Origin of the sequence: Sulfitobacter noctilucicola (assembly GCF_000622385.1) — a bacterium.
GTDB classification, from domain to species: Bacteria; Pseudomonadota; Alphaproteobacteria; order Rhodobacterales; family Rhodobacteraceae; genus Sulfitobacter; species Sulfitobacter noctilucicola.
Window position 1 is genome coordinate 1,931,536 of record NZ_JASD01000008.1, and the last position, 55,985, is coordinate 1,987,520.

The window sequence follows — 55,985 nt, forward strand, 5'->3', positions numbered from 1 at the left end:
GCAAGCCATTGGTGAAGGAGAGGCTGAAGTTATTGAAACCGTGATTGATCCGGAAGGGCAAGTGAAGGCGCAAGCCCCGCAGAATGCCTCCGCTCAGTCAGAGGCATTGTCGGCACTTGGCAATCTGGGGTATGGCCCCGGAGATGCAGCTGGAGCCGTCGCGCAGGCGGCTTCGGAAAACGAAGGGGCTGACACGCCGACGCTGATCCGTGCTGCGTTGAAACTTCTCGCTCCGAAAGAGTAGGATGCGGTCATCAAGCCTTGCGGGGCTTTCTTCGCATGAAAGACCATAGTGACAGAAATTGATCCCACCGTGCGGCCCGAAGCGATGCCAGAAGACTTCGACCGCGCTTTGCGGCCGCAACTGCTGGCGGAATTTGTGGGTCAGGCCGAAGCACGTTCAAATCTTGCCGTCTTTATCCAGTCGGCAAAGCAGCGTGGCGAAGCGATGGATCACACGTTGTTTCATGGCCCGCCCGGTTTGGGTAAAACCACACTCGCACAAATCATGGCTCGGGAGCTTGGGGTCGGCTTCAGAATGACGTCCGGGCCGGTGCTGGCCAAGGCGGGTGATCTTGCGGCGATCCTGACGAACCTTGAAGCGCGTGACGTGCTGTTCATTGACGAAATCCACCGGCTGAACCCTGCGGTCGAAGAAGTGTTGTACCCGGCGCTCGAGGACTTTGAGCTGGATTTGGTTATTGGCGAAGGTCCGGCGGCCCGCACGGTGCGCATCGAATTGCAGCCTTTCACACTTGTGGGTGCCACCACACGGATGGGCCTGCTCACCACACCGCTGCGCGACCGCTTTGGCATCCCGACAAGGTTGCAGTTCTATACCGAGGATGAATTGTTCATCATCGTAGACCGCAACGCCCGCAAACTGGGCGCGCCTGCGGATGAAGGGGGCGCGCGCGAGATCGCCAAACGCGCACGCGGTACACCTCGCATTGCGGGGCGCCTGCTGCGCCGCGTTGTCGATTTCGCCGTGGTTGAGGGGGACGGGCGTGTAACCCGGGAACTTGCTGATATGGCGCTCACGCGGCTGGGTGTGGATCATCTGGGGCTGGATGGCGCTGACCGGCGGTATCTGCGTTTGATTGCGGAGAATTATCAGGGCGGCCCTGTGGGGATCGAGACAATGTCGGCTGCGCTGTCAGAGAGCCGCGATGCACTGGAAGAAGTGATTGAACCGTTTCTCTTGCAGCAAGGGCTGATCCAGCGCACACCGCGCGGACGGATGCTGGCGCAGAAAGCATGGACGCATTTGGGGATGACACCGCCTAAGTCGCAAAGCGATTTGTTCGGGTGAACCCGCAGGATTGAATTTAAGGGCCAATTGAAGATGGATGTTGCACAGGTTGAAAGCTTGTTCACCAGAGCAGACGGGAGTTTTCTGTTTGCACGCTGGGGGCGGCCGATTTGTCCGGTGGTTTTTGGCGTGGATGATGCGACGCTGGGTGTCGTCAGGGATGCAATTTCCTCCATGTGTGATCTGGCCGGACACGAGATGGGCGAGATGGACGCGGAGTTGGGGTCGAACCTGATGATGTTCTTCTTTTCTGACTGGGCAGAGCTGTTGGATGTACCCGGCATGGACCGGCTGGTGCCGGATCTTGCGCCGCTGGTTGCACGTCTCCAAAAGGCGGACGCCAACCAGTACAGGTTTTTCCGCTTTGACGAGCAGGGGGCCATCAAGGCGTGTTTCGTCTTTCTGCGGATGGACCAACATCTGAGCGAAGTGCCAGCCCAGACTTTGGCGCTAAGCCAGGTTGTGCAATCTATGGTGCTCTGGTCGGATACTGCATTTCAGGACCGCTCCGCCTTGATGATGGCAGGCGACACCACCGCGCTGCGCCCCGACATTTCCGGTGTGATACGGGCGGCCTATGATCCGGTCTTGCCTGCGGTGGCGCAGGACGCCAGTTTCGCACTGCGGTTGGCGGCACGGATAGGAGCAGTGCAATGACACATTCGTTTGCGGTCCGAATCTTTTATGAAGACACGGATATGGCTGGCATCGTTTATTACGCCAACTACCTCAAATACATCGAACGCGCGCGCTCTGACATTGTGGAACAATTGGGCGTGGACCAGCGTGCCATGCGGGATGACGATGTAGTCTTTGTCATCACACGTGTTGAGGCGGATTATATCGGGGTTGCAAGGTTCGGCGACCGGCTTGAGGTGCGCACGACACATCATGCCAAAGGGGCGGTGCGCTGGATGTTCGACCAAGAGGTCCTGCGCGAGGGCAAGGTCATATTCCGCGCGAAGGTTACGGCCGTTTGCATGAGCACAGCCGGAAAACCGACCCGTCTGCCAGCAAAACTCCGCCGACAGCTGGTAGATCCAGCGTCCTAATCCCATTCTTCTGGCTTTCGCTCTTGGTTCTGGGTAGGTTCTCGCTAAATGAGCTTCGAAAACGAAGCCAGAGGCAGTGGCCCGCGGTAAGCGGTATAGATTGAGCAGGAATATGGAAGCAGAGACGCTGGCATTGGCCAATGAGATTGATTTCTCAATGTGGGGGTTGTTCGCACGCGCGACATTCACCGTAAAACTTGTAATGATCATGCTGATCTTTGCATCTTTCTGGTCCTGGTCGATCATCATCCAGAAATTCATCCAATACCGCAGTGCGCGCACGGACGCCGAAGCTTTTGATCGCGCGTTCTGGTCGGGAGAACCGCTGGACGGATTGTTTGACCAGATCGGTGCGGACCCGGATGGCCCAGCAGAAAAAGTGTTTGCGGCAGGCATGACCGAATGGCGAAGGTCGCACCGCGAAGATGGCGGGTTGATCCCCGGTGCCACGGCGCGGATCGACCGGAGCATGGATGTTGCCATCGCCAAAGAGGCAGACAGACTGCAAAAGGGTCTGACTGTTTTGGCGACTGTCGGATCATCCGCGCCTTTCATTGGTCTCTTCGGGACCGTGATCGGTATCATGAACGCCTTTATCGAGATTGCGGAACAGCAAAACACCAACCTCGCGGTTGTCGCCCCCGGTATCGCCGAGGCGCTGCTGGCGACGGGGCTGGGCCTTTTGGCTGCGATCCCCGCGGTCATCTTTTACAACAAGTTCAACTCTGACAGCGAACGCATCATTGGCAATCACGAGGCGTTTTCGGATGAATTCGCCACGATCCTCAGCCGTCAGTTGGATAGCTGATCTATGGGTGCCGGTGTCGTGAAAAAGCAGGGCGGTCGGGGTCGCAGACGCGGTCGCGCCCAGCCTATGGCGGAGATTAACGTCACACCATTTGTGGATGTGATGTTGGTACTCCTAATTATCTTTATGGTCGCGGCACCGTTGCTCACCGTCGGTGTGCCGGTCGAATTGCCCAAGACTGCGGCGGGGGCGCTGCCGACAGAGCAGGAAGAGCCGCTGACGGTGACGCTTACCGCCGAGGGCGAAGTGCAGATCCAGACGACTGCGGTCGAGCGCGATCAGCTGTTGACTCGCTTGCGTGGCATCGCGGCAGAGCGCGCAAGCGACCGTGTTTTCCTGCGCGCAGACGGTGCTGTGCCTTACAGTCAGGTCATGGAAGTCATGGGCGCGCTGAACGCCGGTGGCTTTTCGAACATCGGACTGGTGACAGACATTGGCGGACCCGCGCTGGACGGCAGCGGGACGTCGGGGAACTGATCCCATGCACAGGGGCCATTACATTTCCGGCGCAGGGCATCTGGGGCTGATTGCTTGGCTGCTACTGGGCGGCCTGTTTGCGTCAGAGCCAGAACCATTCGAGATGACCGAGGTGTCGGTGATTAGCGGTGCTGATTTTGAGGCGTTGATGGCCGCACAGCAGGCCCCGCAAAGCGCGACCGAAGTGGCGCAACCGGAGGCACCGCAAGCAGAGCCAGAAGTGCCTGAGGTTGAGACTTCACAGGATACTCCGATTGAACAACCCGCACCGGTTCAGACAGAAGCGCCACCCGAAGATACGGCACCGCAAATAAGCGAGCCGGTGGTCGAGGAAACGCCCCCCGATCCGGTTGAACCGGTGGGTGATATTGCCGTGCTGGTGCCTGAGATCGCGCCCGAAGCGGCACCGCGTCCGGTAGAGCGCGTGGCCCCCGAGCCTGTCGCCGAGCCTGAACCGGAAGCGACACCCGAGCTTGACCAGCAAGAGGCTGTTGCGCCTGATGCCGCAGGCGAAGCGGAGGAGCAGGAGCCGCAGGAAGCGACCGCGCCGCCAGAGGCTGTTGCAGAGATTGTCACCGAAGCCACCAAGGCACCAGCGCAGTCCAGCAGACCGCCCGGACGCAGACCGGCCGCGCCCGCACGTCCCGCTCCGCAGGTTGCGGAGAGTTCCGAACCTGCTGCAGAAGTGCCTGCTGCCCCGACCGAGCAGCCGTCGACCCCTGTGCAGAACGATGATGTCCTTGCCGCGTTGCAGGCCGCGCAGGAAGCGGTGGCTGCCCCGAGTGGTCCGCCCTTGTCAGCGGGGGAGAAAGACGCGCTGCGTGTAGCTGTGTCGAAATGCTGGAATATCGGGTCACTATCCTCCGAGGCGCTCGGCACAACCGTGGTGATCGGCCTCCAGATGAACAAGAACGGCACGCCCGTCATCGAGAGCATCCGTCAGATCAGCAGCTCAGGGGGATCGGATGCCGCGGCACAAAGGGTCTACGATTCCGCCCGACGCGCCATTATCCGTTGCGGGTCTGGCGGCTATAACCTGCCTGCTGACAAGTTCAGCCAATGGCAGAACATCGAGATGACTTTTGATCCCAGAAAGATGGGGCTGAGATGAGCGTTCGGCAGTACAGTCGGTTTAGGCTGAAAGGTCTGACACCCGAATACGGGGCGAAGCATTCGTTGTTTCCCCTGAACTGCGCGATCAGTTTAAGCGACACATTGACCACGCCTCTTGAAGAAAGGACGCGTCACATATGAAAAATCTGTTTATGAGCATCTGCATGGGGATTGGCCTGTGTATCGGCGGCGCGGTTCAGGCGCAGGAACCCCTGCGCATCATCATTGACGAGGCGATCATCGAACCGCTTCCCTTTGCGGTGCCGTCCTTCCAACCCGAAAGCGCACAATCGGCGCAGATGGCTGCTGATCTGGCACGCGTTGTCGCAGAAGACCTTGCCGGAACGGGCCTTTTCCGTGAAATTCCTTCGTCGGCGTTTATTTCCACCGTCAGTGACTTCAATGCGCCCGTACAATACGCGGACTGGAAAGCAATCAATGCGCAGGCGCTGGTCACCGGAGCGGTCAATGTTCAAGGTGGCAACGTAAACGTGAAATTCCGCCTCTATGATGTGTTCTCGGGCGCGGAGCTGGGCAGCGGCTTGCAGTTTTCCGGCACCACGGATGGCTGGCGACGGATGGCGCACAAGGTGGCCGATGCGGTCTATGCGCGCATTACCGGCGAAGGGCCGTACTTCGACAGCCGTGTGGTCTATGTATCGGAGACCGGGCCGAAAGATGACCGTAAGAAACGGTTGGCGATCATGGATTATGACGGGGCCAACGTACAATACCTGACTGATTCTGGTTCAATCGTTCTGGCTCCACGGTTCTCCCCGTCGGGCGACCGGGTGCTTTATACCAGCTACGAAAGCGGATTTCCGCGCATCTATGTGCTTGATATCGGGTCCGTGCAGCGCCGCGTCCTAGAGAGCGCTGAAGGCACCATGAGCTTTGCGCCGAGGTTCTCGCCCTCTGGCCAGACAGTTGTCTATTCGCTGACCCAAGGTGGCAATACAGATATCTACTCCATGGATATCAACAGCGGGCAGTCCGTCCGGCTGACGAATACACCTGCAATTGAGACCGCCCCAAGCTATTCGCCGGACGGCTCTCGCATTGTGTTCGAAAGCGACCGCTCGGGATCACAACAGCTTTACGTCATGCCTGCAACGGGTGGAGAAGCGCAGCGAATTTCCTTTGGTGAAGGCCGCTATGGCACGCCGGTATGGTCTCCACGCGGTGATCTGGTCGCGTTCACTAAGCAGAACAAGGGACGTTTCCACATCGGCGTGATGCGTCTTGATGGATCACAGGAACGTCTGCTGACAGCATCGTTTCTGGACGAAGGTCCGACGTGGGCTCCGAATGGTCGCGTAATTATGTTTGCCCGCGAAACCCAAGGTGCTGCCGGATCGTCGACGCTTTACTCTGTCGATATCTCGGGACGGAACCTGCGTCCTGTCAGCACACCGTCGGGTGGATCGGACCCATCTTGGTCCCCATTGCAAAAGTGATCGGGGTGCAGTCCCCGACCAATTCCCATTTACGCATGAATATGCTAATCAAATTCCAACAAAGAACAGAGGCAGTCTGAAGATGAAGCGTTTTGTAACAAGCAGCCTATTGGTTGCCGTTCTGGGCCTGAGCGCCTGTACCAACCCCGACCGTTTTGGTGCGGACGGTGCCGATGCAGGTGGGACACTTGGCGCAGGTGCCAACACCGGTATCGTCCCCGGCAGTGCCAACGATCCAACCTCAACCGCATTTTTCCAACAGTCCGTCGGCGACCGCGTGTTGTTCTTGGTGGATCAATCCAATCTGACACCCGAGGGTCAGGCCACGTTGAATGGTCAGGCGCAATGGTTGCTGACCAATTCCGACTACCGTGCAGTGATCGAAGGTCACGCGGACGAGCAGGGCACGCGGGAATATAACCTCGCACTCGGCGCGCGTCGTGCGAATGCGGCTCAGGAATACCTGATCTCGAAAGGCGTTCCGGCATCGCGGCTGAAAGTCGTAAGCTATGGCAAGGAACGCCCGATCGAGATTTGCTCGAACGAAGCGTGCTATGCCAAAAACCGCCGCGCGGTCACTGTGCTTGCCGGTGGTCTGAGCAGCTAAGGACGTATGACCATGAAACTGCGGTATATCACGGCATTTGTACTGGGGGTCGCTTTTGCGCCGGCTATGGGTGTCGCACAAGACAGCCAGACCCTTGCAGATGTGCGTCAGGAACTGACGATGCTCTATACGGAAGTGCAAAAGCTGCGTCGTGAACTGTCCACGACCGGTGGCGCAGGGGTGAATACTGCGGGCGCATCCGTGCTGGACCGGGTGTCCGCCATGGAAAGCGAGCTGTCACGCCTGACAGCCAAAAGCGAAGAGATGGAAAACCGGATCAACCGGATCGTGGCGGATGGAACCTCGCGGATCGGCGATCTTGAGTTCCGTCTGGTCGAACTGGAGGGCGGCGATATCTCGGCGCTCGGAGAGACATCAACGCTTGGGGGTGACGGACAAACCGCCGTGGCAGCACCTCTGACGGCACCGGCCACGCCGACTGATCAAGCCTCGCTTGCGGTTGGTGAAGCGGCTGACTTCGAGCGGGCGCAGGAGGCGCTCGCATCCAGTGACTTTCGCACCGCCGCTGACCTCTTTGCGACCTTCAATCAGACCTATCCGGGCGGACCGCTAGCCGCCGAAGCCGATTTGCGCCGTGGTGATGCGCTCGACAAACTCGGTGACACGAAAGAGGCAGCACGCGCCTATCTGGCAAGCTTCAGCACCGATCCCGAGGGCGCACTTGCCCCGCAGGCGCTTTATGAACTGGGCCGGACATTGGGCGTGTTGGGTCAGACGCAGGAGGCCTGCACCACGCTTGGTGAAGTCGGTCTGCGGTTCCCGCAAAGTACAGCAGCAAGTCAGGCACAGGATCAACGCCGAAATATCGGGTGTACGTAACGTATGCCGGAACGCCTCACTGAATACGTCTCCGAGGCGTTTATGCCTCATCCGCCCCAGACGATGGGTGTTGCGGTTTCAGGCGGCAGTGATTCAATGGCGTTGTTACATCTGCTTAGCGAATTCTGTGCAATCCACGATATCAAGCTGCGTGCCGTAACCGTCGATCACAGGCTTAGGGAAGCCTCCACCGAAGAAGCCGACAGCGTGGCGCGACACTGCGCAAAGATTGGTGTGCCCCATGATACGCTCGTCTGGCAGGATTGGGACGGCGAGGGCAATCTTCAGAATGCCGCGCGTGAAGCGCGTTACAGCAAGATGGCTGCTTGGGCATCCTCTAACGGGATCGACACGATTGCGGTGGGCCACACAGCAGACGATCAGGCGGAAACGGTTCTTATGCGTATTGCCCGGCGTTCGGGCGTAGACGGGCTATCCGCGATGCGGCCGCGTACCGTGCGCGAAGGGATCACATGGGTCCGGCCCCTGCTGCAGACCAAGCGTCAGACCCTCAAGACATATCTGACAAATCAAGACATCACATGGGTGAGTGACCCCAGTAACGAAGACGAACGCTATGACCGGATCAGAGCCCGCAAGGCGCTTGATCTGCTCGCCCCTTTGGGGATTGATGTCGACGCTTTGGGCGAAGTTGCAAAACACATGGCACAGGCCCGCAAGGCGCTTGATTGGCATACGTTTCTGGCAGCAAAGCAGATTGTCCAGATCAAGGATGGCGCATTGCTGATCGAAGAAACCGGCCTGCGGCTGCAACCTGACGAAGTACAGCGCCGATTGATGGTCAAATGTATTAACTGGGTCAGCGGCGCCCGCTATGCGCCGCGCAGCAGCGCAATCGAAAGCTTGCTTTCCGGAGTGCGCAAAGGAAAGGCAGGTACGCTGGACGGCTGCCACATCCGCTGTATCGGCGACAATATCTGGGTTTTTCGCGAATTTAACGCGGTGCGAAATGTGGCCTGCGCCACGGACCAACTATGGGACAATCGTTGGAAAATGGTTTCGCAGCACCCGACAGTGCATCACCATGACCTGCGCATCAAAGCGCTTGGGCTTGAAGGGTTGGAACAATGTCCTGACTGGCGTGCAACCGGCCTGCCACATGTGATGCTGCAATCCACACCTGCCATCTGGTTCGGGGACTCATTGATCGCCGCTCCCCATGCCGGTTTCCCGCAAAACTGGCGTGCTGAACTGAATGAATTGCCGGATACGCTTTTTGCCGCACTATTATCGCATTGAACCTGCGGCCATCGTCTCTATCTTATAGGATAATCGGCGCGGCCTTGATGCGCCAACAGGTCTGACCTTATTGGAAGACCAAAGGAATTTAGGAGAATCCCCTTGGGAAATGTACGCAACCTCGCTTTTTGGGTCGTTTTGATGCTTTTGGTGCTGGCGTTGTTCAATCTGTTCAGCGGCTCCGGTAACAATCTACAAAGCAACGAGGTCACCTATTCCGAATTTGTGAACTCTGTCGAAAACGGTGAAGTGCGCAATGCCACCCTTGATGGTGAGCAGGTGCGCTTCCGCAAGGCGGACGGCGCTGACTATGTGTCGATAAAGCCTGAAGACGCAGAGATCACCAATCTGCTCATCGACAACAATGTGCCGTTGCAGGCCCGTCCGCAACAGCAGTCTGGCTTTCAGACCTTTCTGATGTCGCTCTTGCCGATCGTGCTTTTGATTGGTGTCTGGATCTATTTCATGAACCGGATGCAGGGCGGCGGCAAAGGTGGCGCAATGGGCTTTGGCAAATCGAAGGCCAAGATGCTGACCGAAAAGCATGGCCGTGTGACGTTTGACGATGTTGCCGGCATCGATGAGGCCAAGGAAGAGCTTGAGGAAATCGTTGAGTTCCTGCGCAATCCACAGAAATTCTCGCGTCTCGGCGGTAAAATTCCCAAGGGTGCTTTGCTTGAGGGCCCTCCCGGTACCGGTAAAACGCTTCTGGCCCGCGCCATTGCAGGTGAAGCAGGCGTGCCGTTCTTCACAATCTCGGGTTCAGACTTTGTAGAGATGTTCGTTGGTGTGGGTGCCTCCCGCGTCCGGGACATGTTTGAGCAGGCCAAAAAGAACGCGCCCTGTATCGTGTTTATCGACGAGATCGACGCCGTGGGTCGCCACCGTGGTGCCGGTTACGGCGGCGGCAACGACGAACGTGAACAGACTTTGAACCAGCTTCTGGTTGAGATGGATGGTTTTGAAGCCAACGAAGGTGTTATCATCATCGCGGCAACAAACCGTAAAGACGTGCTGGATCCTGCGCTGCTGCGCCCCGGTCGTTTCGACCGTCAGGTCACCGTCGGCAACCCTGACATCAAGGGCCGCGAGAAAATTCTCGGCGTCCATGCCCGCAAAACGCCGCTTGGCCCTGACGTTGATCTTCGGATTATCGCGCGCGGGACGCCGGGGTTCTCGGGTGCTGATCTGGCGAACCTTGTGAACGAAGCAGCCCTTGGTGCTGCCCGTCTGGGCCGCCGCTTTGTCACAATGCTTGATTTCGAATCCGCAAAGGACAAAATCATGATGGGGGCCGAGCGCCGCTCCATGGTTATGACCGCAGCGCAGAAGGAAATGACAGCTTATCACGAAGCGGGTCACGCGCTGGTGGGGATGCTTCTGCCGAAATGTGATCCGGTCTATAAGGCCACGATTATTCCGCGCGGTGGTGCGCTTGGAATGGTGATGAGCCTGCCTGAAATGGACCGCCTGAACATGTTCAAGGACGAATGCAAACAGCGTTTGGCCATGACCATGGCTGGCAAAGCCGCTGAGATTCACAAGTACGGCGAAGAGGCTGTATCAAACGGCCCTGCAGGCGATATCATGCAAGCGTCCGCGCTGGCACGTGCAATGGTTCTGCAATGGGGGATGTCCGACAAGGTTGGGAACATCGACTACTCCGAGGCGGCACAAGGCTATCAGGGCAGCACCGGTGGCTTCTCCGTTTCGGCCAGCACCAAAGAGCTGGTTGAGAAAGAGGTACAGCAGTTCATCCAGGACGGCTACGAGTGGGCGGTGAAACTGATCAAAGAGAACGAAGAAAAGTTCGAGCGTCTGGCGCAGGGTCTGTTGGAATATGAAACACTCACCGGTGGTGAAATCCAGCGTGTGATGGACGGCCTGCCACCTGTTGCTGAAAACGATGACGACGATGGCGACAAGGGCGATACGCCCAGCCTGACAGCCATTCCAAAAGCCAAAGGCAAAGGCAAGAAGACGCCGCCAGAGGATGGCGGCCTTGAGCCGGAACCCTCCGTGTGATGCTTTCACCGATCACCGTTAGTGATCTGCACCTCACAAAATAACATCAGGCTCCGCTTTGGGCGGGGCCTTTTCTTTCGTACGGGTTCTTCGCATGCTGACAGCGAAACTATAAGGGATGCATCATGCCGGAACTGATACCAACAGATCACCACGCGAGAATTGTCTGGATGGGCAAGGTGCCGCAGGACCGGCCGAACATCCGGTCAGAGCCGATCACCGAAGCATTTGCGACCTATGCAGGCTTTGAGGGGGCGTACCATGCCGGGCTGACGCGGAAGTCCTGTGTGCGTGTGAAGTCACAACATCCCGAGGGGACCGAAATCCGAAATGTGCGACAATTCTCTATCGTTTCCGCCGAGGAACTGGCCGGCATTGCGGCTGACATCGGGCTGGACGCGCTGGACCCTGTCCTGATGGGCGCGTCGATTGTGGTTGAGGGGATTGATGACTTCACCCACATCCCGCCAAATGCGCGACTTCAGGCCGAGAACGGCACAACCATCGTGATCGATATGCTCAACGGTCCGTGCAACTTTCCGGCCCGCGAGATTGAAAAGGAATCCCCTGGGCATGGCAAAGCTTTCAAGGCTGCGGCATTAGGCAGGCGCGGTGTCTGCGCATGGGTCGAACGGGAAGGAGCTTTAAAGGTCGGAGATGTCCTGCGCCTTCATATTCCCGGTCAGCGTCCCTGGAAGCACCTCTGATAGCATTCGTTTCCGAAACGAAACGCTACTGCGGCAGTCCGCCGCATCGGAGAGCGGAAATGTCGGAAAAGCGACCTCTCTTTGATGGTCTGGCCCTGTATGACAGGGCAAGGAACATTGCCTGTGGGCAGAAGGGGATTCTCAGATGGCTTTCAAAACCGACATTGAAATTGCACGCGAAGCGCAAAAGCGCCCGATTCAGGAAATTGGTGCGAAGTTGGGCATCGGCAGTGACGACTTGCTGCCTTATGGCCACGACAAAGCGAAAGTGTCGCAGAATTTCATCAACTCTGTTCAGGGCAATGAAAACGGCAAACTGATCCTTGTGACCGCGATCAACCCGACACCTGCGGGCGAAGGTAAAACAACTACAACCGTTGGTTTGGGCGATGGCCTTAACCGCATCGGCAAAAAGGCTGCGGTCTGCATCCGTGAAGCGTCGCTTGGCCCGAATTTCGGGATGAAGGGTGGCGCGGCTGGCGGTGGCTACGCACAGATCGTTCCGATGGAAGAAATGAACCTGCACTTCACGGGCGATTTTCACGCGATCACTTCGGCGCACTCTTTGTTGTCGGCGATGATCGACAACCACATCTATTGGGGCAACAGCCTTGAGATCGACACACGCCGCGTTGTCTGGCGCCGTGTCGTCGATATGAACGACCGCGCGCTGCGCCAGATCACAGCATCTTTGGGCGGCGTGGCCAATGGCTTCCCGCGTGAGGCTGGTTTTGACATCACCGTGGCCTCCGAAGTGATGGCGATCCTTTGTCTGGCCAAAGACCTTGCCGATTTGCAGGAACGTCTGGGTGCGATGATCGTGGCCTACCGCCGCGATAAAACGCCGGTCTTTGCACGTGACATCAAAGCGCACGGCGCAATGACCGTTCTGCTGAAAGACGCGATGCAACCCAACATCGTTCAGACGCTCGAGAACAACCCGGCCTTTGTGCATGGCGGTCCTTTCGCGAACATCGCCCACGGCTGTAACTCTGTCATTGCGACCACAACGGCGCTGAAACTGGCTGACTACGTTGTGACCGAAGCAGGCTTCGGTGCTGACTTGGGTGCCGAGAAGTTCCTCAACATCAAATGCCGCAAAGCGGGGCTTGCCCCTTCAGCGGTTGTGGTTGTAGCGACGGTCCGCGCGATGAAGATGAACGGCGGCGTGGTCAAGGCCGATCTGGGCGAGGAAAACGTGGACGCGGTCAAAAACGGCTGTGCGAACCTTGGCCGTCACATCGAAAACATGAAATCTTTCGGCGTGCCGGTTGTCGTCGCGATCAACCACTTTGTCACTGACACCGATGCCGAAGTGCAGGCGGTTAAGGACTACGTGGCCACCCAAGGCTCCGAAGCTGTCCTGTCGCGCCACTGGGAGCTTGGCTCCGAAGGGTCTGCCGATCTGGCAACCAAAGTGGTCGAGACAATCGAGAAGGGCGAAAGCAACTTTGCGCCGATCTATCCTGATGACATGTCACTGGCCGACAAGATCAATACGATTGCCACGAAAATCTACCGGGCGGACAGCGCCCAGATGGATCAGAAGATCCTCAACCAGTTGAAAGACTGGGAAGAGCAGGGCTATGGCAATCTGCCGGTCTGTATGGCGAAAACGCAGTACAGCTTTACCACCGATCCGAACGAACGCGGCGCGCCTACGGGGTTCGACATTCCTGTGCGTGAAGTGCGTCTGAGTGCCGGTGCCGGTTTTGTTGTCGCCATCTGTGGTGAGATCATGACCATGCCGGGTCTGCCACGCGTGCCTTCCGCTGAAAGCATCGGGTTGAATGACGCAGGCGAAGTCGAAGGATTGTTCTAAACGGGTGGCGGGATTAATCCCGCCCTACGGACTGGAGTATGGCGGGGTTCTCCCCGCCTTACGCATTGATAGGGGAAGAAAAATGACAGCACAGATTATCGACGGCAAGGAATTTTCCGCCCGCGTACGAGCGCAGGTTGGAGAGCATGTCACGCGTCTGAAAAACGATCACGGCATTACGCCGGGTTTGGCAGTGGTGTTGGTGGGCGAAGATCCTGCATCACAGGTCTATGTACGTTCCAAAGGCAAAATGACGGTTGAGGTTGGCATGAAGTCGGTTGAGCGCCGGATGGATGCGGACACGTCAGAAGCGGATCTGCTGGCCGTGATCGAAGAGCTGAACAACGATCCGGAAATCCACGGAATTTTGTGCCAACTGCCTTTGCCCGATCATCTGAACGAAGACCTGATCATCAATTCGATCTCTCCGGCCAAGGATGTCGACGGCTTTCACATTTCCAACGTCGGGCTGCTGGGAACGGGTCAGAAATCCATGGTGCCATGCACGCCGCTGGGCTGTTTGATGATGCTGCGCGATCATCACGGGTCCATTTCTGGCATGGATGCGGTTGTGATTGGCCGCTCCAACATCGTGGGGAAACCAATGGCGCAACTGCTGTTGAACGACAGCGCGACCGTGACCATCGCGCATAGCCGCACCAAGGATCTGGCCGAAGTTGTGCGCCGCGCCGATATCGTCGTGGCGGCGGTGGGTCGCCCCGAAATGGTGCCCGGTGACTGGATCAAGGAAGGGGCCACTGTGATCGATGTTGGCATCAACCGTCTGGATGCGCCGGAAAAAGGCCTGAAAGAAGACGGCACAGTGAAAACCAAGCTTGTCGGCGATGTGCACTTTGAAAGCTGTGCGGCACGTGCCGGTGCGATCACGCCTGTGCCGGGCGGCGTTGGCCCGATGACGATCGCCTGTCTGCTGGCCAACACCGTGACCGCCTGCTGCCGTGCCAACGGCTTGGCAGAGCCGGAGGGGCTAACCGCCTAAGACCACTTGATACATCACGCGGCCGGGGAGAAATGTGAACGCTCCGGCCACGACCAACGCGCCAAAAACCATGCCCTTCATGGATTTGCGGTGTTCCTGAATACGCCCCGCACGGGCGGCGCGCACGGCAAACACAAGCTGCACCAAGACATACGCAGACAGCAGATGTATCGGGCTGAAAGGTCCGATCAGGCGTATCTCGAATATCCAGAAGCTGCTGAGCGCAACGCCTACCATCATTAAAACCCACGTCCATCCGAACCACCGGTGCAGGCGGCTGCCCCTTGGAATACTAAAAATCGCGATGGTCAGTGCAACGGCAAAGAACGCAAGGCAGGCGTGGATTTGAACGGCGATTGCGGCAGTCGTGAGGGGGGCGAAATTCATCGATGATCTCCTTAAACATAAGCTGCCTTGGGAATAGAGGCAGAGAATGCTAAGCCGCGACGGGGATTACGTGAGTGACGCAGGGAATACGTGAATGGTTACGCACAGATACATGTCGCATTTCACGCTTCGTGAATGGCGCAAAGCCAGAGTGCCCGTGGGCATCTGGTTATTGGTCACAGTCATTTGCACCATCGCCGGACCCTTCGGCACGATAGACGCACTGGGGTGGGCGGAACGGTTCGGCTATTGGGGCATCATCGCGGCGGTTTCAGTTGTGGGCAGCATTCTGTTGATGCGCACAGACAATCTGCCTTCGCCTCTCCGCGTTGGCCTCTGGGCTCTGTTCACACTTGTTCTGAGCGTCATGATCTGGGGCCTCAACATCCTTCTGTTCGACGCATGGCTGGCTTTCGGACAACTGGGCTATCTTCTGTTTACTGTCGGGACATCGGTTGTCTCGGTGCACGCTGCGTTCTGGCTGATCGAAATCGCGCGGCCGATGCCGGAAGTGGTAGCACCGCCAAAGCCCGATACCGTGTCGCAATTCATGCAACGCCTGCCACTGGCGCAGCGCGGTCCGCTGATCCGGCTTGAGGCACAGGATCACTATCTGAACGTTGTGACGAGCAAAGGGTCGGCGATGATCCTGATGCGGTTAGGGGACGCAGCGCAAGAGCTGTCAGGTGTGAAAGGACTGCTTGTGCACCGCTCCCACTGGGTCGCGCTTGATGCAGTCACCGCACACCGGCGCGAAAAGGGCCGCGATGTTCTGATCCTGTCAGACGGGTCAGAGGTGCCGGTCAGCCGCACCTACCGCGCTGCGGCCAAGGAGGCGGGCTTGTTCTGAGCCTCAGAGGGGAACGGGCACCATCGTCCCTTGGAGAATTGCAATCAGAGTGCTTTTCCCGTCCGCTTCCGCATGTACTTCTGACGTGACAACACACAGACGTTTGCCGGGTTTCACTACACGCCCTGTCGCAATCAAACGCTCGCCCCGTGCAGGAGCAAGCAGATTGATCTTGATCTCAGCGGTAACGACTTCGGATGTCAAAGGCAGCATCGTCAAGGCGGCATACCCCGCAGCGGAATCGCCAATTGAAAAGGTAAGCCCAGCGTGCCCAAACCCTTGTTGCTGTCGGCTTCCCGGCAAGATGGGAGCACTGATGCGAACCAAACCTGCCGATACGTCGATAAGGGTCGCACCGAATGTCTCCATCATACTTTGGCGTGCAAAGCTGTCGTGTATCCGGTCTGTTTCAGCCGCGTTCATGATGCGATCCTTTGCATGGGTACGGGAAGGGCCGTCTTGCCGGTCAGAACGGCGCAGGCTTCTGCACGCATCAAGTTTTGCAAAACATTGTTTTGCGTGCTGAGACCACCAGTGTAAGTGCCATACGCGGGCATGATGAGCCGGTCACTGTCGTATAGAAACGCCGGACGGGTGACCGTACGACCCCCCAAAGCAACGCTTGTTTTGGGATGGTAATGGCCTGAAATTTCGCCGCTTGCGCCCGGCTCCGCGATATGGCGAAAAGTTAGAGGTGCCAGTGGCAACTCAGCCAGGTGGCTCCCGCCCAGATCGACTGGTCCGGGATCATGATTGCCTTCGACCCAGACCCATCGGCGGCCAGCTTGCAGTCGGGCGATCCACAACCGCTCCTCTTCGGGCAGGGCCTGCGCCGCACTTAGATCATCAAAGCTGTCTCCAAGACAAATCACCGTGCGGGCATGCGTCAGGGCCAGATCGGCGGCCAGTCGGGTCAGCGTGTCGCGCGTCTCATAGGGGGGGAGGGTTATACCGCCGCGCCGCGCGATCCGTTCGGACTTGCCCAAGTGCAAATCGCTCACGCATAGAATGCCTTGGTCGGGCCACCAAAGCGCACCGGTATTAAGCGCCTTGAGCTGTGCGCCAGCGAGGGTGAAATCGTGCGAGTTCATCCTTTGTTCATGTTTGAAATCGGCGCGATTGGCAAGTGGTCAACTCAGTGATCGGGTTGGTTATGGTGAGCGCGGTTGGAGCAGCCCCAAACATGGCCGGATCAATCACATCCAAATCTATCAATACCCGACCCGCCAACGCGGCTTATCCGCAGGTGGCGGCGTAATCTGCGCCAGACCGGATGCCTCCATCAGGCGTGCGGCCTCTTGGGCCAGCAAACGCTCTTCCGCATCCCCCTTAACCGGCACCCTTCCCATTTCGAGAAAGAGCGGTGCGGCAAGTGGGGTGACGCGCGGCAGGTGAAGGTGGTCAATCCGGTTGCCAATCCGTGCCATCATTTCTTCGATGCGTCCGAAATCGACCAAACCGCGCAGTGCTTCTTCGCGGGTGATTTGCATCATCAGGTGATCGGGTTCGTATTTGTGCAACGTGTCATAAAGAATATCGCTCGAGAATGTCGCTTGTCGGCCAGTCTTGCGCGCTTGCGGCGAATTGCGCTCGATCAGCCCCGCGATGGTCGCCGAGGCACGAAAGGTGCGTTTCATCACAGCATTACCCGCAAGCCAGACCTCAAGCCCGTCCTGAAGGGCTGCCAGATCAAACAACGGGCCGGGGTCCTGGACGGCATCCAATCCCCAGATAAGCAAGGCATAGTCGGTAGCGACAAAGCCCATGGGATGCAGTCCTAGCTCCTCCATTCGTTTGGTCAGGAGCAATCCAAGGGTTTGCATCCCGTTGCGGCCGGCAAAACCGTAAACAACGGTCTGCTCTCTGCCATCATGCGGGAAGCTTTCGATCAACAGTCTGCCCGGTTGGGGCAACTGGCTTACCTCTCGCTGCAAGGACAACCACGCGGCGGTATGGTCGGGAAGTTCGGGCCAGCTTTCCTGCGTGAACATCTGCTGCACCCGCGCAGAAAGCTGTGTCGATGTCGCGAACTTGGTGCCCATGAATGTGGCGATCTTGGGCTTTTTGGCAGCATCCCTGCTGACCTCAACGGTCATCTCGCGCAGGCCTTCGTATTTGACGATCTGACCGCCGATCAGAAATGTATCGCCGGGGGTAAGGGTTGCTGCGAACCCCTCTTCAATCTCACCCAGTGGCTTGCCCCCACGGTTGCGCCGCATGCGCACTTTGAGGGTATCCTTGTCCTGAATGGTACCGATGTTCATTCGGATATTGCGTGTCGCACGCGGGTCGCGCAATTGCCAGCATCCGTCAGGTCGCTGCACCAGCCGTTGCCATTTGTCATAAGCCCGCAGCGCATATCCACCGGTGGCGCAAAAATCCAGACAGGCATCGAAATCCGACCGCGACAAAGCGCTGTATGCGCCCGCTGATGTGACCTCGGCATAAAGACGGTCGGCATCGAATGGGCCTGCGCAGGCTACAATCAGGATGTGCTGACACAGAACATCCCGAGGTCCGGCACCTCTGGGCTCACCATCAAGATCACCGGCAAGGACAGCATCAAGGGCCGCAACGCATTCGACGACCTCGAAACGGTTGGCAGGAACAAGCAGGGCCTTGGACGGAGCGTTGTAGCGGTGGTTGGCCCTGCCGATACGCTGCACCAAACGTTTGACGTTCTTGGGCGCGCCGATCTGGATGACCAGATCAACATCCCCCCAGTCGATTCCCAGATCAAGGCTGCCTGTACAGACAATCGCCCGTAAGTCGCCACGCACCATCGCCGCTTCGACGCGCGCCCTTTGTTCACGGTCCAGCGATCCGTGGTGAATGCCAATGGGAAGGCTTTCGTCATTCGCCAGCCAAAGGTTGTGAAAGAATATCTCGGCCTGTGCGCGTGTGTTGTGGAAAATCAGCGTCGTATTGTGTTGTTTGACCTGTTCAAGAACCGCATGGATCGCATAGGCGGCACCACCCCCGGACCAAGGCGGTGCCTCCTCCGTACGCAGCATCTGGATGTCGGGGGCTGGTCCGGGATCGGCCATCAGAATCTCACAAGGATCCGGATGACGTGCCATTAGATGGGCAATCGCAGCGGGGTCATCCACGGTTGCCGATAACCCGACCCGCTTGAGATTAGGACACAACGTTTGCAGGCGCGCCAAGGCCAGCATCATCTGGTCACCGCGCTTGCTCTCTGCCAATGCGTGAATTTCGTCGATGACCACCCGCTTTAGGCCTTTGAACATACGTGGCGCGTCTTCGTAGCTGACCAGCAGCGCGAGGCTTTCAGGCGTGGTCAGGAAAATGTTGGGCGGATCGGCACGCTGTCTTTTCCGCCGCGTCTGGGTGGTGTCTCCGGTACGCTCGTCAATGGTGATGGGCAGGCCCATCTCTTCAACCGGCGTGGTCAGGTTGCGTTTAATATCAGCCGCAAGCGCTTTGAGCGGCGAGATGTAGAGTGTGTGCATCCCTTGATGATCGCCGTCGGCCAGATCAATCAGCGTGGGAAGGAACCCCGAAAGGGTTTTGCCGCCCCCCGTAGGAGCAATCAGCAACAGGGCAGGGTCGTCCGCACGTTCCAGCATCTTTTGCTGGTGCGGATGGATCGACCAGCCTTTGGTGGTGAACCAGTCTTGGAATTTCTGCGGAAGGGCACTCATTGAAAAGTATCTAGCATGGCGCAGGTCGGCGGCCAGCCCTCATCCATGTAGCTTAGACAGGGCGGGGTTTAAGCGCCCGGATGGCTGTTTGCACCTGTTGCGGCAGGCCAACGTCGGCGGTTTGGGGGGCAGCATCCAGCGCGCTTGCCACGTCCTTGACGAGAATGCCGATGCTGTTGTCTTCGGCCATGCCGTCGCGGGCAAATTCGATATCGTTGAAACCGGAAGCAAACCAGTTTTGACCAGATGAGGTGTGAATGAGTGCAAGCAGCTTGTTTTCGTCCAGACCGGCCTCATCCGCCCAATCCAGCACCAGCCGTGTCATAGCTGTGTTGGAGGCGGCTAACAGATTGTTCAGCACCTTTGCTTGCATACCGGCGCCGAAATCACCCATCCGGTGGAAATGCGCACCCATCGCATCAAAAAGCGGTTGTGCCGCATCCAGATCGGCAGGACTGCCACCCAGCATAAAGCTCAGCCGTGCTTCCTCTGCCGCGATCTGCGCCCCTGACATTGGGGCATCGATCAGCGCGATATGCGCGGGCATGCGGTCTCTCAGTTTTTTGACGTAACGGGGGGAGAGGGTCGAGCATATGATAACACGCGAAAGATGCTGACCGTGCGCAAAGGCCTGCACGTCGAAAAGGACTTCTTCGGTTTGTGCAATATCCCGCACGACCGAGATCAGCGTTTCGGTCTTATCTACTAGGCCCTCCACCTCATCCGTGATGCTGTCGTGCGATTTCGGTCTGACGTCAAATCCGCGAGTATCGAACCCTGCTGCGCGCAACGCATCAAGCATCGGTTCACCCATGCGCCCGCATCCTGCCACCGTAATCATGAATACCCCCTCGTTTGTCAGGGCATCTTTCCATGCAAGCAGGCGCATTCCAATCCCGCCCCGATCAAAAAACAGAGCTTGGGAAGATAGACCCGGATTACTTTGGCAAAATCCCGGAAGTGTGTTTTGTTTTCACACGACAGCCTATGGAGGATTTTATTTTGGCAGGTGTTACAATGAAAACGGCAATTTGCGCTGTGACCCTTTCGACTGGTCTCACACTGATGGCAGGGGACGCGTCGGCCAAAACCAATTGCGACGCGGTGGCAGGCTCTTGGTCGGGAACAATGCAAGGGTCTTTTAACGGGGTGACATCCATGACCATCGACGGTACCTGCAAGGTGAATTGGACCTTGCCGGACGGGCGCACTAATAAGTGCAAGTTTTCGGCCCGCAGCGGTCAGATTGAATACTCTTGTAGCCTCGGCTCGCACGGCTCTGTCACATTTGGCCGCAACAGCATTACGCTTGAAAACATCTATACCGCTGCACGTCACGGAGCCTACAAAGTACAGGTCTCGCGCGCCAAGTAATCGCAGTTCGGTCGGTTCGGCGCTCGCGATGCGACAGCCTTACTTAACGATGTGTTCCTCTTTCACAAACATGTTTGCCCAAGCGCGGTCCACAAGGTCAGGCGACATCTGGTAAGGGATGCCTTCGAATTCGCAGATCGCAATCATCTGGTCGATCAAAAAGATCGGCTGATAGTTGGCATAGATGTTTTCGATGGTCGGGTACTTCACCTTAAGCAGGTGAACCAGTGTCGCCTCGTCCAAAGGCATTCCGCGCTTTTTCGCGACCATCGCGAAAATCTTGAGGAAGTTCTGTTGGTTGGGGCCATCGATCTTGATCTTGAAGAAAATACGACGCAAGGCAGCTTGGTCAAAAATCTCGTTCGGGTGGAAGTTGGTCGAGAAGATAACAAGCGTATCGAATGGCACCTCGAACTTCTCACCTGATTGCAGCGCAAGGATATCCTTGCTTTCTTCAAGCGGAACAATCCAGCGGTTTACAATGCTCTGTGGTGGTTCTTTCTGACGACCAAGGTCGTCCACGATGAAGATACCACCGGTGGATTTCAGCTGTAGCGGGGCCTGATAGGTTTTGGCTGTCGGGTTATAAACAAGATCCAGCATGTCTGTCGTAAGCTCACCGCCGGTGATGACGGTCGGCCGTTCACAGCAGACGTACCGGGTATCAAACCGCGTGACACGCCGCAGGGAATTGGGGTCCTGAATGTTCTCTTCGGCCTTCGAATGCACGATGGGATCGAAAACTGTGATAACCTGTGAGCTGTATTCGATTGCAAAAGGGACATAAATTTTGTCGCCCAGCGCATCGCGGATACCGTTGGAGATCGAGGATTTGCCGTTTCCGGGAGGGCCGTACATGAGGATCGACCGGCCTGCGCTGACCGCAGGACCCAAGTGATCCAACAGGCTGTCGGGCAGAACCAAGTGGCCCATGGCACCGAGCAATTGTTCGCGCGTCACCTGAATATTGCGGACCGACTGGCGTTTGACCTGCTCGCGGTAGACGTCAAGCGGCACAGGCATGGGACCGAAGTATTCGGACTGTGCCAAGGCATCCAGCGCGCGCGCCTTCCCGGTATCGGTCAGCTGATACCCCATCTCGTTGCCATTGTTGGCGTTGAGTGTGCCTGTTGCCTCGATCAAGCGCTGGGTGCGGGCCATATCGACCAGCTCCTGCGTGACAGGGATTGGCAGGCAGACAGCGGCAGCCAGTTCGCTGACCAGATCAATGTTTTTGCGGAATATCGTCTTGATGATGATGTCGCGCATCATGACGATGGGCAGTTTCATTTCTTCCAACCGCTTTGGCGGTGGAGGGGCCACGACGTTTGATGTCTGCATGTTCATGGTGCGTCTCCGTTCTCTGAGGACTGCGCGCAATATGCGGATGAGGGGTTAAACATGACGTGAATTATGTACGCTTGGCTCAGCGTGCGCCATAAAGCGCCCCCAATACAAGATAGATTGCCAGTACCGGACCAAGAGCGAGCCCCATAGGGAACTTTTTACCTTGTTCCCAGCTGGTCCAATGAGGCGCGAGATTGCGCAGGGGGGTATATTTGACCCCCTTGTGCGCGACAGCGGCGGCAAGCAGTGTCGCCATGAAAAGCGCCATAAGCAGGCGCAGATCACCCAAAGCGACAAACGGGGCGGCGGCGGCCAGAAACTTGGCGTCGCCTGCACCCAAGGCACCCGCAGCGTTCATAATCACGCCGACAATCAGCACGATAACCATCGCAGCAAGCCGCCAGAGATATATTTCAAACGGCATCAGGAATAGTCCGAGCACGATAAACACAAGCGCCAGCACGATCACGGACTGATTGGTGATCCGCATTTGCGCCATGTCCGTGAACGCAACGTAAAGACAGATCGGTAGCACGAAGGGCAGAAACCACATCGCTTGTGCGGCAGTAATCGCCATCACCTTAGCCGTCTTCGAGAGCGCGCAGGGACCGGACCGCAGCCTCAAAGTGCTGGGGATGCGTGTCAATCGCCTCACGCAGCAGGGCCTTGCCCGTCTGTACGTCGCCTTGCTTGATCGCCGAAAGTGCCATGGTGTGCAGCAACTGCGCACGCTCTGTCTGGTCCATCGGGATCACGGGCAAGGTGTAGTCCCGTTGCGCCGCACGGGCGAGGATCAGGTTATTCTTGGCCGTAAACAGCTCACCATCCTGACGGATCGCATCCGAAAAGAGGCGTTCCGCTTCGGGGTAATCACCACGTGTCAGCTTTGAATAGCCCCAGTTGTTCATCACCGAACCGGGCGTAGTCGTGAGGCCAACGGCGGTTTGGTAAAAGCTGTCCGCTTTCTTCCATTCCTTGTTGCTGTCGGCGACCAGCGCCTCAAGGCGGTAGCGCTTAAAGGTCTCATGAGTCGGCGGCACCTTGTCCAGTACCGTTTCGGCAGTTGCCCAGTCGCCAGACCGGATCAGCGCATCGGCATATTCAACATGGTCGTTGGATGATGTGCCCGGCATTTCCGTCACGCGCTTCCAAGCAGGTACCGCTTCGGTGGGGCGCTTGGCCCGCACCAATGAGGCCGCCAGACCACGCTGGTGATCAATGTTGTCCGGCTTTTCCGCCGTCACACGCTGAAAATACGATACCGCCTCGTTGGGGTCCGCAACTGTCAGCATCACATCAGAGAGATCGTTGCCATCCAGCGCATTCACGTCCTCAAAGGCCCGTTCAACGGTGGCGTTAGCATCTTTTTCCGCGCAGCCTGCAACTACGCTCGCGCCTGCAATGCAGACGGCCAGAAGGATAGGGTGGCGCATTTTAGCGTCCTCTTTACTGCTCTGCCTCGACCATATTAGGTCACAACCACTTGAGTGGTTACAGTGGGTCACTGATCAGGTAATCGCCCCTGCCGCGCCGCACCAACTTATAATTTTCGTCGTCAATGACTTCTGTACCAGAATTTTCGGATTTTGCGAGTGCTAAGCGAAGATTGTCGCGGATTGCGTCACTTTCGCCATTGTCCAGCGCATAGGCCCGCTTGAAAACCTGCTCTGCTTCTTGGGTTTTGCCGCGTTCCATCAGCACAACGCCGAGATTATTCCAGACTTCCGGCTCGGCCTCATCCGCTTTGACGGCACGGCGCAACAGGTCTTCGGCCTGGCCCAGACGGCCCAATCCCAGATTGGCACTGCCAAGTCCCGACAACACATCAACGTCGATACCGGTCTCCAGCGCCGCGCGGTTGAAGGATTTGATTGCCAATTCGAACTGACGTGCAGCGATCAGGCGATGACCGACTTCGATCCCGTCCACAGCTTCGGCGCGTGTATTGACGCCCGGCGCATAAACCTGATCGCCAGCCGCAGAAAAGCCGCCCGTAGAGCAGGCGGCCAATCCGATTGTCGTGCTAAGAACCAGAACGCGGAGACTGCCGCGCCTGAAACGTGATATCATTGCCCACCCGGTCCTGACATATTGCCCAATTCCGTGATGCCATGCACCGATGGTCCGACCAGAATGATCAGCAGCGGCGGCACCGTGAGCATCATAGTGGCAAGTGTCATCTTGGTTGGCAACTTGTTTGCGGCTTCTTCCGCCCGCATCACGCGCTTGTCACGCATTTCTGCAGCGTAGACCCGAAGCGCATCAGAGATTGACGTACCGAAGGCAGCCGACTGCACCAAAACAGTCACAAACGATGAGACATCCTGCACGCCGCAACGCTCGCCCATGTCATTAAGAACGGTAATCTTGTCCTTACCGGCTTTCATCTCATACGCTACGACTTCGAATTCATCTGCCAACGCTTTGTAAGATGCACGCAGCTCGTTAGAGACACGCACAATACATTGATCGAGTGATTGACCTGCTTCAACGCAGACCAGCATCATGTCGAGCGCGTCGGGAAAACCACGGGTAATCTCTTCTTTTCTGGCCTCGACGCGGCGCGTCACCCAGTATTTGGGAAGAAAGTAGCCGATGCCACCAGGGCCAACTGTGTACATCATGGTCTTTTGAGTGGTCAGCCCTTCGCCACCGCCCAAAAAGTTCACATAGATCACACCGGCGATAAGGCCGAGGATACCGAGGGCCATCTGCGCAAAATAGAAAACACGCACAGCATCCCGGCCCTGATAACCGGCCTGCCGCAGCATCAACTGCTTGGCAGAAAGCTCTGCAACGTCTTCAGGCTCTAGAAATTTTGCGAATTTCTCTAATTGCTGGTTACCGCCAGCCTGACGCAGCTTTGTTTTACCATCATCGCCGGGGCCGATAGTCGACGCCCGCTTGAGCTTGGCGAGCGGGTCTTCCGGTTGACGCAGCATCATGATGACGGTCGCCACCACCAGCATCAGACCGACCACACCAACGATGATGATCAATCCCATAGGTCCCAGAACCTCAGAGATTTGTTCGTTGATCGAGCTAAGGAATTGCATGACTGATCCTGCCTTACACTTTGATGTCTGTCAGAATGCGCATGACGAAAAGGTTCAGCGCAAGGAAGATGCCCACGAGGAAACAGGCCGGAATAAAGTAGGGGTGTTCCATCACCTCGTCGTAGTAGTGTGGGTCCGACACGTTGATCACGACCAACGCGACAATCGGGAATGCCGACAGGAACTTACCGGACCACTTCGCCTCGGCGGTGATCGCTTTTACGCGGCGGAACAGACGGAAACGTGCGCGGATCACCTTGGCCAGACCGGCGAGGATCTCAGCGAGGTTACCACCCGATTGCTGCTGGATTGTCACGGCAACCGCAAGGAAGCGCAAATCCTGCATATCCAGCCGTTCGGCCATGTCCTTGAGCGCCTCACCCACGTCGCGACCATAGGCTGCTTCATCCGCGATGACGCCGAATTCAGATGCAAGCGGGTCCTGCACCTCTTTGGACACGATGGATATCGCGTTGGTGAAGGGGTGACCGACACGCAAGGAACGTACCATCAGTTCAACCGCATCAGGCAGTTGTTCCTCAATCATGCTCATGCGTTTGTTGGCCTTCGAAGAAACCCAGAAATAGACGGCACCAATGCCAATGCCCACGGACATCAAGGCGCGTACGGGCGGCTCTGTTTCTGTACCGATGGTCAGGCCCAAAAAGGCGATGACCGCCAGCCCGCCCATAATCATGATCAATTGTTTGGGCGTAAACGCGATCGCGGCCTTCTGCGCCTTTTCGGCCAAAAGGGAATAGAGCGGGATCGTCTTGGCATCCATGTGCTGCTGCATTTCTTTGCGCAGCTTATCCAGCACCTCTTCGCGACGCGTGCCCTTTTCCAGCATTTCAAGCCGGCGGTTCACGTGACTGTTGAGGCTGATGGATTTGCCGAATGCGACAAGGTACAGGCCTTCGACCAGCACCAGCACGCCGACAAAGATCAATCCATAGATAATTGGTTCTGCGCTCATTGCACTATTCCTTTTTGCGCCCGATGGCTGCGGTTCGCATCACTGGGCCGCGATGGGTTCGTAGATAGAAGATGGCAGATCATAGCCCCACATGCGGAACCGTTCCGCATAGTGGCTGCGCACGCCAGTGGCCGTGAAGTGGCCGATAATTTTATTGTCAGGCGTCAGACCTACCCGCTGGTAGCGAAAGATTTCCTGCATAGAGATGACGTCACCTTCCATGCCGGTAATCTCTGTGATCGACGTCATGCGGCGCGAGCCGTCTTGCAAACGCGAAGCCTGCACGATCAGGTTCACAGCCGATGAAATCTGGGAGCGCACCGCTTTCAGGGGCATCTCGATACCGGCCATCGCGATCATGTTTTCCAGTCGTGACACACCATCGCGCGCGGAGTTCGCGTGGATCGTGGTCATTGATCCATCGTGACCTGTGTTCATCGCCTGCAACATGTCGATAACTTCTTCGCCACGCGTTTCACCAACGATGATCCGGTCAGGACGCATCCGCAGGGCGTTTTTCAAACAGTCGCGCGGGGAAACTTCACCTTTGCCCTCAACGTTTGGCGGACGGCTTTCCATCCGGCCCACGTGGGTCTGTTGCAGTTGAAGTTCGGCCGTATCCTCGATTGTCAGGATACGTTCGGCATTGTCGATGAAGGATGACAAGGCGTTAAGTGTTGTCGTTTTACCGGAACCCGTACCACCAGACACGATGACATTCAGACGGGTGGCAACGGCGGCTTGAAGATAGGCGGCCATTTCTTCGGTGAAGGCACCAAAGTTCACCAGATCATCAATACCCAGTTTGTCCTTTTTAAACTTACGAATGGAGACGAGCGAGCCGTCAACCGCAACGGGCGGCACCATTGCGTTGAAACGCGAGCCATCTTGCAAACGCGCATCCACATACGGGTTGCTCTCGTCCACACGACGACCAACCGCTGAAACGATCTTGTCGATGATCCTCAGCAGGTGGCGTTCGTCTTTGAAGGTGATGTCCGTCAGCTCCAGCTTACCGTCGCGTTCGACGAAAATCTGTTGCGGGCCGTTCACCAGAATATCGTTGACCGTCTCGTCCTTGAGCAGTGTCTCAAGGGGGCCAAGGCCCGTGACTTCGTCATAAAGCTCGGAGTTGAGCGTCATGCGGTCTTCGCGGTTCAGAACAATACTTTTCTCGGACAGGATTTCTGCCGAGATGTCGTTGATTTCCTGACGCAGATCAGATTCTGTCGCGTGTTCAAGCGCGGCGAGGTTCAGGTTGTCGAGCAAGGCGCGGTGAAGCTCCAGCTTGATGTCTGACATCCGCTGCTTGCGCTTGACCTCTTTATCGATAGGGGCCGCGGCGGCAGGCTTGAGAGCCTTGCGCATCGAGGTCGAAGGTTTCGGCTCCGGCAATTCGGTGATGTTGTCGATGATCTCGACCGGCTGCTTTGCCTGTGCTTTCGCATCCGTCTTTTTGTACTTGGAAAACATATTTGTTTCTTTCAGTCAGAGCTTAAGCGGCCTGGGCCTCGTCGCTTTTGAGGTCATTGATGGACGCGGCAAGCTTCATCAGCTCTTTGCGCAGCGGGCTTTTTGGGGCGGAGTTTGCAAGCGGCAGACCGTGGTCGTTTGCCTGGGTGATCGGTTTGCCGCCATCGGGCAGTTGCAGATCAATGGAGATGCCCAAGGATTCAGCCATCCGCTTGACGCGGCCCTTCGCGTTCAGGTCGGTGAACTTGGGCGCGCGGTTCAAGACATAGCGCAGCTTTTCGACCGGAAGCTCTTCCGATTGCAGCGCCCGCTTGAAACGAAGCGTGTTCTGGGCACAACGCATGTCCAACTCAAGCATCGCGAAGTAGATATGTGCCGCGTTCAGCACCGCTTCGGACCACTGTACCAGCGTTGAGGGCATGTCGATCACAACGTAGTCGAACTGATTGCGAGCCATGTCCAGAACCCGGTTGATGTCTTCGGAGGAAATCAGATCAAGCGGCAACATGTCGGAGGGTGCAGTTAAAACCTGCAAGCGGTCCTCGTAGGTCAGAAGAGCCTGACCGAAGCTTTCCTCATCCATGTCTTCTGTGTCTGAAAGCATCTCGTAAACCACCTCGCGGCGAGGCAGATCAAGGAAAGTCGCGACCGATCCAAATTGCAGGTCCAGATCCAGCAGGCAGACGGAGGGCGGGTTGTTCTTGTCCGCATGCGCCAATTCCCAGGCAAGGTTCACTGCCATAGTGGTGGAGCCTGTGCCGCCGGCAAGTCCGTGTACGACGATGACGGCACCGTCTTTTTGCGCACCGGCCTTAAGCTGCGGTGCGTGTGATACTTCAGGTGCCGCAACTTCATCCTTCTTGCGCACACGGGTAATTGCCTGCGCGAGTTCACCTTCGGGAAGCGGGTAGGGGACAAATTCATCGGCACCTTTGCGCAACAATGAATGCAGCGCGGCCGGTGTCATGTCTTCGGCAATCAGGATAACCTTGATATCGCGTGCCTTGGCCTGGGTGATGATCTCGGCCATGAGGATCAGATTATCCTCGTCCGTTTCATCCATCGCCAGCGCGACAAACTCCATTCCTTCGGCCTCTGGTTGCCCGAAGAACGCAAGCGCTTCGGCAAATCCCAGGTCACCCCAATTCTCGCCCAGCGCGTCTTCCATATCTTCGATCAGAAGATCGAAGTTCTGGACGTCACGGCTGATCGTACAGGCCACAATGGGCGCTGTTTCGGGTTGTGGCATACTGCTACTCATGACCTTTATCCTTTGCTCACGTGGGTTTGGCAAAGGTGCATGCTGTATCTGACGTACAGATTTTAGCCCCTTGCGGTCACCCTTGCCTGGCATTCTACCCAGACACATTTGTCCTACAGGGCAGGATATCGCAGCCAACTGGGGCGAGATTGGGGCTAAAAGGTTTCGATTGTAGGGTATCTTGAAACGATCAACGCCTCAGAGGCGGATTGATCAGGCGCAAATGAGCGCCGGATCTGGCTGTTTTCAAAATATGAAAGGGTGGAAAGACCCCAGTCAGGTTACTGTACTTCGCCCAGCTGTGATTCAGTCAGACCTGTCGGTGCAACACCGCTTGCCACATAGTCACGGTAGATAATCTGGGCATACTTGCCGTCGAGTACCGTAGGATGACGTTCCACAAATCCGGTCACCTCTGTCACGGTGCGCCGGTTGCGACGTTCCTGACCCTGAGTAACGATCAATGGCTGTGTTTCGCCGAAGGAAACAACGGCTTCCAAACGGGAACGGCTGATGCCCATGGACGTCAGGTAATGAACGACCGCATTCGCACGGCGTTTGCCCAGCGCGCGATTGTACCGGTTTGAGCCAACAGCGTCAGTGTGCCCGTAGACGCGAAAGCGAATCTCGGGGAATTGTCTGATCCAACCAGCCTGCTGACGCAAAACTGCCTGGGCACGTGCATCAAGCTGTGAAGAATTGAATGCAAAGGTGACAGTCGAATTCACTTCTGCCGCAAATCTATTTGCAAGATCAAAGGTATACTGGCGCTCGCCTGTCATAATAAGGCGGTTGTTCAGCGTCGCGTTGCCAAAGTCACCGGTATCCGTCAGCGCACCCGCTTCGCGGTAAAACTGGGTATAAACGGGGTCAGAGCTTGGGGCACAGCCTAGGACCGTTGCCAGTGCAGCAGTGATCCCTGCAATTTTCAGTTTTGTGCGCATTTGGGTTTTCATCGGTTTAGTCCAGTACATACCCATATGACCCGCCAAAGTCCTGCTTGGCAACCTCTCCGGCACCACCTTTCTGGGGGGTGTTCACGGTTGCTGCGGTACGGCCGAACAAGAACAGGTCTTTTTCGGTCGGCGGCTTGATGCGATCCGTCGGCAGGGCGAGGGCCTCACCACGGGTTGGTGAAACCAGATGTGCTGTGACGATGATCACCAGTTCCGTTTGGCTACGCTGATAATCCGCAGAACGGAAAAGCGCACCCAGCACCGGCACATCGCCGATCCACGGCAGCTGGCTGGAGTTGTCGGTAAAGTCGTCTGTCAACAAACCGGCAATTGCAAAGCTTTCTCCGTCACGCATTTCTACGGTGGAAGAGGTCTCGCGGCGGGTGAAGGCAGAGATTTCAATGCCGTTGCCCAAAGCGATGCTGTTGGTCGGGTCAATCGCGGAAACTGATGCTTTCAGCTCCAGATTGATCAGATCTTTGTCTACAACGCGGGGAATAAAGGCCAGCTCGACACCGAATGGTTTAAACTGAACCGAAATACGGCCGCTGTCTTGGGAAACCGGCACGGGATACTCACCACCGGCGAGGAAACGCGCTTCTTGACCCGAAAGGGACACAAGGTTCGGCTCTGCGAGGAAACGTACAACGCCTTTTTGCTCAAGCGCTTCAAGCAGCAGGCCGACCTGTGTCGATCCTGCGTTAAAGCCGAACAAAACCGCACCGGCGTTCTGGTTCGAAGAAGGAATCTCGCCAGCGAGACTGCCGACGACACCTGATTCGAGGTTTGCCGTACCTGTACCGCCTCTGACACCCGTGCCGCCGATTGCGCCGTTGAGTGAAAGGGAAGAACTAAGGGATTTCGAAACGTTACGCTGCATTTCAGCGAAGCGCACCTTCATCATAACCTGCTGGATGCCACCGACACTCATCAGGTTTGAAACACGCTCGGGCGCATAACGCTCCGCAAGATCAAGGGCGCGCTGCAACCGTTGAATCGACGACACAACACCCGACAGGACGATGCCGTCGTTCGCGGTGCGCACTTCAATCTTCTCACCCGGAAGGATCTGGCGCAAACGCTCTTTAAATTCTGATACATCCGCAGCGACACGCACATCGACGTTGGTGATCAACTGGCCGCTTGCATCAAGCAAGGTCAACGTCGTCAACCCTGGGGATTTGCCAAGAACATAGATCGTCCGGTCCGATAGGGAGGAGATGTCTGCAATGCCGGGATTGGCGATGCTCAACTCAGCGAATGGGATATCGCTTTCTACCACAACGGCCCGGTTCATCGGAACGTTCAGCGTTGAGTTTGTACCCTTCTTGACCACGCGCAAAGTGTCCGCAAAGGCCGGAGCCGGTGTGGAAACTGCCAATGGCACAGCTACAAGGGACAACCCCAGAAGGGCTGCTTTTAGGAATCTGTCAATTTTCATGTGACCTGCCTTTCGATCACGCCTCAAAGATGGGTCTTAGTGCCCGTCGTTTTCATCAGTCTGCGTCAGTTTCATTTTTATTGCAAGAATCAAGGTGTTCGCTGCAATAGTTTATGTGGATAAATGGCAACATGGGTATAACTGCAACAGCGCCGCAAAGGTGCGACGCTGTTCCAACTGCTTGGTTTCCGTAGAGTTTTTTGGCTTAGTTCGTGCAGGGGATCGGCAGCTCGACCACTTCAGCACCGCGGCGTGTCCGGATGGTGCAGACTTTCTCCTGCTCGACTTCTGCAATGGCTTCTTTCTCGGCAATCCCGAGAAGAGACCTTTGGTCGACTTCGATCGCCGACGCCATGGTGTCATCTTCGGCACCCACAAGAGCCAGTGACAACTTGCCGGTGGACTGTGCCTGCGCGAGGCCTGCGACCTGCTGGGGGCTTACCGCCACTGTAACTGTGCGGGCAATGGTGGCCTCATTCAAATTGCCGCCTGCACTTTGGTCGATTGCAATCAGCTTCACACCGGCTTCGATAAGCTTGGTAACTTCGCCGTTATTGTTAATGTCGCGGCCGATGCCAGCGCGGCCTGTCCAATAAACGTCAACCCGGTCACCAGGGCGCAAAAAGCCCGAAACACCGCTTGATACATCGACGCTGATCGTAAAGGCCCGCATCCCGCGTGCGAGGCGAGAGGTCAAACCGGTATCTTCACCCGGCTCGGTGACCTTGATTGCCATGATCGCTTCGTCTTTTTCCATGGCGCGCAGGACAACCCGCAATTCATCGGTTGTTTCCGGAAAGAGGGTTTCCATTTCCATGAAAGACCCTTCAGGGATCGCATTCTCGGGCCAGTCAACGGCGCGTACATCCTCAACCGTGAGCTTTTGCCCGTATTTCAAAGGACCCTGTGCGACGTATACCGTCTTTGTCGGGACCACTTTGGCCAATGCGGCCTGTGCCTGAGCGTTCGCGTTTTGATATTGCGCGATGCGATCCTTGGCCAAGAATACTGCCCCGCCAGCAAGCGCAATGCCCACCAATAGAACCAGTCCAAATACCATACGCATATCGTTCACCTTTTGCTGCTGTTTTATCCGGGCAAAACCCGGAACCTCGTTTGCCATTGTTTCTGCGCTTTGATTGTGGCGATAGTTTGCTTGCGTAATGACAAGCTTATGACGTCATCAGCGACGGCCAAAGCGGATGGCTTAACGTAAGAAACCGGCCTGTGGCGGCCGGTTGTCTTGGAATTTCTCTGGTTTAGTTACTGCCCGGGGTATAGCCGGTCAGGTAATTGCCAACGCCATCACCCACATCGTCTGTAGGGCCTTGAATCGCAAAGATCGCAACAACCGCCAATGAAACGATGGCCGCGGTCAGGACAACCCAGTCAACGGTGACTGCACCGTCTTCGGATTTAAAAAAGTTCTTCAATGTCATTCGCATGGGGTGTCCTCACGATTGGGTGGAAATTGTGCTGCGCCTGGCAGGGAAAGGGCCGCGCTCTGACCGGCAGAACGCGACCCCAAAGCCTTAGATCAAGCTTTTGAGCCTAACTTAGTTAGGGTCGCGGCCGTCCAGGAATGTACCTGTGTTGGCTGTCAGTGTGGACGCGCCAGACTGAATGGATGAGTAAGCAGCAACGGCCAGGCCAACAACAGCAGCTGTCAGAACAACCCAGTCTACAGTTACGGCGCCGTCTTCGTCTTTGCGGAAGTTTTTGATAAAGTTCATCATGGTATGTCCCTCCAAGGATCATGTAAGTTTTAAGTTCCAACCCCGTCCGACTTGGTGGCAACCGTTTCTCTCAGTTGGCTGCCTGTCCGACTTGGTATGACGCTATATAGACCTTCGAATGGGGCGTGAATTTGGCGTCAAATGTGACTTTTCCGTTTAAATCGCGAAATTAGGTGTAAAAAATCTTAAAGCATTGAAACAAAACAAAAAATAAGAGCAATTTCTTGTACGGTTAACAAAAAGTAAGCGAAACCGGCCCCAAATAAGGCGAAAATGCCATGTTTCAGGCCATGATTGGCTGGTTTGAGAACCCTTTTTGTGGGATATTCTCGGGTAATCGAGCCAACAATCATAAAAAAAGCAGGCAGGCATGATCCGATTTATCCATCTGGCGCTCTTTGCGGGCGCTCTTTGTGCAGGACCGGCGATGTCGGAGGGCCCGAAGCCCTTTCCTGAATTCAGCGCCAAGCGCGTAAAGCCGCCCAAAGCGGGCAGCAGCAACCGCATCACCATACAGATTGATCCATCACAGCAGGCGGTCGTTCCGCAGCAAGCCTCGGCGTCGCCCGCAATTACAGCAAAGCAACAGACGCCCGGCCAGTATGATTGGTTCTGGGAGAAGGTATCTCCCGATCAGGCAAGCGCAGGGCCGGGGCGTCTGGGTGTTGCGTTGACCACGCTTGCTGCTGCCACGCGAAAAGCGCCGACGCCCCGCTTGCAGCACATGCAGGATATCGCACGTGCCAACGGTCGGGAAATCCTGCTTTCGACCATCGGCACCCAAGTGTCACCCGCGCTGGTCCTCGCGGTGATCACTGTTGAATCGGCCGGAAAATCCGATGCAGTCAGTGGGGCAGGGGCGCAAGGACTGATGCAACTGATGCCAGACACGGCCACGCGCTTTGGTGTCACCGACAGTATGATCCCCAAAGACAACATTCTTGGCGGGGTGAAATACCTCAACTGGCTGATGGAAGAGTTCGACCGCGATCCGATCCTCGTGCTTGCAGGATATAACGCTGGCGAGGGATCGGTGCGCAAACATGCTGGTGTACCGCCCTTTGCGGAAACCCGCGACTATGTGCCAAAGGTACTCGCGGCGTTTCAGGTGGCCAAAGGTTTGTGCAAAACACCACCGGAGCTTATCTCGGACGGGTGTGTTTTTGCGGCGATGAACTAACGACGCGATCTTCAGACTTTGAACGCGTCTGCCCATTCGGGATGTTTGCGTCGCATGGCGTTGACAAACGGGCAAAGTGGTACAATCCGGAAACCTTCGCGCGGGCATCTGCCACAAGCCTCTCTACGAGCATTAGACCGGCAGCCTTGCCTGATAACGCATCATCCACCGCCGTGTGATCGGCGATGACTTGTGTTTTACCAAGCTGGCTATAAGTCAGCTCGGCTTTGTGACCGTCAAGGTGCAAGAGATAGCGCCCTTTGGTCCCATCCACTTCGCGCGTGATTTGCGGGTCAGACAAGCGTCGCCTGTGTCGCTGCGCGCAATTCGTCCTCGGTGACGCCCTCGGCACATTCGACAATGCGAAGTCCGCCTTCAACCACATCAAGCACGCCAAGATTGGTAATGATGCGGTCCACAACACCCTTGCCTGTCAGTGGTAGAGTACATTCTTTCAGTACTTTGCTGTCGCCATGTTTGCTTGTGTGATCCATCACGACAATCACACGCCCCACACCTGCCACCAGATCCATGGCACCGCCCATGCCTTTGACCAGTTTGCCGGGGATCATCCAGTTTGCCAGATCACCGTTCTCTGCAACTTCCATGGCACCAAGGATAGCCGCTGCGATTTTACCGCCACGGATCATGCCAAACGACATCGCGCTGTCGAAGTAAGCCGTCCGCTTGAGTTCTGTGATCGTCTGCTTGCCTGCATTGATCAGATCGGGGTCCTCGTCTCCCTCGAAAGGGAAGGGCCCCATGCCCAACATGCCATTCTCGGACTGGAGAGTAATGTCTTTGTCGCCCACATAGTTCGCCACCAGCGTCGGAATACCGATGCCAAGGTTCACATACATACCGTCTTCAAGTTCCTGCGCAGCGCGCGCAGCCATTTGATTTCTGTCCCAGGCCATCAGGCAATCCTTTCGGTTGGCGCGGTCTGTTCCCGAATACCGGAAACAAGACCCAAGTGGTTTTCGGCGTATTCGCAGAGCATGGCAAGGCCGAAGTCTGCGTTCATATGCCGGTGATCAATGTTCGCAAGCGTGCCGCCAGTTGCATCGGAGGCGCGGGTGGCAAATTGCGATTTCGTTGCAAACGGGCCATCACAGAGTGTCGCAGGCTGACGCAACAGCCGATGACCTTCTGCCCTCAATGCGCGTTCGACTTCCTCAATCCACAAATCAAACACGAGGTGCGCATCCGGATGCTCCCAGAATAGACGCAAAGTGTGAGCCAACGGGTAATCATCCCCCCGCTCCACGATGCTGCTGGCGGGATAGGGGGCCATCGCGAAACTGGCGGCACGTCCGCAGTCACGGATCGCATCCACCGCTTCTTTCACGGAAGCCTGCGTCACGACCTGAATCGTTTCTTTCACCATCTCTGTGCTGATAAGCCTTGCACGGCCAGTGCGGGCACCTTCGAGAATGTCGTGCTCTGACAGAAGTGCCGCGATGCTGTTAAAGGCAAACCGATGCCCCACCATCAGTAGTTGATCGTATTCAGTTGTGTCGACAACCTCTTGGCCATTGGTTTCGGTGACAAGCGCGCGGTCATCATCGTTCCGAAAATGCGGCGTGAAAATACCGGTGCCGTCCAGCTTTCCCATCAAGAACAAGGGCCCGCGCATTGCGAAATATTCGATTGTCAGATCGGAGCAGAGACTGCCAAACGTATCGTGCGCGTTGCGGTAAGCACCGACATGGCTGGACCCTATGATCAAGGCGCGGGTCATTTGCGAAAAGCGTCCAGCAGTTCTTCTTCACAAATCACGTCGTCACTACGTGCGCTGTCTTGGGCCGCCAATCGCGCCCGCCGTGCGGCACGCCGTTCGATTCTCATTTGCTTTTCGGTCTTCTCGTCGATACCGCCATGGGCCTCAAGAAAGGTACGCATAACCTTGCGTACGCCAGCCGGTTTGACACTCCGCATGTTCGCCTCAAAGAACTCTCCTGCTGACGGATGAGAGGAAACGATTTCAAAGCTGGGGAAATAGTCGACGTCAGCCAGATCTTCGGCCAACTCGCCTGCTACTGTACGCAGCACGGATTTGGAGTACATCGTCGCGGGTAGAACGTGATCGTTGCTGGCTGTTGCGGTCAAAGGCACTGGGCTGACGGTCAGCAAGAATTTCACATCCGGATTTGCAGCCTGAAAAATCTCACGTACTATGAGAAAGTCTTTACGGATATCGCGGGCACGGAAATTAACGAACTCGTGGACTTCCGGATCATATTCCCCGGCGATCGTGCCGGGTGCCGTTGGATAAATCGTCTTGCTGGGCCCATGTTGCCAAGTCTCGGTCAATCCAAGGGTAAAGACCACCATTCCCGTTTGCGTCACCGCTTCGCGCACCGCCCGTAGATGGTAGTGCCGCGCTTCCTCGACCAGTTCAGGTGATTTCAACCCACCCGGCGTCAATCCCGGGCGCAGCGCGTCATAGAACATCCCTTCCTTTTCCCAGACGGGATCGGCTGGTTTGAAGGTCCCGAAGGCTTCCTGCAATAACTGAAGGAATTGCCGCATGGTATAGATGTTGCCAAAACGCGCAGAGTACAGTTGATAGCCGTGTTTTTGCGCGACCTCTGCCGGCACGAAAGGGGGCAGGGGTTCGGTATCAAGCACATGATAACCGGCCTTCGCCAAGGCTCGTCCGACATGCTGCGCAAAACAGCTGCCTGCGGTAAAGATCGGCAGATCTTTGGTCACGGTATATTTAGGGCGGTAAATGTCCGGGGGCGGATAGGCGCCGGCCTCAACAACGCCAGCCCGCCAAAACGCCCGATCTTCAAGCCCCTGATAGGGGCTCACAGTTTTGGGGGTGACGGGTTGCGACATTTTCCGAAGTTACCCTTCGCGTTTACGGGTCGTGCGCTGTTCAATCCGCTTTTCGTGCTCGCCCTGAATGATCCGGTGCACATAGATGCCGGGCAGGTGGATCATATCGGGATCAAGCGACCCTGTCGGCACAATCTCTTCAACCTCGACCACGCAGACCTTGCCACACATAGCAGCAGGCGGGTTGAAGTTGCGCGCCGTTTTGCGGAACACCAGATTGCCGGTCTCGTCTGCTTTCCATGCTTTGACGATAGACAGGTCTGCGACGATTCCTTCTTCGAGGATATAGTCCTCCCCGTTGAAGCTTTTCACTTCCTTGCCTTCGGCAATCACAGTGCCGACACCGGTTTTGGTGTAAAACCCCGGGATACCACAACCGCCAGCACGCATGCGCTCCGCCAGAGTGCCTTGGGGGTTAAACTCCAGCTCCAGTTCACCCGACAGATACTGGCGCATGAATTCGGCGTTTTCGCCCACATAAGAACTGATCATCTTTTTGACCTGACGGGTCTGCAACAGAATGCCGATACCGAAATCGTCCACACCAGCGTTGTTGGACGCGAAGGTAAGGTTCTTGGCACCGCTTTCCTTGATTGCCTGCAAAAGCAATTCCGGAATACCTGACAAGCCAAAGCCGCCTGCCGCAATCAGCATGCCATCCGACAGAACGCCCTCAAGCGCCTCAGCGGCTGATCCGTACACTTTCTTCATGGGTGTTTCCCCTCTCGGCGGCTAAAATAACGTAACCTTTTGTGACGCCGCGCGGGAGCAGTGTCAAACGCTTCGAGAGGAGAAAATGACAGTGCGTTATCAGATGATCCGGACCTGCGTACCGACCGGGCAAAGCGCAAAGAGCTCTGCTATCTTTTCATTGTAGAGCCCGATACACCCGTCAGAGGACCGGCGCCCGATCTTTCGCGTGTCATGGGTCCCATGAATAATGTAGGCAGGCCAGCTCAGGTACATCGCGTGGGTTCCAAGCGGGTTCGATGGACCAGGCGGCATATAGCGATATTCGGGAAACCGCTCCATCATGGATGCGGTAGGGGTCCAGTCCGGCCCCTCTTTTTTGCGCACGATCTTTGTGTAGCCGCGTTTGGTCAACTCCTCGGTTGCGGGAACGGACGTCGGATATACGCGGTAGTCGCTGCCGTCAGCGTTCCAATAGTGTAATGCGCGCGACGTTGTGTCTGCCACGATCGCAGACGCGCCAAGCGTATCAAAGTGATCCTGCCAGTCCTGCGCGATAAAGCTTGTCATGTTGCGCCGCACACCAGCCAGTTCCGATGTCTCTGCGCGCAATATAGAAGGGGCGAAAACCATCGCCGCGCCGCTTGCCAAGATACCACGTCTTGTGAAAGTCCTGTTTGCCATTGCTCTGCCTCTTGGGGTTAGTTTCCCTCAGCACTGTCATGTGCGGACCGGCCATTCAAATCACAAAAACATGAAGTGGCCGGTCAGGCAGGGTTCACAATCCGAAAAATGTCAGTCGCTCTTTTTTGCGGCAGTTTTCTTGGCGGCAGATTTTTTAGCCGCCGGTGCTTTCTTGGCAGCGGGAGCCTTCTTTGCAGCGGCCTTCTTCTTTGGGGCGGCTTTCTTTTTGGCTGCGGGTTTCTTCTTGCCCGCCTTTTCGGCACGTTCATCAATCAGATGCACGGCCTGATCCATGGTCAGTTTTTCGGGATCGATCGTATCGGGGATGGTCGCATTGATCTTTTCCCACTTCACGTAAGGCCCGTATTTGCCTTTCATGACATTCACCGGACCGCCCGCTGCCGGGTGTTCGCCCAACTCGCGCAAAGGCTTTGCAGCGGCACCGCGGCCGACACGGCTGGCAACCTTCTCGGCCAGAAGCTGAACGGCACGGTTCATGCCTACGGTGAAAACCTCGTCAATATCAGACAGGTTGGCGTTGGTGCCGCCCCTGTCAGACGTGCTGGGCGCGTGCTTGAGGTAAGGGCCGTAGCGACCGATATTGGACCAGACCATGATCCCGTCCTCGGGATGCGGTCCGATCTCGCGCGGCAGGCTTAACAGCATCAAGGCGCGGTCCAGCTCCAGCTCTTCGGGTTCCCAATCCTTGGGGACCGACTGGCGTGGCGGTTTCTTGTTTTCTTCCGTGACCTCTCCGCGCTGGACATAGGGACCGAAGCGTCCCTTGAAGACACGGATCTCGTCACCCTGATCGGTCCCCAACAGTTTACCTTCAGGGGGTATGGCGGATGCTTCCGCCTCGGGATTGGGCGGACCGAAGGGACGGGTATACCGGCACTCTGGATAGGCTGAGCAACCGATAAAGGCACCGCCGGACCGTGCGGTCCGCATCGACAACCGGCCCTTCCCGCAATTGGGGCACAGGCGCGGATCGCTGCCGTCTTCCATGGGCGGGAATAGGTGTGGTTCCAATACCTCGTTGATTTTTTCCAGAACTTCGGTGATGCGCAGATCGGCCGTCTCGGCGATTGCTGCAGAGAAATCACGCCAGAACCGGTTCAGCACTTCTTTATAATCCGCGTCGTTGGCGGAAACCTTATCAAGCTGGTCTTCCAGATCAGCGGTGAAGTCATAGCCGATATATTTGCGGAAATAGTTCTCTAGGAACGCCGTCACCAACCGCCCCTTGTCTTCGGGGATCAGACGCTGGCCTTCGCGGCGCACATAGCCACGGTCCTGAATGGTTGTGACGATGCTGGCATAGGTCGAGGGGCGACCGATGCCCAGTTCTTCCATCCGCTTGACCAGTGTGGCTTCGGTATAGCGTGGCGGCGGTTGGGTGAAGTGCTGCTCGGGCGTGACAGAGCGCTTGTCCATTTTGTCGCCCTGAGTGATCTGGGGCAGGCGCTTGTCGTCTTCGTCCACGACATCATCGCGGCCTTCTTCATAGACACGCAGGAAACCGTCGAAGGTAACAACTTGACCGTTTGCACGCAGGCCGACCTGACCGTCCTTGCTGCCGATCTCCACAACAGTGCGCTCAAGTCGGGCCGATTCCATCTGACAGGCCAAGGTGCGCTTCCAGATCAGATCGTAAAGCTTGGCCTGATCCTCTGACAACTTCAGCGCAGCTGCATCTTTTTCCATGTCCGTAGGACGCACACACTCGTGCGCTTCTTGGGCGTTCTTGGCTTTGTTCTTGTAGATCCGTGGCTCTTTCGGAACATATTCCGCGCCGTAGCGATCCTTGATCGCGTCGCGGGCCATCGTCACGGCTTCGGGTGCCATGTCGATGCCATCTGTCCGCATATAAGTAATGTGTCCGGCCTCATAGAGGCGCTGGGCCGTCGACATCGTGGCCTTCGCTCCCATGCCGAACTTGCGGCTGGCTTCCTGCTGAAGGGTCGAGGTCATGAAAGGCGCTGAGGGATTGCGCGTCGCCGGCTTTGCTTCGACGCTTGTCACGCTCAAATCGCGCGAAGTGATTGCGGAAACGGCCAATTCGGCCTGCGTCGCATCTGCCAGATCGAATTTATCAAGCTTGTCGCCTGCCAATGTGACCAACCGCGCTTCGAATTCCTGACCGCGCGGTGTGGCAAGCAATGCCTTCACGCTCCAGTATTCACGATTGCGGAACGCTTCGATCTCCATCTCGCGCTCGACAATGATGCGCAGAGTGACGGATTGCACGCGGCCGGCGGATTTTGCACCGGGTAGCTTGCGCCACAGAACAGGCGAGAGGTTGAAGCCCACCAGATAATCAAGCGCACGGCGCGCGAGATAGGCTTCGACCAGTGGCATGTCGACCTGACGGGGATTGTCCATCGCCTCGGTCACGGCCTTCTTGGTGATCTGGTTGAATACCACACGGCTGACAGGTGTATCTTTTTTGATCGACTTGCGCTTGGTCAATGCTTCTTGCAGGTGCCAACTGATCGCTTCGCCCTCACGGTCGGGGTCAGTTGCGAGGATCAGTGCATTGTCGTTCGCCAGCGCGTCGGCGATGGCTTTGACGTGCTTTTTACTGTCGGAGGCGACCTCCCACTTCATGTCGAATTCGTTGTCTGTGTCGACCGAACCATCTTTGGGAGGCAGGTCCCGTACGTGCCCATAAGACGCGAGAACCGTGTAGTTATCGCCCAGATATTTGTTGATCGTTTTGGCCTTGGCCGGGGATTCGACGACAACTACGGGCATATAATTAAGCACCTTACGTGGATTTTACGGGCGGAGTTTACGGTGCCACATGTGGGATTGTCTGGGGTATTGTCAATGCGGCAGCTGCGGTTGGCCCTATCGAGGCAAAAGAAAGTACAGCGCCGGTACGGGTCATTGAAGCAGGGAGGGGCAGATTGAAAAAGGCCGTCGGGCGACAGCTGCGATGGGCGGTCACAGATCAGCTGACCTTGCTAAGCAACCCGCCGGGCTGGCGTGCGATCTGTCCATCCAATTCAAGGTCGACAAGCACCGGTGCCACCTGCGCCGCATCCACGCTTAAGTCACGGATCAACTGGTCCTCAGCAACCGGAGAAGGGCCAAGACGGGATAGAATCTGTAGGTGCAGGGCTGCAGTTTCGCGCAACGTGCGGGCCGGTTTTTTCGGTGTTGTGGCACGTGCAGGCTTTTCCGGCAGCGTCGCCTCGCCCAGAACTTCAAGCACATCTGCGGCGGAGCGCACCAGCGTCGCCCCGTCGCGCAGCAACATGTTGCACCCGGATGCCCGTGCATCAAAAGGGTGGCCCGGCACCGCAAGCACGTCACGGCCTTGGTCAAGCGCGTCGCGTGCAGTAATCAAGCTGCCGGACTTTGCCGCCGCTTCTACGACTATGGTTGCGCGCGATAGGCCGGAAATGATCCGGTTCCGGCTGGGAAAATGCCGTGCCATAGGTTGCAGGCCCATAGCCTGTTCGGACAGGCGTAGGCCTGATTGTCCGATCGAACGTGCAAGTTCGGTATTCTCTGCCGGATACATGACATCGACGCCACCGGCTTGCACCGCGATTGTGCCAGTCTCCAAGGACGCGAGATGCGCTGCGGCATCCACGCCACGGGCCAAGCCTGACACAATAATGAATCCGGCAGCACCCAGATCACGTGCTAACGCCTTGGCCATGCGGGTCCCAAGCGATGACGCGTTGCGCGCACCGACCATTGAAATCATAGGGCGCGCCATCAACGCCACATTACCCAGACACCACAAGAAGGGGGGCGCATCATCAATGTCTGCCAGATTAGCGGGGTATGCGGCATCCCCCATGGCAACCAGCTTTGCCCCGACTGCACGGGCGGCTTTCAGCTCGGACCAGATGACACCTTCGGGACAAATCTGATAGCCTGATACGCCCGCGGCACGCGCCACCTCCGGCAGCGCGGCCAGCGCATTCTGCGCAGTGCCATGTTCAGTCAGCAATCGTTTATACGTCGCTATGCCGACCCGGCGCGAGCGCAACAAACGAAGCCGGGCAAACTGTTCGTCTTCCGGGGTGGGTGGGAGTGGGGGGTGAGTGGAAGAAGGATAGTGCTCCTTGTCAGTCATCCCGGATCTCCGTCTGTTGCTGGAATCACATATAGGCCGCGTTGGTTAACAGGGCATGAATGGAATTCGGAGATTGAAGTTCAAATGCCGCGCGGGCCAGTGCTGTAGAGATTGCTGCGTTGCGCTGACAGGCATGCGCATTAGCAAAGCCCAACCGCAGGGCATCCGACCGCGCGCAATCGCAGGTAACAACGGGAGGGGTATTCTGAACGGTGCATTTAACTTTACCACGGCGGATTGAAAGATGCGCAAGACCGACAGGCAGCGACCGTACAAAAAGTACGACGGCGGTGCCGATTGAAAACCCTAATACCGGTGGAAGGGGCAAGGTGCCCAAGGCCACAAACCCCAATCCCCCGAACGCATATTCAATTGGCCATCCTGAATTGTATGAAGGGCGCTCAGGCTGCCGCCCCTCCGACTGTCAAGCCGCCAATCATCAGCGTAGGCTGACCCACCCCGACAGGCACCCACTGTCCCTGTTTGCCGCAGTTTCCCATGCCCGGATCAAGTGCGGGATCATTTCCGATGGCGCGGATTTGCCTGAGTGCTGTCGCCCCGTCGCCGATCAAGGTGGCCCCTTTTACGGGGGCTCCAACTACGCCGTTCTGCACGCGGTAGGCTTCGGTACAGGAGAACACGAATTTGCCATTTGTGATGTCGACCTGCCCGCCGCCAAACCCTACAGCATAGATGCCGTCCTTTAGGTCGGCTACAATGTCACCCGGTGCCACATCGCCGCCCAACATATAAGTGTTGGTCATACGCGGCATTGGGATGTGGGCGTAGGACTGCCGCCGCCCGTTGCCGGTGCTTTTCACACCCATCAAGCGCGCATTCTGCCGGTCCTGCATGTAGCCAACCAGTTTGCCGTCCTCGATCAGCGTGTTTTTGGCAGAGGGGGTGCCCTCGTCATCAACCGAGATAGATCCCCGCCTGTCGGGGATTGTCCCATCATCGAGCACTGTCACGCCTTTCGCGGCGATCTGCTGACCCATGAGACCAGCGAAAGCCGAGCTGCCCTTGCGGTTGAAATCGCCTTCCAGACCATGGCCGATGGCCTCGTGCAGCAAAATACCGGGCCAGCCCGGACCAAGCACTACGTCCATAACACCGGCAGGGGCGGGAACTGCCTCAAGGTTTACAGCAGCGATCCGCAGGGCCTCGCGCGTTTTGGCTTGCCAATCGGCGGGATCAAGCAGCCCATCAAGACCGATGCGCCCACCGCCGCCGGCACTACCGCTTTCGCGCCGTCCGTCCTGCTCCACGATGACCGAGACATTCACGCGGGTCATGGGGCGGACATCGCTGACGGATGTGCCTTCGGGCCTGAGAATCACAATCTCCTGCAGGCTTGCCGCGATGCTTGCACTCACTTGCACCACACGTGCATCCAGCCCGCGGGCAAAAGCATCTATTTCGCGCAGGGTCTCTACCTTGACCGGAAACGTCGCACCTTCGATCGGATCGTCATCGGTATAAAGCTTTTTGTTCGTGCCCTCGGGCGCGTCGGCCCAGGTGCCGCCACCATCACCGACGGCAAGTCTGGCTGTTTCCGACGCTCTGCGCATGGCCTGTTCGGAGATTTCTGTCGAATGGGCATAGCCTGCGACCTCACCGCGCACCGCGCGCAGGCCGAATCCCTCGCTCGCATCGTAGCTGGCTGTCTTGAGCCGACCGTCATCGAACATCAGCGCTTCGGAACGGCGGCGTTCGAAAAACAGCTCGCCATCATCGGCACCCGCAACCGCTTCACGGAGCACGCCAAGCGCGGTTTCGCGGTCGATTAAGGTCTCAAACGGCGTAAAAGGCGTATGGGTCATGAAATCTGTCCTGAATTTTCGGTGTTTCTGCGAGTTCGCGTCTGTTTGCCGCAATCGAATGGCTTTATCTTGGCTTTAGAATATGATTGTAAGCACGCAGATGACAACGGCCGGGCGTCGACCATGCGCAAAGCCGACCTACCGTAGCCAATATTTGGTCACAAGATCAGGACGACACATGAAACAACTTCTCTCACTCAGTGCACTCATGGCCACCTTTTCTGCCCTTCCTGCCTTGGCGCAGGACGCGTTGCGGATCGACGGTCTTGAGGTGATTGGAACACCTGTAGACGGCAAAATGGGCTTTCAGCCCGCGGTCACGCGGTTGGCGCAAGATATTCACGATCTCGATTACCTGATTCTGGTGATCATCACCATTATCACTGTTTTCGTGACAGGTTTGATGGCCTGGGTCGTCATTCGCTACAACGCAAAGCGCAACCCGACGGCGGCCAGCTTTACACACCACACACCTGTTGAGGTGGCTTGGACCATCGGCCCGATCCTGATTCTGGTCCTTATCGGCGCGTATTCGTTGCCGATCCTGTTCCGCCAGCAGGAAATCCCGCAGGCTGACGTGACGATCAAGGCAATCGGCAACCAGTGGTACTGGTCTTATGAGTATGTTGACGACGGTTTTGGCTTTGACAGCTACATGATCGGCGCACCGGCCACGCTGACCTCCGAAGAGGAAGAGGCGGGTGCAATTGCAAACCGTTTGGATGACGTGATGGTCGCCAAGCTCGAAGAAGCTGGATATTCACGTAACGAGTGGCTTCTGGCCACCGATACAGCGGTTGTTGTTCCTGTCGGCAAAACGATCGTTATGCAGGTTACAGGGTCGGATGTGATCCACTCATGGACGATCCCTGCATTTGGCGTAAAACAGGACGCCGTTCCCGGTCGTCTGGCAGAACTGTGGTTCAGCGCTGAGAAAGAAGGCGTGTACTTTGGCCAATGTTCAGAGCTTTGCGGTCAGGCTCACGCTTATATGCCTATCACCGTGAAGGTCGTGTCCGAAGCGGCTTATCAAGAGTGGCTGGGCAACGCCAAAGAGGAATACGCGGGTATTCCCCAGACAGTTAAGGTCGCATCTAACTGAGACTGATGAATTGCAGGGTGGGGCAAAGTCCCACCCTCACCTATAACGGAAACGGAAGTTTTCGCTCGATACGACGCCAGGGCGCTTACATGCGCATGCGGCCCGAGACATGAACCTGCGGAAAAAACTGATGACTGATATGACCAACACACCTGCTGGCGAATACGAGGCGCAACTGGGCGATTATTTTGCCCTGCTCAAGCCGCGTGTGATGCAGCTCGTGGTCTTTACAGCAGTAGTGGGGATGCTTGCTGCGCCGACTTCGGTTCATCCGGTCGTTGGCTTTGCGTCGATCCTTTTTGTTGCCATCGGGGCAGGGGCCTCGGGTGCGCTGAACATGTGGTGGGATGCCGACATCGACGCGGTCATGCGCCGCACAGCAAAGCGCCCCATCCCCGCTGGAAAAGTACAACCGGGCGAAGCGCTTGCCCTAGGTGTTGCACTCTCAGGTCTGTCGGTGATGATGCTCGCGCTCAGCGCTAATCTGTTGGCTGCTGGTATGCTGCTGTTTACCATCCTGTTCTACGCGGTTGTCTATTCCATGTGGCTCAAGCGTGCGACCCCACAGAACATCGTAATCGGCGGTGCTGCGGGGGCGTTTCCGCCTGTCATCGGCTGGATCATCGCCACCGGCAGCTTCTCTGTCGAAGCGTGGTTGATGTTTGCCCTTATCTTCATGTGGACGCCGCCCCACTTCTGGGCGCTGGCGTTGTTCATGCGCTCTGACTATGACGATGCTGATGTGCCCATGCTTACGGTGACACATGGACGTCCGGCGACACGCCGCCATATCCTGATCTACACGATCCTGCTGGTCGTTCTTGCCGTTGGTACGGGGTTCACAGCCATTGGCGGCTACATCTATCTGACGGCTGCGGTTATCCTGAATGCGTTGTTCCTGCTGGGTGCTTACCGTATCTGGCAGCGTGACGAGGTGATGGCCGAAGAAGACAACTATCTGGTCGAGCGGAAATTCTTCCGTTTGTCCCTCTACTATCTGTTCTTGCATTTTGGCGCGATTCTGCTGGAAGCGACATTGCGCCCCTACGGTCTAGGAGGCTGGTAAATGGGTATTCGCGCCGAGCATGAGCTTCATGGCCGCCGCAAAGGCCGCAATACAGGCGTTGGTCTGATGTTGGCAGGATTTGTCGTGCTGATCATGATCCTGACATTCGTCAAGATTACTGAGACTGACTTTGCCCGCGCACCGGGCACAGCCAACACTGCCACCGGATCCGGAGGAACGGACTGATGGCACTTTCAGGCCCTGCTAAAACGGTTGCGCAAACTGTTTCCCTAGTTCTGGTGATGGGTGGTCTCGCCTGGGCCTCCGTTCCCTTCTACGATTGGTTCTGCCGGGTCACCGGATTTGGCGGTGTGCCGCAGCAGGTCTCCGCTGCCGGCGACGAGATTCTCGACAAGACAATCACCATCCGCTTTGATGGTACGCTCAACAACAACATGGCTTGGGAGTTCAAGCCGGTCGTGCGTGAAATGGAAGTCCGCATCGGTGAGACTGCGCTTGCGTTCTACGAGGCGCACAATCCGACAAGCCGCCCGATCGCGGGGCAGGCAAGCTATAATGTAACGCCCTATACTGCGGGCGCATTCTTCGACAAGATCGACTGCTTTTGCTTTACCGAGCAGGTGCTTGCGCCGGGTGAAACTGTGCAAATGCCGGTTAGCTTTTTTGTCGATCCTGAAATCGTCGCGGATCGTGACGGGAAGTATGTACACACCATCACGCTTTCCTATACATTCTACGAAATCGATCTGCCCGAGGGGTATGCCTCCCTCGATACGGCAGGCAGCACAACAGACCTGAATTAAGAAGGGGACGCACCAAATGGCCCATGCAAAGAACCACGACTACCACATCCTCGCCCCCTCAACATGGCCGCTTCTGGGCGCGCTTGCGGGCTTTGTTATGCTCTTCGGTGCTGTCCTGTGGATGCACGATATTACGCCCTTCCTGTTCTGGGGTGGTTTTGTTGCAACCCTCTATGTGATGTTCGGCTGGTGGCGTGAGGTTGTACTCGAAAGCCGCATTGGCGATCACACGGGCGTTGTGCGTCTGGGCCTGCGGTATGGCTTTATCCTGTTCATCATGTCCGAAGTGATGTTCTTTGTTGCGTGGTTCTGGACGTTCTTCAAACAGGCCATCTACCCGATGAACGAATACGTAGGTTCAGAGTATGTGCCGCCTGTGTTCGATCCGGTTAACGCATTTCACCTGCCCCTGATCAACACGCTCATCCTGCTGCTTTCAGGCTGTGCCGTGACATGGGCACACCACGCATTGGTGCACGAGAACAACCGTAAGGACGTTATCAACGGTCTCGCGATCTCTATCGTTTTGGGTGTCGCGTTTACAGCATTGCAAGCCTACGAATACGCCGAGCTGATCCTGCACCATGATTGGGTGTTTGGTGGCGATGCCTTCTTCTCTGCCTTCTTCATGGCAACAGGCTTTCACGGCATGCACGTGGTCATCGGAACGATCTTCCTGGCTGTTTGTCTGGTCCGGGCGATGAAGGGCGACTTCACCCCCGAGCAGCACGTCGGTTTCGAAGCTGCAGCATGGTACTGGCACTTCGTCGATGTGGTCTGGCTGTTTTTGTTCTTTGCCGTCTACATCTGGGGCGTCCCAGCGGTATAAACCGTCTTGGCGGGGTTGCATCTGACGCCCTGATATCTCAAAACCCAAGCGCGCAAAGATCACTTTGCGCGCTTTTTCTTTGTCTGCGAATGGCTCTATGAACCGCGCTCTTTTCCTTCTTGTCATCGGCCTCGGGGGTGCTGCCATACTGGTGGCGCTTGGCGTTTGGCAGGTTCAAAGACTGGCGTGGAAAGAAGGGGTCATCGCTACAATCGATGCCCGCATTCTGGACGCCCCCGTTGCCTTGCCAGAGACACCTGATCCGGACGAGGATGCCTATCTGCCCGTCGCCGTCACAGGCAAGATGACAGGCGAAACGTTGCGCGTGCTGGTGTCGCAGAAGGATCTTGGCGCAGGCTACCGGCTTATCACTGCGCTTGAACTGCGCGACCGCCGCGTCCTGCTTGACCGTGGATTTATTGTTACAGGCAACGCCGGTTTCACCACTCCCGTGGGGGAGGTAACCGTCACCGGCAATCTGCAATGGCCGCAGGAAACTGACAGCTACACGCCTGAGCCGGATATCAACAACAACATCTGGTTCGCCCGCGACGTACAGGCAATGGCCGATCTGCTGGGAACCGAACCGGTGATGGTTGTGGCCCGCACTGTGTCCGAGGATGATCCTGCCATCAGCCCCTTTCCAGTCGATACCAGTCGGATCCCGAACGATCACCTTCAATACGCTATTACCTGGTTCTCTTTGGCAGCCATCTGGTTGGCCATGTCCCTTTTGTTCCTGCGCCGCCGCCGCGCACCCAAATCCGAAAGCTGACTTTCATGCGCTATATCTCTACCCGTGGCTCAGCGCCCGTTTTGAGCTTTGAAGAAGCGATGCTAACCGGCCTTGCCCGCGATGGCGGTCTTTACGTTCCCGAAACGATCCCGACGCTGACTGCAGATCAGATTGCCGCCATGCAGGGACAATCCTACGAAGACGTGGCCTTTACCGTCATGCGTCCGTTTATAGGCGATACTTTTACAGACGACGAGTTCCGCGACTTGATCGCCAAGGCCTACGCCACTTTCGGGCATGCCGCGCGCGCGCCAATGGTTCAACTTGCGCCGAACCACTTCTTGCTTGAGCTCTTTCACGGGCCAACGCTTGCGTTCAAAGACTTTGCGATGCAGCTGATTGGTCAGATGTTCCAGCTGGCTTTGGGCCGCAAAGGGGAGCGCGTGACTATCGTTGGCGCAACGTCCGGCGATACAGGCTCTGCCGCGATTGAAGCGTTTCGCGGTCTCGACAACGTAGACGTCTTTATCCTTTATCCCCATGGCCGCGTGAGCGACGTTCAACGCAGGCAAATGACCACGCCAACCGAATCCAACGTGCACGCCCTGGCGGTCGATGGCGATTTCGACGACTGTCAGGCGCGGCTCAAGGACATGTTCAATGACTTCGAGTTCCGCGACGGCGTGCGCCTTGCTGGGGTAAACTCCATCAACTGGGGCCGTGTGCTTGCGCAGGTCGTTTATTACTTCACCGCCGCCACATCTCTTGGCGCGCCACTGCGAGAGGTCAGCTTTACCGTGCCGACGGGCAACTTCGGTGATATCTTTGCGGGCTACATCGCCAAGCGGATGGGATTGCCGATCAAGGAACTGGTCGTTGCAACCAACCAGAATGATATTCTGGACCGCTGTCTGAAAGGTCAGGGGTATCATAAGGGCACGGTTCACGCGTCGATCAGCCCGTCCATGGATATTCAGGTCAGTTCCAATTTCGAGCGTGCCTTGTTTGATGCCTATGATCGTGATGGCAATGCTGTCGCGCAGCTGATGTCCGAGCTTGGGCAGGGCGGGTTTGATGTGTCCCAAGGCGCGATGCAGGCGCTTCAGGACATCTACACCTCAGGACGCGCGTCCGAGGCGGAGACCACGCAAACTATCACCGATGCGCTGGCCACCACCGGAGAGCTTTTGTGCCCGCATTCCGCTGTCGGCGTGAAGGTAGCGCAGGAATTGCGCGATGAAGCGACGCCAATGATCACGTTGGCCACAGCGCATCCGGCGAAATTTCCGGATGCGGTTGAGGATGCTACAGGCATTCGGCCACCTCTGCCACGGCGCATGGCCGATCTGTTCGAGCGTGATGAACGCCTGACCCGTGTTGCCAATGATCTCGAGGCGCTGAAAACGCACATCAACGGGGTTCTCAACACATGAGCCTGCAAGAGCATCGCCTGCCCAACGGTTTTCGCATTGTAACAGAACATATGCCCGGCCTTGCCTCGGCCTCTATCGGCGTGTGGGTCAATGCAGGCGGGCGGCACGAGACGCCGCAGCAAAACGGCATTGCCCACTTTCTGGAGCATATGGCATTCAAAGGCACGGCCAAGCGGACATCTTTGCAGATTGCCGAAGCGATCGAGGACGTGGGAGGCTATATCAATGCCTACACCAGCCGCGAAGTCACAGCCTATTATGTCCGCGTTCTGGAGAACGATGTGGCGCTTGGTCTGGATGTCATCGCCGATATCTTGCGCAATCCCATTCTCGATCCGAACGAAATTGAGGTAGAGCGTGGCGTTATCCTGCAAGAAATCGGGCAGGCGCTCGATACACCTGATGATGTAATCTTTGACTGGTTGCAGGAGCAGGCCTATCCGGGACAGCCCTTGGGCCGGACCATCCTTGGACCGTCCGAGCGCGTATCGAGCTTTTCCCAGTCAGACCTGCAAGGTTTCATTGCGCAGCACTACGGACCAGAGCAGATGATTTTGGCCGCTGCCGGTGCTGTCGACCACGACGCGATTGTGAAGATGGCCGAAGACCTCTTTGGCGATATGCCTTCCAAGCCCTTGTTCGAGGTCCAGACCGCGCGTTTTCAGGGCGGTGAAACCCGCCAGATCAAGAAGCTCGAGCAGGCGCACTTTGCGCTCGGTTTCGAATCTCCGGGCTACCGCGCCGATGATATTTATGTCGCACAGATATATGCGTCGGCACTTGGCGGCGGCATGTCTTCGCGGCTGTTTCAGGAGATCCGCGAAAATCGTGGCCTGTGCTATACGATCTTTGCCCAAGCAGGTGCCCATGCCGATACCGGCATGACCACGATCTACGCCGGCACCTCGGGCGAACAATTGCCTGAACTTGCAAACATCACGATCGACGAGATGAAGCGTGCTGCTACCGATATGTCGCCGGCAGAAGTCGCGCGCGCGCGTGCGCAGATGAAAGCAGGTTTGTTGATGGGGCTGGAAAGCCCGTCGAACAGAGCCGAGCGTTTGGCGCGCCTGATCCAGATATGGGACCGCATTCCGCCGCTTTCCGAGACCATCGAAAAGATCGATGCAGTGACAACCGGCGATGTGCGCGATCTGGCCGAACGGATGGCCGCAGAGGCACCCGCTGCTCTGGCACTTTATGGTCCGGTCGAAGACGCGCCGGGTCTCGAAGACTTGCAAGCCCGCCGCGCCGCCTGATGATCCTGCTCAAGCGCAAATTGCGGATTGAGACCGAGCGGCTCACTTTGCGCCCACCGGTGCATGCGGACTACCGCGACTGGACCGCGCTGCGCGTGCGTAGCCGCGATTTTCTCAGCAAGTGGGAGCCGTCGTGGGCTCAGGATCATCTGAGCCGTAAAGCCTTTACCAACCGTGTCTATTGGGCGCAGCGCTCTGTCAGCAGTGGCAGTGCCTTGCCCCTTTTTCTTCTCCGCCGAGAAGATGACACGCTTATGGGGGCGATCACGCTCGACAACATCCGGCGCGGACCCGCCCAATCGGGGACGCTAGGCTATTGGACAGGAGAAACCTTTGCGCGGCAGGGCTATATGCGCGAGGCAATTCATGCGGTTGTCCATCATGCCTTCACCCGGCTGGACCTTAGCCGGATCGAGGCCGCCTGCCTGCCGGAGAACGCAGCCTCACGCGGGTTGCTTGAGAAAACAGGCTTCAAATACGAAGGCGTCGCACAAAGCTATTTGCAGATCGACGGGCGTTGGCGCACGCATGTGCTTTATGCTTCGCTGCGCAGTGATCGGCGGGGGAAGACGGACGTAGGCTAGGGCTTCAGCCTCCGACGAAATGCAGCGTTTGAAACTTCGCCCGCAATGCGCGTGTCTGTGGTGCCAGGGCGGCAGGATCATCAGACTTCAGCGCTTGCGCGATAAGCGATCCGATCCCGTCCACATCGTCAGGCCCTACCCCCCAACGCACAAGCTCCGGTGTGCCGATGCGCAATCCGTTCATGTCACCCGGCACCGGATCAATCGGCAATCCGATCCCGCACGCCAGAAAACCTGCTTTGCGAAGCGTCTTGCTCGCGGCTTGGCCACCGCCATAAGGTGCGGCTCTGACGGCGAATTGATGGGATTTGGTGATGCCCTGTTCGGTACGGAACACGGGTAGACCTTCTGCCTCCAGCTTGTCCGCGAGCGCCTGTGCAACGGTAATCATCTGCTTTGCATAGTCTTGGCCGAAGTCAATCCAGTCCAGCATCGTCAGTGCCAGCGCGGCAGATTTGGCCGCGTCAAAATTCGCCGTCATTCCCGGAAAGGCAATCGCGTCCAGCTTTTCGGCTATTTCCGCGTCGTTGCTTACGATCAAACCACCTGCCGGTCCGCCAAGGCTTTTGTAGGTGCTCATCGTCATCAGATGTGTTCCTTCGGCCAGCGGGTTACGCCATGCACGACCCGCGATGATGCCGCATTGATGTGCCGCATCGAACAGAACTTTGGCTCCCACAGCATCCGCGATGTCGCGTACTTCGGCTACCGGGTGTTCAAAGAGGTTGAGCGATGAGCCAATGGTAATTAACGCGGGCCGCACGTCCTGGGCCAAGGCACGCAGTCCCTCGATATCGACAGTGTAGCCGTCGGCGTTCACCGGTGCCTCAACTGTTTTCAATCCGAACAACCCTGCACAGCCCGCCGCGTGATGCGTCACGTGCCCCCCGACGCTCGCGGGCGGGGCGATGATTGTATCCCCCGGTTTACAGGTCGCCATGAACGCATAAAGGTTCGCCATCGCGCCCGAAGCAACGCGAATTTCGGCAAACTGGGCATCAAATACTTGGGCGCATAGGCTTGCGGCAATCACCTCGATCTCTTCAATCGCTTCCAGTCCCATTTCGTATTTGTCACCGGGGTAACCCAGCGAAGGACGCGTGCCGATACCTGACGACAGGATCGCTTCGGCACGCGGCGACATCACGTTGGTCGCAGGGTTCAGGTTGAAGCAATCGCGTTCATGGATGTTGCGGTTTTCCTCTGCCAAGTCGCCGATGCGCGCTGCGATATCCGAGGTGCTTTGCCCGTTTGTCCGTAGCGCCAACTTTTGCACCAGCGTCTCGCTCTTTTCAGGCACCCATGATCTTAATTGCAGCATCGTTGTCTCCTTGGCTCTTACCTACCCACCTATGCTGCAAAAACGAGCCCTGCCAAGCATGAATGATGGAATACTCCAGACATTTGCTGACCCAAGGGAAAGCCGTGCTATTCTGTCGTAAAGGGAGGCACCATGATGTTTCGTTTGATCCTTATACTGCTGCTCAGTTTTGCGGGCACAGCAAATGCCCAAGAACGCACACCCAGCCACTGTATCGCCTTGGCCAATTCGAACCCCGATTTCCACTATGTCACCCGTGCAAACCTGCCCGATGTGACCGAGGAAACGGTGCTGCTTCATTACATCGCACATGCTTCGTTTCTGATCCGCAGTCATGGCGGATTAAACATAGTGACCGATTTCACAGGCTTTACCGGCACACTGCCTTTCACGCCGGATGTGGTCACCATGAACCATGCCCACGACAGCCATTGGACGGCGTTCCCCGATCCCGCCATCCCGCATCCGCTTGAAGGATGGGGGCCGTTCGGGGAGGGTATCGAACACCGACTTGATCTGGGAGAAGTGCTGATACGCAATGTGTCCACGGACATCCGGTCCCAGTTTTCGGCCATCGAAGAGAACGGCAATTCAATTTTTGTTTTCGAGATGGCTGGTCTGTGCATCGGGCATCTGGGGCATCTGCACCATGCACCGGATGACGCGCAACATGCCGCGCTGGGGCGGCTGGATGTGGTGATGGCACCGGTTGATGGTGGCTATACACTGGATCAGCCAACGATGATTTCGGTGCTCAAACGGCTGAAATCTTCTATCGTCATCCCGATGCACTGGTTTTCAGATTTTGCGCTGGATGATTTCCTGACCGGAATGAGCGATGAGTTCACCATCGTGCGCACGGGTGGGCCTTCGCTGGTTGTTTCGCTTGACCGGTTGCCATCGCGCCCGACGATCATGGTGCTGCGGCCTTCCTATCTGAATGTGACACGATAGCATCTTGCATCCCGTGTCACGGCGCGGGATCAATAGCGCATGACATTGAATCCTGCTGACGCCGCCTTTCGCTCCCGCCTTTCCGCTGATCTGCCGGATGAGGTATTCCGCCCTGTTGAGGCGCGCTATCTTGAAGAACCGCGCGGACGCTATGCAGGGGCACAGGCGCTTTTGGCACAGCCGCGCACCACAGGCGAAGTCGCCACATTAATCCGTCACGCGGGCGAGGCTGGCGTCGGTGTTATTCCCTACGGCGGCGGCACCGGTTTGGTTGGGGGGCAAATCGCCTCTGAAGGGACGGCACCCTTGATCCTGTCGCTGGAGCGCATGAACAAGGTGCGCGACGTCTTTCCCGATGAGAACGTTCTGATCGCCGAGGCCGGTGTGATTCTGGCGGATGTGCAGGCTGCTGCAGATGCGGCGGACCGCCTGTTTCCACTTTCACTGGCGGCTGAAGGAACAGCCCGGATCGGGGGCAATCTGGCGACGAATGCGGGCGGAACAGGCGTGCTGCGCTATGGTAACGCACGTGATCTGTGTCTCGGGCTGGAAGCTGTGCTGCCTGATGGTCAGATTTGGAATGGCCTGACCCGACTGCGCAAGAACAATACCGGCTATGACCTGCGGCATCTGCTGATCGGGGCCGAGGGCACGCTGGGGGTTATTACTGCTGCCGCGCTCAAGCTGTTCCCGAAGCCTGCACGAAGCGGCACTGCGCTGCTGGTGGTCGACAGCCCGCGCGCGGCGCTTGATCTGCTGTCTCTGGCCCGCGCCCAATTGGGCGAGATGGTAAGTGCGTTTGAGCTGATGCACCGTCAGGGTTTCGAGTTCCTTACGGAAACCGGATTAGACGTGCGTCTGCCGTTTGACACCGCACCAGAATGGTGTGTCCTGATTGACGTAGGGCTGAGCGGTGATCTGAATCCGGAAGCGGCGCTTGAGGCGCTTTTTGTTGCGGCCAATGAGGCCGGGATCGTACCGGACGGCATCGTGGCGCAAAACGAAACACAGGCCGCGGCATTCTGGAAAGTGCGGGAAATGCTTCCCGAAGCGAACCGGCGCATCGGCTCTGTCTCGAGCCACGATGTGTCAGTACCCTTAAGCGCGATCCCTGAATTTATCCGCAAGGGTGGCGATGCGATTGCAGGCATAGGTGAGTTTCGCATCAATTGTTTTGGCCACGTGGGTGACGGTAATCTGCATTACAATGTCTTCCCGACGCCGGGAAAATCCCGTGCGGATCATGAAAACCAGCGACCGGCGATCAAAGCGGCGATCCACGACCTTATTCACGAAATGGGTGGCTCGATCAGTGCGGAGCACGGCATCGGGCGGCTCAAGGTCGAGGATCTGGAGCACTATGGTGATCCGGCAAAGCTGTCGGCCATGCGTGCGATCAAAGCAGCCCTTGACCCCAAAGGGATCATGAACCCCGGTGCGGTCCTGCGGGCCTAGTGGCCATCAAACGCGCACAGGGCGTGTACTTCCATGCCCATCGCTTCAAGCTTTTTGCGCCCGCCAAGTTCTGGCAGATCAATGATAAATGCGGTTGAGAAAATCTCGCCTCCCAACCGCTCTATCAATTTGATGCCGGCTTCGGCTGTGCCGCCTGTGGCAA

General features: G+C 57.0%; 58 protein-coding genes (2 of these 58 only partly in view). 29 read left to right on the plus strand and 29 right to left on the minus strand.

From position 1 onward, the window contains the following. From ruvA to folD, 15 genes are all read left to right on the plus strand, one after another. On the plus strand, positions 1 to 244 hold the end of the coding sequence (ruvA, locus tag Z946_RS0113095) for a Holliday junction branch migration protein RuvA (protein ID WP_025056186.1). It extends 428 nt beyond the left edge of the window; 244 of the gene's 672 nt are visible here — the last part of the coding sequence; its start codon lies off the left edge, out of view; the stop codon is at positions 242 to 244. 48 nt (positions 245 to 292) lie between these two features. Further along, the gene (ruvB, locus tag Z946_RS0113100) at positions 293 to 1,312 is read left to right on the plus strand and encodes a Holliday junction branch migration DNA helicase RuvB (RefSeq protein ID WP_025056187.1); all 1,020 of its coding nucleotides are present in this window, start codon (positions 293 to 295) and stop codon (positions 1,310 to 1,312) included. A 33-nt stretch (positions 1,313 to 1,345) separates the two neighbouring features. Next, on the plus strand, positions 1,346 to 1,969 hold the full coding sequence (locus Z946_RS0113105) for a hypothetical protein (protein WP_025056188.1): 624 nt from the start codon (positions 1,346 to 1,348) through the stop codon (positions 1,967 to 1,969). Further along, positions 1,966 to 2,364 (plus strand): YbgC/FadM family acyl-CoA thioesterase, encoded by a 399-nt coding sequence (locus tag Z946_RS0113110; protein ID WP_025056189.1) that lies wholly within the window; start codon positions 1,966 to 1,968, stop codon positions 2,362 to 2,364. The genes Z946_RS0113105 and Z946_RS0113110 overlap by 4 nt, the downstream gene beginning before the upstream one ends. Positions 2,365 to 2,476: 112 nt before the next feature. Next, on the plus strand, positions 2,477 to 3,172 hold the full coding sequence (tolQ, locus tag Z946_RS0113115; protein WP_025056190.1) for a protein TolQ: 696 nt from the start codon (positions 2,477 to 2,479) through the stop codon (positions 3,170 to 3,172). A 3-nt stretch (positions 3,173 to 3,175) separates the two neighbouring features. Further along, positions 3,176 to 3,649 carry a protein TolR gene (gene tolR / locus Z946_RS0113120; protein WP_025056191.1) on the plus strand — a complete coding sequence of 158 codons (474 nt, stop codon included), beginning with the start codon at positions 3,176 to 3,178 and terminating at the stop codon, positions 3,647 to 3,649. Between the two features lie 4 nt (positions 3,650 to 3,653). Next, positions 3,654 to 4,760 (plus strand): hypothetical protein, encoded by a 1,107-nt coding sequence (locus Z946_RS0113125; protein ID WP_025056192.1) that lies wholly within the window; start codon positions 3,654 to 3,656, stop codon positions 4,758 to 4,760. Between the two features lie 139 nt (positions 4,761 to 4,899). Next, entirely contained in the window at positions 4,900 to 6,219 is a 1,320-nt protein-coding gene (tolB, locus tag Z946_RS0113130; protein ID WP_025056193.1) for a Tol-Pal system beta propeller repeat protein TolB, read from the plus strand. An 82-nt stretch (positions 6,220 to 6,301) separates the two neighbouring features. Further along, on the plus strand, positions 6,302 to 6,826 hold the full coding sequence (pal, locus tag Z946_RS0113135; RefSeq protein ID WP_025056194.1) for a peptidoglycan-associated lipoprotein Pal: 525 nt from the start codon (positions 6,302 to 6,304) through the stop codon (positions 6,824 to 6,826). A 12-nt stretch (positions 6,827 to 6,838) separates the two neighbouring features. Beyond that, positions 6,839 to 7,666, plus strand: coding sequence for a tol-pal system protein YbgF (gene ybgF, locus Z946_RS0113140; protein ID WP_025056195.1), 828 nt, complete (start codon positions 6,839 to 6,841; stop codon positions 7,664 to 7,666). A gap of 3 nt (positions 7,667 to 7,669) precedes the next feature. Beyond that, on the plus strand, positions 7,670 to 8,926 hold the full coding sequence (gene tilS / locus Z946_RS0113145; protein WP_025056196.1) for a tRNA lysidine(34) synthetase TilS: 1,257 nt from the start codon (positions 7,670 to 7,672) through the stop codon (positions 8,924 to 8,926). Between the two features lie 102 nt (positions 8,927 to 9,028). Then, positions 9,029 to 10,951, plus strand: a complete 1,923-nt coding sequence (ftsH, locus tag Z946_RS0113150; RefSeq protein WP_025056197.1) for an ATP-dependent zinc metalloprotease FtsH — start codon at positions 9,029 to 9,031, stop codon at positions 10,949 to 10,951. A gap of 125 nt (positions 10,952 to 11,076) precedes the next feature. Continuing rightward, a complete protein-coding gene (locus Z946_RS0113155) occupies positions 11,077 to 11,658 on the plus strand; it encodes an MOSC domain-containing protein (protein WP_025056198.1) in 582 nt (193 codons plus the stop codon). Between the two features lie 145 nt (positions 11,659 to 11,803). Continuing rightward, positions 11,804 to 13,480 (plus strand): formate--tetrahydrofolate ligase, encoded by a 1,677-nt coding sequence (locus tag Z946_RS0113160; protein ID WP_025056199.1) that lies wholly within the window; start codon positions 11,804 to 11,806, stop codon positions 13,478 to 13,480. Between the two features lie 82 nt (positions 13,481 to 13,562). Further along, the gene (folD, locus tag Z946_RS0113165) at positions 13,563 to 14,480 is read left to right on the plus strand and encodes a bifunctional methylenetetrahydrofolate dehydrogenase/methenyltetrahydrofolate cyclohydrolase FolD (protein WP_025056200.1); all 918 of its coding nucleotides are present in this window, start codon (positions 13,563 to 13,565) and stop codon (positions 14,478 to 14,480) included. Here folD and Z946_RS0113170 read toward each other — a convergent pair. Continuing rightward, positions 14,469 to 14,867, minus strand: a complete 399-nt coding sequence (locus Z946_RS0113170; RefSeq protein WP_025056201.1) for a DUF2306 domain-containing protein — start codon at positions 14,865 to 14,867, stop codon at positions 14,469 to 14,471. The genes folD and Z946_RS0113170 overlap by 12 nt on opposite strands. A 94-nt stretch (positions 14,868 to 14,961) precedes the next feature. Here Z946_RS0113170 and Z946_RS0113175 point away from each other — a divergent pair, with 94 nt between their 5' ends. Then, positions 14,962 to 15,717 (plus strand): LytTR family DNA-binding domain-containing protein, encoded by a 756-nt coding sequence (locus Z946_RS0113175; RefSeq protein WP_025056202.1) that lies wholly within the window; start codon positions 14,962 to 14,964, stop codon positions 15,715 to 15,717. Between the two features lie 3 nt (positions 15,718 to 15,720). On the opposite strand, the gene Z946_RS0113180 is transcribed toward Z946_RS0113175, so the two are convergent. The 4 genes from Z946_RS0113180 to Z946_RS0113195 form a co-directional block, all read right to left on the minus strand. Continuing rightward, positions 15,721 to 16,140 (minus strand): PaaI family thioesterase, encoded by a 420-nt coding sequence (locus tag Z946_RS0113180; protein ID WP_025056203.1) that lies wholly within the window; start codon positions 16,138 to 16,140, stop codon positions 15,721 to 15,723. Then, on the minus strand, positions 16,137 to 16,808 hold the full coding sequence (gene pdeM / locus Z946_RS0113185; RefSeq protein WP_025056204.1) for a ligase-associated DNA damage response endonuclease PdeM: 672 nt from the start codon (positions 16,806 to 16,808) through the stop codon (positions 16,137 to 16,139). Before pdeM ends, Z946_RS0113180 begins: the two co-directional genes overlap by 4 nt. A gap of 120 nt (positions 16,809 to 16,928) precedes the next feature. Next, positions 16,929 to 19,382: a ligase-associated DNA damage response DEXH box helicase gene (locus Z946_RS0113190; RefSeq protein ID WP_025056205.1), complete on the minus strand. Its 2,454-nt coding sequence runs from the start codon at positions 19,380 to 19,382 to the stop codon at positions 16,929 to 16,931. A 52-nt stretch (positions 19,383 to 19,434) separates the two neighbouring features. After that, on the minus strand, positions 19,435 to 20,271 hold the full coding sequence (locus tag Z946_RS0113195; RefSeq protein WP_241461335.1) for an NAD(P)-dependent oxidoreductase: 837 nt from the start codon (positions 20,269 to 20,271) through the stop codon (positions 19,435 to 19,437). A gap of 128 nt (positions 20,272 to 20,399) precedes the next feature. Here Z946_RS0113195 and Z946_RS0113200 point away from each other — a divergent pair, with 128 nt between their 5' ends. Beyond that, on the plus strand, positions 20,400 to 20,756 hold the full coding sequence (locus tag Z946_RS0113200) for a hypothetical protein (RefSeq protein ID WP_152540581.1): 357 nt from the start codon (positions 20,400 to 20,402) through the stop codon (positions 20,754 to 20,756). 39 nt (positions 20,757 to 20,795) lie between these two features. Here the strand turns inward: Z946_RS0113200 and Z946_RS0113205 are convergent, their stop codons facing one another. The 13 genes from Z946_RS0113205 to Z946_RS0113265 all read right to left on the minus strand — a co-directional run bounded on the left by Z946_RS0113205 (position 20,796) and on the right by Z946_RS0113265 (position 33,002). Continuing rightward, positions 20,796 to 22,103, minus strand: coding sequence for an ATP-binding protein (locus tag Z946_RS0113205; RefSeq protein WP_025056208.1), 1,308 nt, complete (start codon positions 22,101 to 22,103; stop codon positions 20,796 to 20,798). Positions 22,104 to 22,182: 79 nt separating this feature from the next. Then, the gene (locus Z946_RS0113210) at positions 22,183 to 22,680 is read right to left on the minus strand and encodes a prepilin peptidase (protein ID WP_025056209.1); all 498 of its coding nucleotides are present in this window, start codon (positions 22,678 to 22,680) and stop codon (positions 22,183 to 22,185) included. A gap of 4 nt (positions 22,681 to 22,684) precedes the next feature. Next, positions 22,685 to 23,536: a tetratricopeptide repeat protein gene (locus Z946_RS0113215; RefSeq protein ID WP_025056210.1), complete on the minus strand. Its 852-nt coding sequence runs from the start codon at positions 23,534 to 23,536 to the stop codon at positions 22,685 to 22,687. Positions 23,537 to 23,594: 58 nt separating this feature from the next. Beyond that, positions 23,595 to 24,173, minus strand: a complete 579-nt coding sequence (locus Z946_RS0113220) for a tetratricopeptide repeat protein (RefSeq protein WP_025056211.1) — start codon at positions 24,171 to 24,173, stop codon at positions 23,595 to 23,597. Then, positions 24,170 to 25,159, minus strand: a complete 990-nt coding sequence (locus Z946_RS0113225; RefSeq protein ID WP_025056212.1) for a type II secretion system F family protein — start codon at positions 25,157 to 25,159, stop codon at positions 24,170 to 24,172. The genes Z946_RS0113220 and Z946_RS0113225 overlap by 4 nt, the downstream gene beginning before the upstream one ends. A gap of 13 nt (positions 25,160 to 25,172) precedes the next feature. Then, positions 25,173 to 26,135, minus strand: coding sequence for a type II secretion system F family protein (locus tag Z946_RS0113230; RefSeq protein ID WP_025056213.1), 963 nt, complete (start codon positions 26,133 to 26,135; stop codon positions 25,173 to 25,175). Between the two features lie 39 nt (positions 26,136 to 26,174). Beyond that, positions 26,175 to 27,608, minus strand: coding sequence for a TadA family conjugal transfer-associated ATPase (locus Z946_RS0113235; RefSeq protein ID WP_025056214.1), 1,434 nt, complete (start codon positions 27,606 to 27,608; stop codon positions 26,175 to 26,177). A gap of 22 nt (positions 27,609 to 27,630) precedes the next feature. Further along, the gene (locus Z946_RS0113240; RefSeq protein ID WP_025056215.1) at positions 27,631 to 28,869 is read right to left on the minus strand and encodes a CpaE/TadZ family protein; all 1,239 of its coding nucleotides are present in this window, start codon (positions 28,867 to 28,869) and stop codon (positions 27,631 to 27,633) included. Between the two features lie 281 nt (positions 28,870 to 29,150). Next, positions 29,151 to 29,843 carry an OmpA family protein gene (locus Z946_RS0113245; RefSeq protein ID WP_025056216.1) on the minus strand — a complete coding sequence of 231 codons (693 nt, stop codon included), beginning with the start codon at positions 29,841 to 29,843 and terminating at the stop codon, positions 29,151 to 29,153. Continuing rightward, a complete protein-coding gene (locus Z946_RS0113250) occupies positions 29,830 to 31,266 on the minus strand; it encodes a type II and III secretion system protein family protein (RefSeq protein WP_025056217.1) in 1,437 nt (478 codons plus the stop codon). Before Z946_RS0113250 ends, Z946_RS0113245 begins: the two co-directional genes overlap by 14 nt. A 205-nt stretch (positions 31,267 to 31,471) precedes the next feature. Then, the gene (cpaB, locus tag Z946_RS0113255) at positions 31,472 to 32,332 is read right to left on the minus strand and encodes a Flp pilus assembly protein CpaB (protein WP_025056218.1); all 861 of its coding nucleotides are present in this window, start codon (positions 32,330 to 32,332) and stop codon (positions 31,472 to 31,474) included. 193 nt (positions 32,333 to 32,525) lie between these two features. After that, positions 32,526 to 32,711 carry a Flp family type IVb pilin gene (locus Z946_RS0113260; protein WP_025056219.1) on the minus strand — a complete coding sequence of 62 codons (186 nt, stop codon included), beginning with the start codon at positions 32,709 to 32,711 and terminating at the stop codon, positions 32,526 to 32,528. A gap of 111 nt (positions 32,712 to 32,822) precedes the next feature. Next, the gene (locus tag Z946_RS0113265; protein ID WP_025056220.1) at positions 32,823 to 33,002 is read right to left on the minus strand and encodes a Flp family type IVb pilin; all 180 of its coding nucleotides are present in this window, start codon (positions 33,000 to 33,002) and stop codon (positions 32,823 to 32,825) included. 370 nt (positions 33,003 to 33,372) lie between these two features. Between Z946_RS0113265 and Z946_RS0113270 the strand changes: the two genes are divergently transcribed. Then, complete coding sequence (locus tag Z946_RS0113270) at positions 33,373 to 34,182, plus strand: lytic transglycosylase domain-containing protein (protein WP_169736908.1); 810 nt, start codon at positions 33,373 to 33,375, stop codon at positions 34,180 to 34,182. On the opposite strand, the gene Z946_RS21420 is transcribed toward Z946_RS0113270, so the two are convergent. The 9 genes from Z946_RS21420 to tldD form a co-directional block, all read right to left on the minus strand. Next, entirely contained in the window at positions 34,145 to 34,567 is a 423-nt protein-coding gene (locus Z946_RS21420; RefSeq protein ID WP_375782154.1) for a GNAT family N-acetyltransferase, read from the minus strand. The genes Z946_RS0113270 and Z946_RS21420 overlap by 38 nt on opposite strands. Then, the gene (locus Z946_RS0113275; RefSeq protein ID WP_025056222.1) at positions 34,476 to 35,099 is read right to left on the minus strand and encodes a 3-oxoacid CoA-transferase subunit B; all 624 of its coding nucleotides are present in this window, start codon (positions 35,097 to 35,099) and stop codon (positions 34,476 to 34,478) included. Before Z946_RS0113275 ends, Z946_RS21420 begins: the two co-directional genes overlap by 92 nt. After that, entirely contained in the window at positions 35,099 to 35,923 is an 825-nt protein-coding gene (locus tag Z946_RS0113280; RefSeq protein ID WP_025056223.1) for a hypothetical protein, read from the minus strand. The genes Z946_RS0113275 and Z946_RS0113280 overlap by 1 nt, the downstream gene beginning before the upstream one ends. Then, positions 35,920 to 37,026, minus strand: a complete 1,107-nt coding sequence (locus Z946_RS0113285) for a GSCFA domain-containing protein (protein WP_037969201.1) — start codon at positions 37,024 to 37,026, stop codon at positions 35,920 to 35,922. The genes Z946_RS0113280 and Z946_RS0113285 overlap by 4 nt, the downstream gene beginning before the upstream one ends. A gap of 9 nt (positions 37,027 to 37,035) precedes the next feature. Beyond that, positions 37,036 to 37,737, minus strand: coding sequence for a CoA transferase subunit A (locus Z946_RS0113290; protein ID WP_025056225.1), 702 nt, complete (start codon positions 37,735 to 37,737; stop codon positions 37,036 to 37,038). A 99-nt stretch (positions 37,738 to 37,836) separates the two neighbouring features. Continuing rightward, positions 37,837 to 38,400, minus strand: a complete 564-nt coding sequence (locus tag Z946_RS0113295; RefSeq protein WP_025056226.1) for a L,D-transpeptidase — start codon at positions 38,398 to 38,400, stop codon at positions 37,837 to 37,839. A 111-nt stretch (positions 38,401 to 38,511) separates the two neighbouring features. Further along, complete coding sequence (gene topA, locus Z946_RS0113300; protein ID WP_025056227.1) at positions 38,512 to 41,157, minus strand: type I DNA topoisomerase; 2,646 nt, start codon at positions 41,155 to 41,157, stop codon at positions 38,512 to 38,514. A 199-nt stretch (positions 41,158 to 41,356) separates the two neighbouring features. Continuing rightward, positions 41,357 to 42,496: a DNA-processing protein DprA gene (gene dprA, locus Z946_RS0113305; protein ID WP_025056228.1), complete on the minus strand. Its 1,140-nt coding sequence runs from the start codon at positions 42,494 to 42,496 to the stop codon at positions 41,357 to 41,359. Between the two features lie 401 nt (positions 42,497 to 42,897). Then, positions 42,898 to 44,319 (minus strand): metalloprotease TldD, encoded by a 1,422-nt coding sequence (gene tldD / locus Z946_RS0113315; RefSeq protein WP_025056230.1) that lies wholly within the window; start codon positions 44,317 to 44,319, stop codon positions 42,898 to 42,900. Between the two features lie 178 nt (positions 44,320 to 44,497). On the opposite strand from tldD, the gene coxB reads away from it, so the two are divergent. The 9 genes from coxB (at position 44,498) to Z946_RS0113365 (ending at position 52,092) form a co-directional block, all read left to right on the plus strand. Then, positions 44,498 to 45,421: a cytochrome c oxidase subunit II gene (coxB, locus tag Z946_RS0113325; RefSeq protein ID WP_025056231.1), complete on the plus strand. Its 924-nt coding sequence runs from the start codon at positions 44,498 to 44,500 to the stop codon at positions 45,419 to 45,421. Between the two features lie 130 nt (positions 45,422 to 45,551). Beyond that, entirely contained in the window at positions 45,552 to 46,487 is a 936-nt protein-coding gene (gene cyoE, locus Z946_RS0113330; RefSeq protein ID WP_025056232.1) for a heme o synthase, read from the plus strand. Further along, entirely contained in the window at positions 46,488 to 46,673 is a 186-nt protein-coding gene (locus Z946_RS0113335; protein WP_025056233.1) for a hypothetical protein, read from the plus strand. After that, positions 46,673 to 47,251 (plus strand): cytochrome c oxidase assembly protein, encoded by a 579-nt coding sequence (locus tag Z946_RS0113340; protein ID WP_025056234.1) that lies wholly within the window; start codon positions 46,673 to 46,675, stop codon positions 47,249 to 47,251. Before Z946_RS0113335 ends, Z946_RS0113340 begins: the two co-directional genes overlap by 1 nt. A 16-nt stretch (positions 47,252 to 47,267) precedes the next feature. Then, entirely contained in the window at positions 47,268 to 48,080 is an 813-nt protein-coding gene (locus Z946_RS0113345; protein WP_025056235.1) for a cytochrome c oxidase subunit 3, read from the plus strand. 97 nt (positions 48,081 to 48,177) lie between these two features. After that, positions 48,178 to 48,855 carry an SURF1 family protein gene (locus Z946_RS0113350; protein ID WP_025056236.1) on the plus strand — a complete coding sequence of 226 codons (678 nt, stop codon included), beginning with the start codon at positions 48,178 to 48,180 and terminating at the stop codon, positions 48,853 to 48,855. A 5-nt stretch (positions 48,856 to 48,860) separates the two neighbouring features. Continuing rightward, the gene (gene thrC, locus Z946_RS0113355) at positions 48,861 to 50,249 is read left to right on the plus strand and encodes a threonine synthase (protein ID WP_025056237.1); all 1,389 of its coding nucleotides are present in this window, start codon (positions 48,861 to 48,863) and stop codon (positions 50,247 to 50,249) included. Beyond that, the gene (locus Z946_RS0113360) at positions 50,246 to 51,508 is read left to right on the plus strand and encodes a M16 family metallopeptidase (RefSeq protein ID WP_025056238.1); all 1,263 of its coding nucleotides are present in this window, start codon (positions 50,246 to 50,248) and stop codon (positions 51,506 to 51,508) included. The genes thrC and Z946_RS0113360 overlap by 4 nt, the downstream gene beginning before the upstream one ends. Further along, positions 51,508 to 52,092 carry a GNAT family N-acetyltransferase gene (locus Z946_RS0113365; protein ID WP_025056239.1) on the plus strand — a complete coding sequence of 195 codons (585 nt, stop codon included), beginning with the start codon at positions 51,508 to 51,510 and terminating at the stop codon, positions 52,090 to 52,092. The genes Z946_RS0113360 and Z946_RS0113365 overlap by 1 nt, the downstream gene beginning before the upstream one ends. 4 nt (positions 52,093 to 52,096) lie before the next feature. On the opposite strand, the gene Z946_RS0113370 is transcribed toward Z946_RS0113365, so the two are convergent. Next, entirely contained in the window at positions 52,097 to 53,413 is a 1,317-nt protein-coding gene (locus Z946_RS0113370) for a serine hydroxymethyltransferase (RefSeq protein WP_025056240.1), read from the minus strand. Between the two features lie 132 nt (positions 53,414 to 53,545). Here Z946_RS0113370 and Z946_RS0113375 point away from each other — a divergent pair, with 132 nt between their 5' ends. After that, positions 53,546 to 54,367, plus strand: a complete 822-nt coding sequence (locus tag Z946_RS0113375; protein WP_025056241.1) for an MBL fold metallo-hydrolase — start codon at positions 53,546 to 53,548, stop codon at positions 54,365 to 54,367. A gap of 39 nt (positions 54,368 to 54,406) precedes the next feature. After that, the gene (locus Z946_RS0113380) at positions 54,407 to 55,822 is read left to right on the plus strand and encodes an FAD-binding oxidoreductase (protein WP_025056242.1); all 1,416 of its coding nucleotides are present in this window, start codon (positions 54,407 to 54,409) and stop codon (positions 55,820 to 55,822) included. Here the strand turns inward: Z946_RS0113380 and Z946_RS0113385 are convergent. After that, on the minus strand, positions 55,819 to 55,985 hold the final stretch of the coding sequence (locus Z946_RS0113385) for an adenine phosphoribosyltransferase (protein WP_025056243.1). The gene runs 364 nt beyond the window's last position; 167 of the gene's 531 nt are visible here — the last part of the coding sequence; the start codon falls outside the window, past its right edge; the stop codon is at positions 55,819 to 55,821. The two genes, Z946_RS0113380 and Z946_RS0113385, sit on opposite strands and share 4 nt — an antisense overlap.

Excerpts from the sequence above, each read along its gene's own strand:
- Z946_RS0113295 (WP_025056226.1), bottom strand. The coding sequence starts at position 38,400 with ATGGCAAACAGGACTTTCACAAGACGTGGTATCTTGGCAAGCGGCGCG.
- Z946_RS21420 (WP_375782154.1), bottom strand. The coding sequence starts at position 34,567 with ATGTGGTTGAAGGCGGACTTCGCATTGTCGAATGTGCCGAGGGCGTCA.
- Z946_RS0113180 (WP_025056203.1), bottom strand. The coding sequence starts at position 16,140 with ATGAACGCGGCTGAAACAGACCGGATACACGACAGCTTTGCACGCCAA.
- Z946_RS0113250 (WP_025056217.1), bottom strand. The coding sequence starts at position 31,266 with ATGAAAATTGACAGATTCCTAAAAGCAGCCCTTCTGGGGTTGTCCCTT.
- dprA (WP_025056228.1), bottom strand. The coding sequence starts at position 42,496 with ATGACTGACAAGGAGCACTATCCTTCTTCCACTCACCCCCCACTCCCA.
- Z946_RS0113340 (WP_025056234.1), top strand. The coding sequence starts at position 46,673 with ATGGCACTTTCAGGCCCTGCTAAAACGGTTGCGCAAACTGTTTCCCTA.
- Z946_RS0113125 (WP_025056192.1), top strand. The coding sequence starts at position 3,654 with ATGCACAGGGGCCATTACATTTCCGGCGCAGGGCATCTGGGGCTGATT.
- tolQ (WP_025056190.1), top strand. The coding sequence starts at position 2,477 with ATGGAAGCAGAGACGCTGGCATTGGCCAATGAGATTGATTTCTCAATG.
- Z946_RS0113260 (WP_025056219.1), bottom strand. The coding sequence starts at position 32,711 with ATGCGAATGACATTGAAGAACTTTTTTAAATCCGAAGACGGTGCAGTC.
- Z946_RS0113350 (WP_025056236.1), top strand. The coding sequence starts at position 48,178 with ATGAACCGCGCTCTTTTCCTTCTTGTCATCGGCCTCGGGGGTGCTGCC.
- Z946_RS0113270 (WP_169736908.1), top strand. The coding sequence starts at position 33,373 with ATGATCCGATTTATCCATCTGGCGCTCTTTGCGGGCGCTCTTTGTGCA.
- Z946_RS0113265 (WP_025056220.1), bottom strand. The coding sequence starts at position 33,002 with ATGATGAACTTTATCAAAAACTTCCGCAAAGACGAAGACGGCGCCGTA.
- Z946_RS0113175 (WP_025056202.1), top strand. The coding sequence starts at position 14,962 with ATGGTTACGCACAGATACATGTCGCATTTCACGCTTCGTGAATGGCGC.
- Z946_RS0113210 (WP_025056209.1), bottom strand. The coding sequence starts at position 22,680 with ATGGCGATTACTGCCGCACAAGCGATGTGGTTTCTGCCCTTCGTGCTA.
- Z946_RS0113240 (WP_025056215.1), bottom strand. The coding sequence starts at position 28,869 with ATGAGTAGCAGTATGCCACAACCCGAAACAGCGCCCATTGTGGCCTGT.
- Z946_RS0113220 (WP_025056211.1), bottom strand. The coding sequence starts at position 24,173 with ATGATATCACGTTTCAGGCGCGGCAGTCTCCGCGTTCTGGTTCTTAGC.
- Z946_RS0113365 (WP_025056239.1), top strand. The coding sequence starts at position 51,508 with ATGATCCTGCTCAAGCGCAAATTGCGGATTGAGACCGAGCGGCTCACT.
- coxB (WP_025056231.1), top strand. The coding sequence starts at position 44,498 with ATGAAACAACTTCTCTCACTCAGTGCACTCATGGCCACCTTTTCTGCC.
- Z946_RS0113245 (WP_025056216.1), bottom strand. The coding sequence starts at position 29,843 with ATGTACTGGACTAAACCGATGAAAACCCAAATGCGCACAAAACTGAAA.
- Z946_RS0113205 (WP_025056208.1), bottom strand. The coding sequence starts at position 22,103 with ATGAACATGCAGACATCAAACGTCGTGGCCCCTCCACCGCCAAAGCGG.
- cyoE (WP_025056232.1), top strand. The coding sequence starts at position 45,552 with ATGACTGATATGACCAACACACCTGCTGGCGAATACGAGGCGCAACTG.
- tldD (WP_025056230.1), bottom strand. The coding sequence starts at position 44,319 with ATGACCCATACGCCTTTTACGCCGTTTGAGACCTTAATCGACCGCGAA.
- topA (WP_025056227.1), bottom strand. The coding sequence starts at position 41,157 with ATGCCCGTAGTTGTCGTCGAATCCCCGGCCAAGGCCAAAACGATCAAC.
- Z946_RS0113215 (WP_025056210.1), bottom strand. The coding sequence starts at position 23,536 with ATGCGCCACCCTATCCTTCTGGCCGTCTGCATTGCAGGCGCGAGCGTA.
- Z946_RS0113280 (WP_025056223.1), bottom strand. The coding sequence starts at position 35,923 with ATGACCCGCGCCTTGATCATAGGGTCCAGCCATGTCGGTGCTTACCGC.
- tolR (WP_025056191.1), top strand. The coding sequence starts at position 3,176 with ATGGGTGCCGGTGTCGTGAAAAAGCAGGGCGGTCGGGGTCGCAGACGC.
- Z946_RS0113345 (WP_025056235.1), top strand. The coding sequence starts at position 47,268 with ATGGCCCATGCAAAGAACCACGACTACCACATCCTCGCCCCCTCAACA.
- pal (WP_025056194.1), top strand. The coding sequence starts at position 6,302 with ATGAAGCGTTTTGTAACAAGCAGCCTATTGGTTGCCGTTCTGGGCCTG.
- pdeM (WP_025056204.1), bottom strand. The coding sequence starts at position 16,808 with ATGAACTCGCACGATTTCACCCTCGCTGGCGCACAGCTCAAGGCGCTT.
- Z946_RS0113195 (WP_241461335.1), bottom strand. The coding sequence starts at position 20,271 with ATGCGCCTGCTTGCATGGAAAGATGCCCTGACAAACGAGGGGGTATTC.
- Z946_RS0113360 (WP_025056238.1), top strand. The coding sequence starts at position 50,246 with ATGAGCCTGCAAGAGCATCGCCTGCCCAACGGTTTTCGCATTGTAACA.
- Z946_RS0113200 (WP_152540581.1), top strand. The coding sequence starts at position 20,400 with ATGAAAACGGCAATTTGCGCTGTGACCCTTTCGACTGGTCTCACACTG.
- Z946_RS0113105 (WP_025056188.1), top strand. The coding sequence starts at position 1,346 with ATGGATGTTGCACAGGTTGAAAGCTTGTTCACCAGAGCAGACGGGAGT.
- tilS (WP_025056196.1), top strand. The coding sequence starts at position 7,670 with ATGCCGGAACGCCTCACTGAATACGTCTCCGAGGCGTTTATGCCTCAT.
- folD (WP_025056200.1), top strand. The coding sequence starts at position 13,563 with ATGACAGCACAGATTATCGACGGCAAGGAATTTTCCGCCCGCGTACGA.
- Z946_RS0113290 (WP_025056225.1), bottom strand. The coding sequence starts at position 37,737 with ATGAAGAAAGTGTACGGATCAGCCGCTGAGGCGCTTGAGGGCGTTCTG.
- Z946_RS0113380 (WP_025056242.1), top strand. The coding sequence starts at position 54,407 with ATGACATTGAATCCTGCTGACGCCGCCTTTCGCTCCCGCCTTTCCGCT.
- ybgF (WP_025056195.1), top strand. The coding sequence starts at position 6,839 with ATGAAACTGCGGTATATCACGGCATTTGTACTGGGGGTCGCTTTTGCG.
- Z946_RS0113335 (WP_025056233.1), top strand. The coding sequence starts at position 46,488 with ATGGGTATTCGCGCCGAGCATGAGCTTCATGGCCGCCGCAAAGGCCGC.
- Z946_RS0113225 (WP_025056212.1), bottom strand. The coding sequence starts at position 25,159 with ATGCAATTCCTTAGCTCGATCAACGAACAAATCTCTGAGGTTCTGGGA.
- thrC (WP_025056237.1), top strand. The coding sequence starts at position 48,861 with ATGCGCTATATCTCTACCCGTGGCTCAGCGCCCGTTTTGAGCTTTGAA.
- Z946_RS0113235 (WP_025056214.1), bottom strand. The coding sequence starts at position 27,608 with ATGTTTTCCAAGTACAAAAAGACGGATGCGAAAGCACAGGCAAAGCAG.
- Z946_RS0113375 (WP_025056241.1), top strand. The coding sequence starts at position 53,546 with ATGATGTTTCGTTTGATCCTTATACTGCTGCTCAGTTTTGCGGGCACA.
- Z946_RS0113230 (WP_025056213.1), bottom strand. The coding sequence starts at position 26,135 with ATGAGCGCAGAACCAATTATCTATGGATTGATCTTTGTCGGCGTGCTG.
- Z946_RS0113190 (WP_025056205.1), bottom strand. The coding sequence starts at position 19,382 with ATGAGTGCCCTTCCGCAGAAATTCCAAGACTGGTTCACCACCAAAGGC.
- Z946_RS0113155 (WP_025056198.1), top strand. The coding sequence starts at position 11,077 with ATGCCGGAACTGATACCAACAGATCACCACGCGAGAATTGTCTGGATG.
- Z946_RS0113275 (WP_025056222.1), bottom strand. The coding sequence starts at position 35,099 with ATGGCCTGGGACAGAAATCAAATGGCTGCGCGCGCTGCGCAGGAACTT.
- Z946_RS0113110 (WP_025056189.1), top strand. The coding sequence starts at position 1,966 with ATGACACATTCGTTTGCGGTCCGAATCTTTTATGAAGACACGGATATG.
- Z946_RS0113160 (WP_025056199.1), top strand. The coding sequence starts at position 11,804 with ATGGCTTTCAAAACCGACATTGAAATTGCACGCGAAGCGCAAAAGCGC.
- cpaB (WP_025056218.1), bottom strand. The coding sequence starts at position 32,332 with ATGCGTATGGTATTTGGACTGGTTCTATTGGTGGGCATTGCGCTTGCT.
- Z946_RS0113170 (WP_025056201.1), bottom strand. The coding sequence starts at position 14,867 with ATGAATTTCGCCCCCCTCACGACTGCCGCAATCGCCGTTCAAATCCAC.
- Z946_RS0113285 (WP_037969201.1), bottom strand. The coding sequence starts at position 37,026 with ATGTCGCAACCCGTCACCCCCAAAACTGTGAGCCCCTATCAGGGGCTT.
- tolB (WP_025056193.1), top strand. The coding sequence starts at position 4,900 with ATGAAAAATCTGTTTATGAGCATCTGCATGGGGATTGGCCTGTGTATC.
- Z946_RS0113370 (WP_025056240.1), bottom strand. The coding sequence starts at position 53,413 with ATGCTGCAATTAAGATCATGGGTGCCTGAAAAGAGCGAGACGCTGGTG.